Below are 41478 nucleotides of genomic sequence, written 5' to 3'. Positions count from 1 at the left end.
TAGACTGACATTCCGGGCATTGCATAATATTCCTTTTAAATGTGTGTGATTTGTGACGCTCCGACGACCATTTCATCATACCCTAGTTCAGCAACGCCGAAATCCTCTCCCCCGGAAATCGGATGGGATTACTGTTTAAGCTGTTTAATTTCTACCAGGATTATGGAGTCGAAGAATATTATGTCTACAGTCCAGAGGATAATGAATTAATTGGTTGGCTGCGTTCTGATGGAAAACTCAACTATATTGAATTAATGGATGGTTGGGTGAGTCCGCGTTTGCAGATCCGTTTTCAAACTGCATCGGGAGACTTGGAAATTTATCGCCCTGATGGACTGAAGTTTTTGTCTTATGTGGAGTTGTCAAGACAACAGGAATCATACCAATTCACTATGAACCTGCACTTAATATAGCTTCAAGGATATAGTCCCAACCACAGAGAGATAAAACTTCTTCATTCGTGAGAGATTTGATAATTATATCTACCTGTTCTTTGAGTTTATCTAAACTCGAATAATTTGCCCACTTGAGGTCTTTTTTTGTGTGTTCCCACAATCTTTCAATCGGATTCAATTCAGGACTATAGGCAGGCAAATATATTGGCATCACATGGTCATGCCAGTCTAACAAGAGAGCTTTATGAAAGCTACCATTGTCCATGATAATTAGATTGAAATGGTATGAGTATTTTTCAGCAAATCCATTTAAAAACTCTTGAAAACAGTTGTGATTTAGCTGAGAGAATTCTTGATAATATTGTTCACCTGTTGATGGTTCTACGACTCCATAAACATAGAAGTTTCCTCGTTTCCATTGTTTTTTGCCGACGGGTTTTATCCCCTTCAATGTAATCATCCTGCCCTGCATAGTAATCAATCCAAATCTACTCTCGTCCTGGCACCATATCCTTACAGGCTGTCCTGTTCCGAAATATTTAATCATTACTTTGATAATCTCCCACAGTTTTTTTTTGAAGTTGGCTTGTGCAACTTCGTTCACTTTATTGCTTTGGGGTCTTGGGACTTTGAGGTACGATTTTAATTTATAATGAACTAGGTCATGTACGACTTTATAGCTCACTTTGAGTCCGCATTCTTTTTCTAGCCATATCTGTAATTTCCCATAACTTGTTTCCCCCTCGGGCTCTTGCAGTTTTTTGATTAATTTTTCTCTGACTTCGGGTGGTATATGTGGAGTCTTCCCGGGAGCTTTTTTAACTGTGAGTAATGAGGTAATTCCCCCTTGTTTGTAAGTTCTTAACCAACGATATATTGTTGAAGAGTCTCGCTTCAGCATTGTGGCTAATTCTTTTCTTGTTTTGATTTTTTTGGTGGCAATCCAGTATAATAGCAGTAATTTTTCTTTGCTTACTGCGGTTATAGCCCGTTTGAGTCGATGCTCTAGTTCCTCAACCGTTTCCTGGATTTCTACCTTAAATTTGTTGCCCATATTGGATCTCCTATACTTTTAGCCTAAATTTAGTGGTATCCGCTCAATAACTCGGGGTAGACTACTGCGTTTGGAACGATTTTGCGATGTTTGACGCTCATCATTGAGCGATTTACCCCGATTTATTGAGCGGATACATTTAGTGTACCTTCATAGTGAATTGGTATCAGCACAGCGACAAATGGAACAAGAAAGACAAGAGAAAGAGTTAGTACAGCAAAAAGCCGATCGCCTTTCAGAAAAACTCCGAGAAATGGGCATCAATCCCGAGGAAATCTGAATAAAAAAGACCCGGCGGTTGCAACCTCTGTCTTATGGCAATCGTTCATCTTAGGACACGTTGTTATATTATAAACCAAATTTGTAGGGGCAGGTTCACAACAATTTACGGTAAAAATCCATAATTTCATAAACCCGCCCCCACCCACCAACAATACAAATGTACGATAAGTTTTTTGGTAAAATGTTCATGTAAATAAGGGCGGGGATGGGGCGGGTTTATGAGATATTTTGTCTGTTTCAGAGATGGTTGGTGAACCCGCCCCTACAAGATTTTGGAATTGGTTGTGAAGCTATATCTTCGTTTGTATAGACGCGATTTCAATCGCCGTAATTTCTATTTTCAATCCTCAGACAACCTATAATAACTTGACATATAACCAACCAGCCATGCAAAATCCTCGCCAAATAGCCTTTCTCGCACTCCGCGAAGTCCACCGTCGCGGTGCATTCGCAGACGCCGCCCTCGATCGCACTTTCCGCAACTCTCAACTCAACGACCTCGATCGCCGTTTAGTCACAGAATTAGTCTATGGTAGCGTCAGGAGAATGCGATCGATCGACTTCATCATCGACAAACTAGCCACCAAAAAAGCCTCCCAACAACCGCCAGATCTACGTACAATCCTACATTTAGGCCTATATCAACTCCAATATCTCAACCACATTCCCCCCTCCGCCGCCGTCAACACCACCGTTCAACTAGCAAAAGAAAACAAATTATCAGGACTCAGCAGTTTTGTCAACGGCTTGCTGCGGCAATATATCCGTTTAACCGAAACCGACTTAAACCCATTAACAGTTACTAACTATAAATCATCAGTCCAACGCCTCGGAATTCTCCACAGCTTCCCCGACTGGCTAGTAGAATTGTGGAACGAACAAATAGGCGAAACTGAAACAGAACAACTCTGCGAATGGTTCAATCAATCTCCCACAATTGACCTGAGAATCAATCCCTTAAAAAGCTCGATCGCCCAAATCGAGACCGCCTTCCAAGCCCAGAACATCTCAACCAGCAGAATCCCCCATTTACCCCAAGCATTAAGACTAAATGGCAGCACCGGCGCAATTCAAAATCTCCCCGGATATAGCGAAGGTTGGTGGACAATTCAAGATAGTAGCGCTCAATTAGTCACCCATTTACTCGATCCGCAACCGGGGGAAACCATCATCGATGCCTGCGCTGCACCGGGAGGGAAAACCACCCACAGCGCTGAATTAATGCAGGATACAGGTACTATTTACGCCTGCGACAAAACCGCTAGCCGACTCAAAAAACTTGCTGAAAATGCCGATCGACTCCAGATGAAATCTATTAAAATTCATACCGGAGACAGCCGCCACTTCCCAGAATTTATCAACCTAGCAGACAGAGTATTATTAGACGCACCTTGTTCCGGCCTCGGAACCCTCCACCGCCGCGCCGACGCCCGCTGGCGACACACTCCCGAAAATATTCAACAACAATCGCAACTGCAATCGGAATTACTAGCAAATGCAGCGACATTTGTCAAGTCCGGCGGCGTCTTAGTTTACGCAACTTGCACGATTCATCCTTTGGAAAATGAACAGGTTGTGCGATCGTTCTTAGATAGCAATCCTGACTGGCAAATCGAACCGCCAACCATTGATTTACCAGTCCAGCCATCACCAGAAGGATGGGTCAAAGTTTGGCCGCACAAGCATCAAATGGATGGCTTTTTTATGGTGCGGCTGAAACGAGATTAAATTGCGATCGGATTGAAGTCCGCAAATACATCTGCGTTAATCCGTGTTAATCTGCCATAATCTGCGGTTAAAAATTCCCAATTCCAATTCTTGCAATCAATCCAATGTACATTTAAATTGTTGGTTGGGTGGGGGCAGGTTTATTTCAATTGTTGGTACTCATTAAGGATTATTGGTGAACCTGCCCCTACACATCGCAATTGCTTGTAATTATTGCTTAATATCTCGGTTCTTGATAACGCTCTGGTTCTTGATAAGCTGGTTCTTGATAAGCCGGCTCTTTGTAAGCTGGTTCTTGGTAAGCTGGTTCTTGATAAGCTGGTTCGCGATGCTTCGGTTCGGGATTGGGATTGTAAGGGACGATCGCACCATCGTCATTCATAATCATCCCTCGAATAATCTCCTTCGGTTCGACGGGTTTCGCCTTAATACTGCCTTTGCGGCCCTCCAACTTAGGCAACTTGGGAAACTCCTGCACCGGCATTCCCTTCACAGCTTTACTCATAAAATCGCGCCAATTGTAAGCAGCAGTACCGCTAGTTCCCCCCGTCGGATAATTGTCATCATTCCCTAACCAAACCCCAGTTACTACCTGCGGAATGTAACCGATAAACCACAAATCCCGCACCTTTTCCGAAGTGCCAGTTTTACCAGCCACAGCCCGATCGCCCAAAGAAGCAGGCCCGCCCGTACCACCAGTCACCACACCCTCCAACATCCAAGTAGTAATTGCCGCACTATCCTTATCCAAAACCCGCTTCGGTTTAAAATCAGCCTTATAAATCACATCTCCCCGCTGATCGATCACCTTAGTAATTCCGTGGGCTTCAATAAAATTACCTTCCGACGCTAAAGTACCGTAAGCATTAGTTAATTCCAGCAAATTAACCTCAGACGAGCCCAAAGCTAGGGAATAAATCGGACTTAATTTAGACTTAATTCCCATATCGTGGGCTAATTTAATCGCCGGTTCAAACCCGACATCCATCAACACTCTGACAGCTACGACATTTACCGAACTCGTCAAAGCATCAGAGATCGATCGCCAACCGCTAAACTTTTTCCCGTAATTATTCGGTTGATAGCCGTCGATAATAATTGGCGCATCTTCATAGCTGTCGTAAGGCGAAAAACCCGCCCCCATAGCCGCCGCATAAACCAACCCCTTAAAAGTCGATCCGGGCTGCCGCAAAGCCTGCGTAGCCCGATTAAACTGACTGTCTTTAAAACTTCCGCCACCTACCAGGGCCTTAACTTCCCCAGTTTTAGCTTCTATTGAAACCAAAGCCGCCTGTTCAAAACCCTGACGGCGGCCATCAACATCGATCGCATCTTTAATAACTTGTTCCGCTATTTTCTGCCACTTCAAATCCACCGTCGTCTCGACAGTCAAGCCGCCCGATTCCAAAGCATCCTTAGAAACATAGCGCGGCAATTCCTTGCGAATGTAACTAGCAAAATAAGGCGCGACTACTTTAAATCGCTTCGGTTGACTTTGTTTCACTTTTATCGGTTCCGCCTGGGCTTCCTTCGCCTGAGCCTCTGTAATTACCTTCGCTTCCTGCATTTGTTGCAGCACAATATTGCGACGTTGCTTAGCAATATCCGGATTAACTAAAGGCGAATATTCGCTCGGGGCAGGCGGCAAACCCGCCAAAGTTGCCATCTCTGCCAAAGTTAATTTATCGACGGGTTTGCTAAAGAAAACCCAAGCCGCATCCGCCACTCCGTAAGCATCTGAACCCAAATAAACCAGATTTAAATATCTTTCTAAGACTTGTTCTTTAGTCAACTCCCGCTCTATTTTTTGAGCTAAAAGAGCTTCCCGAACCTTCCGCTTAAGGCTTCTTTCCTGATTGAGAAAAACCACGCGGGCCAATTGTTGGGTAATTGTACTGCCGCCCTGCACCAAATCTCTGGCTATCACATTAGAAGCGATCGATCGCACAATACCTTGATAATCCACCCCGCGATGTTCGTAAAAACGGCGGTCTTCTATCGCAATAAAAGCTTTAGTCAACAGTTCGGGAATTTCCTTAAGTTTCAGCTTATCTCTAGTTGCCGGCCCCGACTGCAACAAAATCGTATTGTCAGCCGCCTTAATTGTCAGCGTCCCGTCGCGGTTAAAAGCCGACAAATCGTTAACATCCGGCAAACCTTTGTCTAAGGTGTATAAAATCCACAAACCGTAGATTAAAGCGCCACTTCCTATACTGAGAACACCTAAACCTATCCAAAATTTAGGGCGCCTGGAGAGCCGTTTTTTAGTATTTTTCTGCGGTGCGCTATCTTCCGGCGGTACAATACTTTCCTGTAGTTCGGTATTTATTTGCAGTTCGGTATTTAGCGGTGCGCTATTTTCCTGTACTTCGGTATTTATTTGCAGTTTGGTGTTCGGCGGTGCAATACTTTCCTGTAGTTCGGTATTTATTTGCAGTTCGGTATTCGGCGGTGCGCTATTTTCCTGTAGTTCGGTATTTATTTGCAGTTCGGTATTTGGCGGTGCGCTATTTTCCGGCAACTCGCTACTATGAGATTGTTCTGGTAATTTATTTCCCAGCAAACTCAAGCCCGGCCCCAACAATCTCTTGCCTTTTTCTTGCAAGCTGCTAACTTGAGGTTCAATTTCCAACCAAACGATTAAGCGCCTCAATCCTTCCCAATCGCGCTTGACTATGGGAAATTCATCCTGTTCTGAGTAGGAATATTCTGATGCTAATTCTGACTCTTCTGGAGGTTCAGCATCTTCTGATATCACATACTCCGATCGCTCACCAGTTATCCGCCCCGACAATTCAGGCGGGGATTGCGATGAGTTTAGCCCGGTGCTATTGGCAGCATTTGGCGATTCTAGATCGGAATTATCGCCTACTCCCTTAGTGACTTTACTCAATTTATCCTTGATATTTGAGAAAAATTCTGACACGTTCAGACCTTCAAACCTCATCAATTTAAATTAAAAATTAAAAATTAAAAAGGCTAACCCCCTTCAATTTTTAATTTTTAATTTGACATTTTTTCTTCAAGAAAACTGTGCATAATCTTGAGTTGTTTATTTTTGGTTAAAAATATTTAACTCAAAATTGCCAACTCAAAATTTTTCTCAACCAGCATGGCCCAGTGCCAAACCCGCTACCAGCATACCCAGTACCAGGAAAGGCTGAGCACTTGCCTGATATTTAACATCATTTTCCAGGGGATTACGCAAAAAGTACATATCCTGAAAAGTGATTTGGGGAACGATCAACAGCAGGAGAATGACAGCGTAAAGGTTTTGGTGAATGCCGATCAGGTAGCCTGCAATGCCTGCTTGAAATATGTCGATCATCAACACGCAAATCCAGGCTGCGGTGCCGATGCCAAACATCACTGGCAAAGATTTTAACCCTAATTGGCGATCGCCCTCGACACTTTTGAAATCATTTACGATCGCAATTCCCAGTCCTGCCAAACTGTAAAACAGCGTCAAAACCATAATGGTGGGATCTAGTGTACCAAACAAAGCTTGACCTGCCCACCAAGGCAGAGCAATGTAGCTAGCACCTAGGGCATAATTTCCCAACCAGCCATTCTGCTTGAGTTTCAGCGGTGGTGCAGAGTAGATGTAAGCCAAAAATGCACCGCCGAGAGTCAAAACAGTCATGATGGGGAATTCATGACCCGCCCACAAGTCTAGAGCATAGGCTACCGCAATGCCTGCGGCTAATAATACCAAAATTTGGGTAACTACTTGGGGAATCGAGATGATACCGGAGGGAATCGGGCGGTAGGGTTCGTTAATGGCGTCGATGTCGCGATCGTAAAAATCGTTCAAAGTTTGAGTGTAGCCAGCCAGCAAAGGCCCTGACATCAACATACAAGCGGAGGCGATCGCAAAATTCTCTAAATTCCAAACATAGTTTCCCGAAGAAGCCGCCCCGCACACCACGCCCCACATCAGGGGAATCCAGGTAATCGGTTTCATCAGTTGCAAGCGAATCTTCCAGATGGAAGTTTCCCCGCTAGCAGCCCCTTTCATACCCAACATTTGCCGAGTTTTGGCACTGCGGCTGTCTGCTTGAGGACTGTCTGCTGCGGTTTCTGGGGGAGTTTGGGATGGAGGAGAGTCAGACATAAGTGTGATTTTAGGGGTAATCTGCTGTTGTGTCGTTTTGCATTTTAATAATTCTGTAGAATAGCACCAATATTCCAAGCATTGTCTAGTCCACAATTTTTTAGATCCCTGACTTGGGAGAAGTTGTCGGAAATCTGGGTATTATATTTTTTGATATGGGATTAATTACGATCTGGCGATCGGATTTTCAGACGATGCTACTTTGAGATTATTTCATCGGGCAAAAAGTTGGAATCTAGAACCTCAGTAGAAGTATAAACGGACAATTGCGGAAACGTCTCTATCGACAACCCAGTTTCAGCACTTGCTTGTTCTACTGCATCCGCATAACATTCAGCTAACACCTCTTCCAGATATGGTCTTAGACTGGGGGAATCTTTCACAGCTTTGCGAATACGTCTACGGTGTTCAGCAATGCTAGCTTTCCAACTACCGCTTCTGCGATCGGGTTGAAATTGCCACTTCAGCAAGTGCAGGATAATTACCACAAGATTACTTTCCAAACTCCTGCGTTCACTTCGGCCCATGTCTTCTATTTCTTCAATCAAGTTTTCCCAATCGATATTTGAGTAGTCGCGAGACCGCAACTTTTCCACAGTGGTTTCAATCCATCTGAGGTAATCGGTATCATACAATTTATGTCGGTCAACTTCTAATTTTGTTGTCATAAGCTGTTCCTAATTCAACAATTTGGACACTTTCATTGCTGACGCATGGGGAGCAAGAAACCCGGTTTCTACGAGTTTTGGGTCGAGTCACAAGAAATCTAGTCAGAAACCGGGTTTCTGAGGTCTGCGTGCATCAAACTCTTGTGGGGTGGGCTTCTCGCCCGCCCTCAAAATAAAAATTAAATCCACAACAGCTTAACAACTACCAATTAACAAATCAACAAATATGGCGGTAGGAATCAAAAGGCAGTCCCGTCCGCCGCTTGACATCAACAACTGATTTGTACGCGCCTTTGCTTTGCCTTTCTCTAACTATTTTTTCAGCCACAACCCCATCTAAACCGCTTTCGATCAACTCTGACGGCGAAAGAATGTTTAACCGCTTCCAAGTAAACTGCGATTCTTTTTGATAATTGTAGCTAAAGCAAATCATCGGGGCGATGCGTCTGACGTGACTTTCGGGTACTCCGGCGATTTCCGATAACTCTTCGGCGTGGGTAAAAAGGTAGCCTTCGTTTTGCAAAGATTCAATATCGTTAGCGTAGACGATCGGCAAACCCAAGATTCTGACCATATCATCTTTGGTACACTCGTTAATATCTATTTTGCCGCGCACGTTGGCTAGTTCTTCGGCATTTGTCGCAGTTGCAGGAACCAGCAAGCCTCTGGGTGCGGTTTTGATCAGATAGCGCTTTTTCAAAGCAAAGGCTGTGACAATTTGAGCTATCCAAACGAGGGTGCCGAAATTAGCTGAAGAAGATAGCGCTAGTGCTGCTAAAGTAAAGCAAACACCCCATCCCATCCAACTGCGAATATTTGTTTTTTGCCCTGCATAGACGATCGCCAATCCGCCAAAATACGGAATAAAAGAATACCACACCCAGTTTGGAGTTTGACGCAGCCAGTATAAATCTTGAGACACTTTAGTTCTATCCTCGCTCGACTTTAGATTTCAATACGGTTCACTTAAAAATGTTTCTTCCCCGGAGATCCCCCTAAATCCCCCTTAAGAAGGGGGACGAAAGAGAATATCTTGTCCCCCCCTTTGCAAGGGGGGTTAGGGGGGATCTCCGGGCTTAACTGAAGCGTATTGGTTTATATTTGACTCTTGTGTAAATCCCAGCCTTTTGATAGTGGCTTCCCTTCTTCCTTCTTCCTTCTTCCTTCTTCCTTCTTAACTACAATTCCCGCAGCAGTTTTTGGCGTTTTTCTTCATATTCTTCGGCGGTAATTGCGCCCATATCGTAAAGTCCTTTCAATTCTGCGATCGCCCCTGTGACATCTTTTGCCCCTCTGAGGGCATACCCAGACGGCAACATTCCGCCATTGTACTGTGCATTAAAAGCTGGTTCCGACATCAGCAGCAGCCCAATGAAATCGAAAAATGCGATCAGTGAGGGAATTAATGTCCACGAAAAGAGCAAATAGAATACTCCTGCTACATTGTTGCCCAAATAAAATTTGTGGCCTCCGAAACCTCCGATAAAGAAAGCTAACACAACTGCTACGGTTTTATCTTTTACCATTTTTCCCTTTCCCCAGTTTTTTATTTTAACGAACGCGATAGACAACGAATGCGATCGAGGCAAGCAATATTACTAATTCTAATTTTTACTCATTTATTTGGGTTTTTGCGAAACTTGGACATCGCAAAATACAGCAGAACTATACCGGCTTGAGCCTGTAGAATGACTGAGTAGCCTCTCAAGAAATAATTGAGTTCGCTACCGGAATTGACAGAAAATATTAAAATGCCTAGGGCTGCGTAGGGTGCGAAACGCATCCAACTTGGCGTTCTCTCTAACTTGTGGCTGTTGAAATTGCTCATTGGTTTGAAACCTCATCCTTACTTAAATTTAACATAAAAATTAGCAGAATGGTCACGCTCGGTTGGGTGCGATCGCCCGGGCTAACCTGACATCGATCGACCTACAAGATATTACTTCAATGTTAAAGCAAGTTTTTCCGTTAAAGTCAGCGACCGGGCGATCGCCAAATTCCACCTCAGCAGACAATGCCGATAGATGTCACAAAAGCCCGGTTTATTCACAATTATTAACAACCGCCCGAATTAACCCGCGCTGCCGCCCAAAAGAAACAGACTCAAGAGAGTTCCGCTATTCCAAAGACTGTGGAGAAGCATGGGGGCGAGGAGATTGCGCGATCGCGTGTACACAAACCCCAACACCGCGCCCAAAGTCGCCAAAGGCAGAATCTCAGAGACACTCAAGTGAGCCACCGCAAACAAAAAAGCCGAAGCTGCGATCGCCCCGGAAACAGGCAAATAGCGAGTCAGAGAAGGCAGTAGAAAGCCCCGAAACACGATTTCCTCAAAAACCGGAGCGGCGATCGCAGCAGTGCCGAAAAACACCGCCAGAGCCACGTTGTCCCTACCTTCAAGGACGATCGGCAAAATCGGATTGCTGCCGCCTTGTCCCTGCCATAATTGTTGATTGATCAGCGACACCACAACCACCAAAGGCAAAGCTACAAAATAGCCACCAAAGCCCCACAAAAACCAATTTTCCCGCCAATCTATCCGAAACCAACCATCAGGTAAAGGTAGAAAAGACTTGACCGAAAAATACAGTACCGAAAGCCCGCCAGCCGACAGCAACAAATAAGTAGCAAAGATATAAAAAGCCTTTTCGCGCCCGTCAAAAGTAGCAGGGTTCAGCTTAAGAACAGCTAGAGAAACTGGCAGCAAAAAATAGGGAATCAAGATTTGCCCGACAAAGAAAAAGCCGACCACCAGCACCTGCCAAACAATCTCGCCATCCCAAGGCACATCCCAAGTCAAGCTGGCATTGCGCGCCAACAGTGGCCCCGAACCTGCCTTATCTAACTGCTGGCGCTGCAACAGCCACTGCACGCTCAAACCAACCAGCAAAACCGTGCCGATACAAAGAGATATAGCCGGAACGCCAACAACAATTGCCAACTTTTCTATAGCTTGCTCAGCCGTTACTTGCTCTGCTGCTTGCAGCGCCACCAGCTCTTTAGAACGTTCTTGCAGCTTGTAAAGTTGTGCTAGAGCGCGATAGCGAAACCACCCATCCAAAGACTTTTGAATGCGCGGCTCAGCATCCGGCAAAAGTTGAGGCGGATTGCTCCAAATTCCCGTTAAAACCTGAGCAGTTACCACGGAAGGATCGGCATCAATTTCAGTTTTGTACCGCGTAACTAAACCCTGCCAAGTTTGGATCGCCTCCTTCGTTTTGCCGCTGCTTGCCTGCAAAACTCCCAATCGCAAGTCAAGTTCGTTTAGCAGCGCTGACTGTTGGCTTGTCAACTCTTGCACAGCCTTTTGTTGTGCCGATTTGAGAGCAGAATTTTCCGACTTTGAGACGAGAGTCGGCGGAATTTGTTTGAATTGTGCTTGAGTTGTTTCGAGAGTTTTTTGAGTCGAATCTCGCGCGTCTTTATACTGCGTTAAAGCCGTATTTAGAGGATCGGAACCGATAATATTGTTGCGCGCCGAACTTAAATTAGCACCCTGATTATTTTCTCCTTGCCACTCCGAGGCGTGCAGCAGCAAATTTGTCTGATAGAGTTCCAGCCGGCTTTGGATTTGGGGTTCACTCCAACTAGCAAGTAAAGATAAACCGACCAGAGCGATCGCGATCGCCGTTAAAATACCTAAAATTATCCGCTTCAGTGTCATTCCTGGTTTTCCGTCCCGCGCAAATCTGTGTCTAACTCTTTCCCATCTTTAATCATAGGTCGTTGCAGCCGAGAGTATCCCGCCACCTGGTAAAATTTCACTGGTTAATCTTTTTGACTCGCCTCGCACCCGAAGACTGGGTAAGGTACGCACCAGCACCCACGGACTCAGTAACAGGCTAAATCTAAAATCTAAAATCTAAAATCTAAAATCGAATGACCCGCATTATCTTAGTCCGTCACGGCAAAAGCACATACAATCAAGAACGTCGCATCCAAGGCCGCCTTGATAAATCAATTTTGACAGAAGCAGGCCGCGCCGGCGCAAAGCAAGTAGGCGACATCCTGAGCAGTATCACCTTTGATGCCGCCTATACAAGTCCCCTGCAACGAGCCAAAGAAACAGCCGAAATCATCCTGTCGCGCTTGACAAATCCGCCACAACTCCAGCCAACTGATAAATTGATGGAAATCGATTTGCCATTGTGGGAAGGAATGCTGCGTCAAGAGGCGATCGACCAATTCCCCGAAGCATATCAGCAATGGCAACAACATCCCGACAAATTTTCCATGAAAATCCCCTCCCCCGAAGGAGAAATCGAACACTTTCCGGTACTAGCCGTTTTTGCTAGCGCCCGCAAGTTTTGGAAAGAACTTTTATCACGCCACACTTCTGGCACAATTCTAGTAGTAGGTCACAACGGAATCAACCGCGCCCTAATCGCCACAGCTTCAGAAATCGCCCCAGATTACTATCAATCAATTCAACAATCAAATTGCGGAATTAGTGTCATCAATTTGGGATCTGCCGATGAACAAACAGAGTCCAACAATAAAATTGCTGTTCAATTAGAATCGCTGAATTTAACCGCCCATACCGGAGAAATCTTCCCCAAACCGAGGGACGGACACAGCGGCCCGCGCTTGTTGCTAGTGCGTCACGGCGAAACAGACTGGAATAGAGCAGGTAAATTTCAAGGACAAATAGACGTACCACTCAACGACAACGGCCGCGAACAAGCTCGACAAGCCGCAGAATTTCTTAAGGATGTAAAATTAGATTTTGCCATCAGCAGTTCCATGCTGCGCCCGAAAGAAACTGCCGAAATTATTCTCAAATATCACGGCGATTTGCAACTCGAACTCCGCGACGAATTGCGCGAAATTAGCCACGGACTTTGGGAAGGAAAATTTGAATCAGAAATAGAAGCATCCTATCCAGGTTTGCTCGAAGAATGGAAAATATCTCCCGAAAAAGTGCAAATGCCAGAAGGAGAAAATTTAGAGCAAGTTTGGACAAGGGCGATCGCAGCGTGGCGAGAAATTGTAAAATCAGTTAGCGGTACAGGAATTGTAGTTGCCCACGATGCCGTCAACAAAGCCCTTCTCTGCCACCTATTCAACTTAGAACCCGAACATTTCTGGAAATTCAAACAAGGAAACGGCGCGGTTAGCGTGATTGATTATCCCCACGGCCCCGATGGTTTGCCCGTATTGCAGGCGATGAATATCACAACTCATTTAAGTGGCGGTGTTTTCGATCAAACAGCAGCCGGAGCACTGTAATTTTTGAGGTGTTAACTTAAGTCTAAAATCCTTGATAAATCTCGCTGTTAGCGTAGTCTCGATCCCCCCTAACCCCCCTTCTTAAGGGGGGGGACAAGAGCCTTATCAAAGTCCTCAGACTATCCGGGGGCTGCAAGAGTGCTTCCGGTTCCCCCCTTCTTAAGGGGGAGTAGGCAGGGTGGTTTTATAGTCATCATAGAAATAGGTACGTAGTTGGGCTTCAGCCCTCTTTAGACGTATTTATAAAGAGGGCCCAAGCCCAACTACGTACCTTGATTAATATGACAGTTGCGTCTAATACGCCACCCGACGTTTGAGCAATGCTTTCAGTAGTTTCAGATTTATTTTTCGGACAATAAAACCGCCCTGCTTCTTAAGAGGGAGTAGGGGGCAAGAATGCGGGGGGATCGAAGGCCTAATTATCAAACAGTAGATTGATAGCACGTTTAAAGCTTAAGTTAACACGAATACCAATACCCTCCCCCACGCTTCGCCGGACAAAAGTCTGAATTTTAATAGCAACCACGAAACATCAATTGCAGAAACCCTTGCCTTTCTTCCCTCTTGCTTCGCGTCCTTAGCGTCTTCGCGGTTCGTTCTTCCCTCTTCCTTCTTCCCTCTTCCCTCTTCCCTCTTCCCTCTTCCTTCTTCCTTCTTCCTTCTTCCCTCTTCCTTCTATATGAATCGCGAACTGCTACAAAACATAAGAGTAATCGATCCAATTTCAAAGATCGATCGCACCGCTGACATTCTAATTACCGAAAATCAGATCCAAGCAATAGAAGAAAACATCACCGAAATTCCCGCCGACACAGAAGTCCGGGATTGCCGAGGCCTAATTTTAGGGCCAGGATTAGCCGATATCTACAGTCATAGCGGAGAACCAGGTTTTGAGGAACGAGAAACCCTCGAATCCTTAATGCAGGCTGCGGCGGCTGGCGGTTTTACCCGCCTAGCGATTTTACCCGATACCTCCCCACCAGTGGACAACTTGGCCGGTTTAGCCTTGTTGCAACAACACATCCGCAATTTATCGCCCTCCCTACCGCGCTTGTATTTCTGGGGCGCGCTGACAGCGGGCGTTAAAGGGCAACAGATGGCCGAGTTGGGCGAGCTGGCCTCCTCTCCAATAGTAGGGTTTGCGGACGGTTTCCCGCTGTCTAATCCGGCTCTGGTGAGGCGTTTGCTTGAGTATATCCAGCCCTTGCATAAGTCGATCGCCTTGTGGCCGTGCGATCGCACTTTAGCCGGAAATGGCGCCGCGCGGGAAGGTGCAGTCTCCGTGCGCTTGGGTTTACCAGGAATTCCCGCAAGTGCAGAAACATCGGCTTTGGCGGCAATCCTGGAGTTAGTGGCATCTGGGGGAACAAGAGTGCACATCATGCGCGTTTCAACCGCCCGAAGCGTGGAATTGATTCGAGATGCCAAAGCGCGGGATTTACCGGTGACTGCGAGTGTAACTTGGATGCACTTGCTGTTAAATGTCGGCGCAATCTCAGGAAACTCTCAAGATTCCGCTGGCAAAAATGCTCTAACTGCTTCGGTTCCCTACGATCCGAATTTACACCTCGAACCGCCGTTAGGCAATCTGAGCGACCAATTAGCCTTAATTCAAGCTGTGAAAGATGGGGTGATTGATGCGATCGCGATCGACCACAATCCGCGTACTTACGAAGAAAAAACCGTGGCTTTTGCGGATAGTCCCCCAGGGGCGATCGGCTTGGAATTAGCGCTACCTCTGTTATGGCACGGACTCGTAGAAACTGGTGAATTTTCCGCTTTAGAACTGTGGCGAGTGTTGAGTACAGGCCCCGCCGTTTGTCTCGGTCAAACCCCCGCGAAGGTGGCGCTGGGAGCCTCTGCTGAGCTGATTTTGTTCGACCCGCTCATGACTTGGACGGTTGAAGGGCGCAGTCTGAAATCGCGATCGGCAAACACACCTTGGTTGGGACAGCAAATAGCCGGAAAAGTTCTACAAACTTGGGTTTAAGGGCAATACGCTTGGCTTAGGATTTGTCCTTCGAGAGGAACGAAGCAATCGAGCGTATCTGTTTTTCACTCTCATTTTGCCGATCGGACTTTATAATCCCAAGCGTATTGGGATTTAAAGACTAAACTCCGAACGATCAAACCGCATTTGATAGGACTAATAAACAATCAAAAAAAATCCGACTTACCCTCAGTTAATAGTGACTGCATTTCCTGAGAACGTTTCAGGTAATTCTGTGCTACGCGATCGAGCGGATTTTTGCGAACGCACTCAGCAAACAGTTGTGCCGCTTCCTTATGTTTGCTCGCACTATAGTTCCACAAAGCCTCTATAAATATATTAAAAGTTGCTAACTTGCCATCTTTAACTTCCGGCGGATCGGCATCAAATACTTCATGAATCGTCACCAACTCAGATTTGCCTTTAACTCTAACTCGACCAATATTTCTGATTGCATATTTTTGGTATTCACTTACATTTAACTGTAAAAAAGTATTGTTAGTAATTAACATCGATACCCCGTAACTTTTCGTCATCGTTTCCACGCGGGAAGCTAAATTCACCGCATCGCTAATCACCGTACTATCCATCCTCGTTGTTCCCCCAACAGTTCCCAGCATCAGGTTGCCCGTATTGATACCGATCCCAATTTTAATCGGTGCAAAGCCCTCATTAACGCGGTGTTGATTGTAATCGTCGAGACGGTGTAGCATAGAAATTCCAGCATTCACAGCATCGCTGGCACTGTGACCGAACAAAGCCATAATTGCATCGCCAATGTATTTATCAATAAAACCGTTATTTTCAATAATCGTTGGCTCCATGCGGCTCAAATAAGAATTAATAAACTTGAAATTTTCCTGAGGAGTCATTCCCTCAGAAAGAGTCGTAAAATCCCGAATATCAGAAAACAAGACAGACATTTCCTTTTCCACGCTGTCGCCGAGTTTGATATCAACCAAGCTTTCACGGCTTAGTAGCGAGACAAATTCATTCGGCACAAACCGTCTGGCAGCCTTAGTTAATTGTGATTGCAGTTCCAAGGCTATTTCTAACCTCTCATTCACTTTTCGCAGTTCGGCATTTTGTGCTGCTAGTTTTTTATCCTGACTGTAGCTGTGAACGGCTTCTGTCACGGTCAATTTCAAGTCTTCAGTTTGCCAAGGCTTGCCGATATAGCGGTAGAGTTTCGCGTGCTTAATCGCACTTCCCACAGCTTCAATTGTCGCCTGCCCTGTTAGCATCACCTTGAGAGTTTTGGGAGAAATTTCATGAACCCGCCTCAATAATTCATCTCCTTTCATATCAGGCATCACGTAGTCGGAGATAATTAAAGGAATCTCTTCTCCGTCTTCCATAAGTTCGGCAACTAACTCTAGAGCATCCTCACCTCCTTCCGCAATTTCAATCCGGTAAGTATTGCCTAAAGCATCTTTTAATTCAGCTTTGAGGCTTTTCAGAACCGTAGTTTCGTCATCGACGCAAATAATCACTTGTTTGCTCATAGCGATAAAGCCGTTTTAATGGTTTCAATTAACTCTTCTTCCGACCAAGGTTTGTGCAAGCAACGGTGCAAATCAGCTTCGTCAAATGCTCTTTGAACAGCATCTTCATCTGCTTGACCTGTCAGCATCACTTTAACTATATTCGGAAATTTTTGATGAACGCGAATTAGGAATTCATCTCCTTTCATTCCCGGCATCAACCAATCAGAAACAATCAAGATGATCGCTGTATCATCATCATTAAATTCATCTATCAATTCTAAAGCATCGGCGGGATTTTCCGCTAATTCATAAACGTAGGTATTGCCAAAGGCTGATTTGAGTTGAGTTTTGAGACTTTTCAAAACTACTTTTTCGTCGTCAACGCACAGGATAACAGGTTTAGACATACTTTTTTATTCTCAGCCGTTCTTTGTTTGCCATTGAGTGTATCCTCTAGTTTGTTGGGCAGGCACTGTCCCCAAAAAAACGCATAACGCAAGTTGCAGAAGCGATAAGAGCAATGCCTACCCTCAAAGAGGTTATCCGGGATTGACGGGTATAGAAACGGTAAAAGTCGTTTTGCCAGGAACCGATGCAACTTCGATTGTACCGCAATGTTTTTCAATGATTTTTCTGACAATATCAAGCCCTAAACCTGTGCCTTCTCCCGGTGGCTTAGTTGTGAAGAAAGGCTGGAATATTTTCGAGATAACTTCTTCAGGAATTCCCTTACCGCTATCCGTGACAGCCACTTTGACACGATTGCTTTCTTGAAAAACATCCAGAGTTAATGTACCTTTATTATCCATCGCTTGCAGGGCATTGTGGATGAGATTTGTCCACACCTGATTTAGTTGATCGGGGTAGCAGAGTACAGGTTCAATTTCTTGGAAGTTTCGCAATACTTCTACCCCGTGTTTCAAGTTGTTTTGATAAAGGGTAAGTACGGTTTCTATGCCGTCAACTAAATCCGATTGAATCATCACTTCTGAAGAGTCGTGTCGGGCATAATTTTTCAGAGCAAAGACGACTTTTGATGCTCGATCCGTTGCGGTATTAATTGTTTGGGTGCCTCGCTGGATTTCTGTGAGTTTGTAAGCCATGTCTAAGATTAGCTCGCGATCGGGTTTTTGCAACAGAGACATAAAGTCATCCGCTTCATAAATCCCCATATCTACTAAGGTGTCCGCGATATCATCGGCTTCGTCAATATTTTCATCTTCTAGTTGACCGACCAAAGTTCGCTTTAATTTCCTTTCTTCTTTGGCTGTCAAAGTTATATCTTTTTGCAGCGATTGATTTAATAACATGAAGAAGTTATCGGCTTCTTCGGGAGAAAACGATTGAAAAAGTTCGGGCAAGTTGGAGAGGGTTTGTCCCAAGAATTTGCTCATATTTCCGGCACTCGAACGGATCGCACCCAGCGGAGTATTTAGTTCGTGGGCAACTCCCGCTACTAATTGTCCTAAAGCAGCCATTTTTTCTGAATGAACTAACTCTTGTTGGGTGGTTTGTAGGTCTTCTAATGCTGTTCTAAGTTCTTGGGTTCTTTCGGTAACTTGAACTTCGAGAGTGCGGTTGTATTCGGCTACTAATTTTTCGGATTCTTTGCGTTGGGTAATGTCGGTAAAAGCTGCGATTGCATAATTCACCTTTCCTTTGTCATCATAAATTGGCGTTCCCCAAACTTCGAGCGGAATAGTCCTGTTTGGCTGGTGAATTTCTATATCGTCAGCATTGACACTTGCCCCTCGAAAAGCACACACTATCGGGTCTTTTTCTTGAGGGTATATTTCCCCGCTATCGGCGAGATAAATTTGATATACCTCTCCAATTTCAGCAGATTTAATATCGTCAACCATGTCTTTACCAAGCAAGGATTGAGCCCGAGAATTAACGTAGTAGGGTTTACCGCTGGGTTCTGCTACAAATATCCCCACCGGCACGGCTTCTAAAATTTGGTTGAGTCGGCTTTTACTCTCGGATAATTCAGCATTCAAACTTTGCATTTCCTCAAAAGAAAATTGCAGTTGTTGTGCCATAGTTTGAAATGAGTTAGCAAGTTCGCCAACTTCATCATTCCGGTTTATTTCTACAGTTTTTCCCCACTGACCTTTGGTAATATTTTTTGCTGCTTCATTTAAGTGTAAAATTGGTTTTGTCACCCATCTAGCTGTTAGTATACCGACAATTATAGCTGCCGCCAAAGCTGCAATACACAGCAAAACAGTAGTTTTGTTGTTGGTATTAATTTGTTCCAAGAAATCTGATTCGGGAATAATTACTACAATCAGCCAGTTCAAACCTTTGTCATCTTTTATGGGCGTAACTTGCATGAATTGTAGCTGGTCTTTAATCTTTAACCTAAGCTGTTGGTTTTGCTGAATGTTGTTGAGGTTACCAAAATGCTCTTGCAGGTATTTAGTAGTGAGGCTGATGGTGGCGTTTTGGCTGGCAGTTGCCTGAATTCTTTCTGTCTCTTCACCTTTGATTAAATATACTGGATCTTGCGTTGATGTTGTAATTAATTCACCCGATCGCTCAATAATAAACGTTTGACCAGATTTGCCAATTTTTAACTTTTGGAGGAACTCGTTAACTCGCGAAAATAGTAAGTCAGTGCCTAAAATTGCCTGCAACTGCCCCGATTCGTCGTATAACGGTTGCGCCGCTGTAATTCCCAATCCTTTGCTGGTAAAGTCGGCGTAAATTTTGCTCCAAGTTGCCGTTTGTGCTTCGGTTGCTGCTGTGTACCAGGGACGAACTCGCGGGTCAAATTTAGGTTTTACTTTAACTAAGTTCGTTGGTTCGCCGCGGTTGTTAGCAGCATAATAATTCATGTTGCCGTCTGTAAGCTCGGTGCGTTCTTGCAATAAAAAGTTTCCCTCATTAGTGCGCCTCGCGGCAATAAAATCTCCGCCTGGAGTGGCAATATACGTAACGCTTACTGTGTCAAAAGTTTGCAGTTGCTTCCAGAAGTGGCGCTGTATTTGCGGAATGTTTTGCAAGTTGAGATCCCCCAGCTCAAAAGCATTGGCTTTGAATTGATTTAGTTGGTGGGGAAATGCCATGTATGCTTGGATTCTTTCGGAGATGCGATCGCTAATTTCTTCCTGCAATTTGGTAGCAACTTCGTTAACAGCTTGCTGTCCATTGCGAAATGACAAATACCCCACAACTCCGACTGCTGCGAATATTTGCACCACGAATGGAACTACCAGAACTGTTCGCAAAGGGAGGGAGCGAACTGCTTTTACCACTAATCTGCCAGCAGATTTGGTTGGTTGTAAAAATTTGATGTTTGAAGGAGTAGTCATGCTTGGAAAAACTTGTTGCTTAGAAAACACTTTCTGGATTTAATTAGTTGCACCCAACAAGTTATGATTTGTTATCCCAGCACCCTGATTGTGAATTTGGCCTTGCTGTAGTGCACGCAAGCGATTTTTGCTGTATTATAGCAAGCAAATCGTCCGGCAACAGCGATCGCCCCATCTAATACTTCTTGATTGACTTTAGTTACAGGTACTACTGTAGGTGGCCGACATCCACCTTAAAAATTTGGATGCCTACTCGCAAGCATCGCCAGACAGTATTTCCTGTTTCCTCAGTGCTGTCAAAAAAATGATGCTGTAAATACGCAGGCAGTTATCCTGGCGATCGCGCATACAGAAAAAAGCAGACATCCTTTAGATTTGCTATCACGATCGCAGTTTATTTGACAAAACGAATCAAAGGAAAACAACTGTAATTAATTTTACAACCAAATAGAGTGAATATCCGGATTATTTGGGAATTTGTTGCAGTTCCAGTCCTCGACGCAGAACTTCTAGATGTAGGGTGTGGCGTGCATCACCTTACTTGCGGCTATGAGTAGCGTGTAAAATCACTTTTTAGGCTGAGTCCTAAGTTATTAAATTGTAAATACGAGCTGATCGGCAGCTTTGCCCCCGATGGCTCGCAGGAAAAATAAATATATCCTTGCCCCCCCCTAAAGCTACAATTTTTGCTATAAAAACCAGAAAAACGTAATTATGTAAAAGGGAACTTGGGAGCGGATATCTGGATTTTTAGTGCAAAACAAACACTAAATATTCCGGATTTTTGACCTGAGAGCTGAAATAAAGATATTCATCTTTGGGAACACATACATTAGCAATTTGTCTTAATTGTTTAAGCCAATTGGCTTAAATTTTCCTTCTTCAGGTCGCTGACAACAAAAAAGTGCGATCGCTCTGGGCGTGAAATCTACCTAATACAAAATAATATCGAGACTCGTGCGATGCGTGCAAGTGCGATCGCCAGACTCAAGCAAAAAATTAGCACATCTCATGGTAGAATCCTTTGTAATTGGCGATTTCACGTCGGGAAACACATCCGCCAAGCAAACAACTTCCACCGCCCAAAGCCCCCATAGTTCGATCGATAGTCTCATCGCCAGAGACGATATTTTGATTCACCAAGCCCAAAAAAAGGGCAAATACATGACTGCTGTTGTTCCTTCGTGGAATTCCCCACCAGAAAACCTGACATTAGACATCAACGAAATTCATGTTTGGCGCGTCTCTCTGGCTCAAACGGCGTCTTGCGTGCGGACTTTAGCAGAGACTCTCTCTACCGACGAACAGACAAAAGCAGAGCGTTTTCACTTTCCAAAAGATCGATCGCAATTTATTGTGACTCGCGGTGCGCTGAGAGAAATTCTGAGTCGCTACCTGCACATAAATCCCAGCCATCTAAGCTTTGAATACAACCCCTACGGCAAACCCTCTCTCATCGTCGCCCAAAGTGGAGATACCCTGCGTTTCAATTTGTCTCACTCTCACGAACTTGGGCTAATTGCCATTACCAAAAATCGAGATATTGGCGTCGATATTGAACGAATAAATCCCAACTTTCCCTGTCTAGAGATTGCTGAAAAGTTTTTTTCACCATTAGAAAACACCGTGCTGCGTTCTCTATCCAAAAATCTCCAAAACCACGCTTTTTTTGCCTGCTGGACTCGGAAAGAAGCCTACATCAAAGCAGTCGGAAAAGGATTATCTATTCCCCTGAATGAGTTTGATGTGACCCTCACACCAGGAGAACCCGCAGCACTATTAAATGTTGAACAAAACCCCGAAGAATCATCGAAATGGTCTTTAATTGAATTAATTCCCTGTTCAGATATCGTCGGGGCTGTTGCGGTTGCAGGAGATTGCTCGAAACTTCATTGTTGGCAATGGACAGCGAAGTTTTGAGCTATGATTCGTAGTGAACAATGCGAGTCCTTCTAAAAAGGTTCGCAGTGAGGACTTTAGTCCTTCTTCACCTTCAAAGAGAGGACTGAAGTCCGAAGGATCGAACAGTTATTTAGTGCAATACCTAAATGTTTGACCCAGACTTGGATGTGACGTGCGATCGCAAAGTAGTAATACTTCCCCGGAATATTAATTCAGACTTGCGATCGTAGTTTGCTCACCATCACCTCCTATAATTACTTGTGGGTTCAAGTTTTTTTAAGCCCAGATTTAATGATCTCAATTAACTCCGATTCCAACCAAGGCTTATACAAGCACGAATGAAGGTTTGCTTCCTTTTTTACCCTGGCAATAGCAGCTTCATCAGCTTGACCTGTTAGCATAACTTTCACGATTTTTGGGAATTTTTGGTGGATGCAAATCAGCAGATCGTCCCCCTTCATCCCGGGCATTAACCAATCTGATACAATCACCAGAACTTGAGACTCCTCTTCAGTAAGCTCCTCTAGCATTTCTAGAGCATCCATCGCATTTTCGGCCAGTTCATAAGAATATTCAGTACCAAAAGCTGACTTGAGTTGCACTTTGAGACTCTCCAATACAGCGATTTCATCATCAACACATAAAATTACTGGTTTAGGCATTTTACTCTTTACACTAAAAATTGTGACTTGGGAATTGGAGATTGGAAATTGGGAATTGGGAATTGGGAGAAAAAGAAAGCAGAAACAGCTACCCGTCGATCCGTAATACCAGTTTCAAGAAAGAATGCAAATGTAAGCCCGCGATTCAAACCCTGATAGTCATCAGTCATTCCCAATCTCAAATCTCAAATCTCAAATCTCAAATGGTATGACTTCAGTTTTGTGCTACTAATTCCTCGGTAAATAAACTGTAAACGTGGTTTGTCTGGGAAGTGATTTTACTTCTATTTTACCTTGATGTTTGTCAATTATTTGTTTAACAATATGCAACCCTAAACCACTACCTTCCCCTAAGGATTTTGTTGTAAAAAAAGGCTCAAATATTTTCTCTTGAATATCCAACGGTATACCTTTGCCTGTATCGGCAATAGTAATCTTTATCTGCTCACCTGCCTCAATCGCGTCAATAGTTAAAGTACCTTGATAGTCCATAGCTTGTAAAGCATTGTGGACGATATTTGTCCACACCTGATTGAGTTCGTCAGGATAGCAAAGTACAGGGGGTAGTTCTGGAAGGTTCAGCACTATATTCACTCGATTTTTGATTTGATTGTGATAGAGAGTCAACACCGTTTCGATACCATCACCTATCTTGGCTAAACTCTTATCGCTCGACGGTTGACCTCCTGTGTATTCTTTGAGAGCAAATATTATTTTTGCCGCTCTATCTGCTGCTATTGCTATGGTTTGCATACCTCTTTGCATACCGGATATTTTATAAGCACTATCTAAGATATACAAACTATCAGATCTTTTTAACAGTGGCAAAAAAGGCTCTATTTTGTCATAAATTCTCATGTCCACAATCGTATCAGCCAAATCCTCGGGTTTTGCAACTTGTTCGGAGTTAAATTGACTGATAAAAAGCCTTTTCACTTTGCGGTCTTCTTTGGCAGAGAAACTGGGTTTTTCTTGGAGCGACCTATTGATTAATGCTAAAAAAATTTCCGCTTCTTCTATAGATAAAGACTGAAATAGTGCAGGCAACTGCTGTAGAGATTGCTCTAAAAACTTAAAAATGTTCCCCGCCGAAGAGCGAATTGCTCCCAATGGAGTATTGATTTCGTGAGCAATTCCTGCGATTAATTGTCCCAACGCAGCCATTTTTTCTGAATTAATTAGTTCGTTTTGAGTAGACTTTAATTCTAGCAAAGTAGCATTCAATCTCTCATTAGTTTCCGCTAGCTCATCATTTTTAGATTGCAAATTGTTTTGCAGATTTTGTAAACTCAAGTGAGTTGCGACACGAGCCAAAACTTCTTCTACTTGAAAAGGTTTGGTAATGTAGTCTACTCCGCCGACGCCAAAAGCTTTGATTTTATCCAGTACATCGCTCAAGGCACTGATGAAGATCACGGGTATGCCGCGAGTGCGATCGTCCGCTTTGAGCTTTTCGCATACTTGATAGCCGTCGATCACCGGCATATTAATATCCAGCAAAATCAAATCCAAAGCAATGGTTTGGGCAATTGATATAGCTTGGTTTCCATCCCGTGCGGGTCTAACATTGTACCCTTGTTCTGTCAAAATCCCAGCGAGAAGGCGCAAATTAGCTGGAGTGTCGTCAACTACAAGAATATTCGCCGTTGGTGGGACTATTTGCTGGCTGCTCACGATCGCTTAAACTCTCTTGTGTTATTTTTTAGAGCTGTCAATTAAAATCACTATTTTACCGCAGTTCAACTGATTTGCCAAGATAGTCGCGACTTTCACTCAACTGATACCAGTTCAAAAAAAGAATGCGACTCTATGCAGGATCCCAACCCTCATGCCAGTCATTACGAATCTCAAATCTCAAATCGGAAAATGGAAAATCGTATGAGACTGTTCTCTGAAGAGAGGACGCTGCTAGGCACTAGACGCTCATCAACCCGCTGTATGACTGTATTTTTTGTTGCTCAACCCAGGATTTTTGAAAGGAACCTGGTTTCTCGCTCTGAGAGTAAAAAAACCGGGTTCTTGAGATAAGATTATGGACTCAAACCCAAAGCTTTCTTTCCTATTTCCGGTTCATTTATAGTTGGTAATGACCGGAATGTATTCAATTTATTATATTAAATAAAGTCAGAATTACTTTGGGGCAATATTGCGTGCATTTCGTGACAGCGTTGCAGATAATTTTGCGCCACCCTATCTAGGGGATTCTTGCGTACACAATCCGCAAACAGTTCTGCCGCTTCTTGATGTTTAGCAGCAGCGTAATTATACAGTGCTTCGACAAATACGGGTAAAGTTGCTAACTTACGCTCTTTCAATTCAGGTGGATCGGCATCAAAAACTTCGTAAATTGTCATCAAATCCGATTTACCTTTTACTCGAACACAGCCGATATTTCGGATTGAGTAACTTTTGGGATCGGTCAACTGCAAAAAAGTATTTTGAGCGATCAACATCGACACCCCGTAACTTTTCGTCATAGTTTCCAGCCGCGAGGCTAAATTCACAGCGTCGCCAATCACCGTACTGTCCATCCTGTTAGTTGACCCAACTGTTCCTAACATCAATGAACCTGTATTGATGCCAATCCCAATTTTAATAGGTGCGTAACTGCAACTCATGCGATGTTGATTGTATTCAGCGAGACTGTGCAACATAGAAATTGCAGCATTCACGGCATCGCTGGCACTCTGACCGAATAAAGCCATAATTGCATCGCCAATATATTTATCAATAAAGCCGTGATTTTTAATAATGTTTGGCTCCATTCGACTCAAATAGGAATTAATAAAATTGAAATTTTCTTGAGGTGTCAGGCTCTCAGAAAGAGCCGTAAAATCCCGAATATCGGAAAACAATATTGACATTTCCTTTTCCACGCTGTCGCCGAGTCGAACGTCGCTCAAGCTATCGTGGCTTAGCAGCGAGACAAATTCATTCGGCACAAAGCGTTTAGCAGCTTCTGTTAATTTTAATTGCTGTGACAGAGCAACTTCTAACTCCTGATTGATTTTCCGAAGTTCGGCATTTTGTTCTGCTAGTTTTTTATCCTGACTGTAGCTGTGGACGGCTTCTGTCACAGTCAATCTTAAGTCTTCAGTTTGCCAAGGTTTGCCGATGTAGCGGTAGAGTTTTGCCTGTTTGATGGCATTTCCTACCGCTTCAATAGTCGCCTGACCGGTCAGCATCACCTTGAGAGTTTTGGGGGAAATTTCGTGAACTAGCCGCAACAATTCATCGCCTTTCATGTCAGGCATCACGTAGTCCGAGATAATCAAAGGGATTTCATAGCCGTCTTCGAGCAATTCAGCAATTAACTCTAGGGCATCTTTACCTCCTTCGGCAATTTCAATCTCATAAGTATTGCCTAAAGCTTCTTTTAATTCTGTTTTAAGACTTTTCAGAATTGTTTTTTCATCGTCAACGCAAATAATGACTTGTTTGGTCATAATGATAAGGCTGTTTTAATGGTTTCGATCAACTCTGATTCCGACCAAGGTTTCTGCAAACACCGATGGAGGTTGGCTTCGTCAAAAGCCCTCTTGACTGCCTCTTCATCGGCTTGACCGGTCAGCATAATTTTTACTGTTTTTGGAAATTTTTGATGAACTCGAATCAGAAATTCATCTCCTTTCATTCCTGGCATTAACCAATCCGATACAATCAAGATAACTGAGATTTCGTCGTCAGTGAATTCATCAATTAACTCTAGAGCATCGGCGGGACTTTCTGCTATCTCGTAAAGATAAGCATTCCCAAAGGCAGATTTTAGTTGCGTTTTCAGACTTTTTAAAACTACTTTTTCGTCATCAACACACAGGATAATTGGTTTAGACATTTTTGCTAATTAACTAAGTTTTAGGAGAGATTGACAGGTAGAACAACTGTAAAAGTAGTTTGGCCTGGAACAGATTCAACTTCTATTTTACCGCGATGTTTGTCAATAATTTTTCTGACTATATCGAGACCCAGACCGCTGCCTTCTCCGGGGGGTTTTGTGGTGAAGAATGGAGCGAATATTTTGGGCATTACTTCGGATGGAATTCCGGCGCCGCTATCTGTAACACCGACTTTGATATTGTTGCCTTCCTGAAGGATATCCAGAGTTAATGTGCCTTGATTGTCCATCGCTTGCAGGGCGTTGTGAATCAGATTTGTCCATACTTGATTGAGTTGGTCTGCATAGCACATTACGGGCGGTATTGTTTGGAAATTGCGGATGACTTCGACGTTGTGTTTGAGGTTATTTTGATACAGGGTGAGTACGGTTTCTATGCCTTCGGTTATATTAGATGCAGCCATCGTTTCTGATGAGTCGTAACGGCCATAGGTTTTCAAGGCGAATACGACTTTAGAAGCGCGATCGGCTGCGGTATTGATTGTTTGGGTTCCTCGCTGGATTTCGGAGAGTTTGTAAGCCATTTCTAAGATGCGATCGCGATCGACCTTTTGCAGCAGAGACAGAAAGTCGTCAGCCTCGTAAATCCCCATATCTACCAAAGTGTCGGCGATCGCATTCCCTTCGTCAATATTTTCGTCTTCGAGTTGACGAATCAAAGCCCGCTTTAACTTCCTTTCTTCTTTAGCTGTTAAAGTCAGATCTTTTTGTAGCGAGCGATACAGTAGTGTGTTAAAACTTTCAGATTCTGCGGGGGAAAGCGACTGAAACAGTGAGGGCAAATTGGTGATGGTTTGCTCTAAAAAAGTAGTCATACTTCCGGCACTCGATCGAATTGCGCCCAGAGGAGTATTCAATTCGTGGGCAACTCCGGCGACTAATTGACCTAAAGCTGCCATTTTTTCCGATTGAATCAGCTCTTCTTGAGTGGTTTGCAGGTTGTCTAAGGCTGTTTTGAGCTCTTGGGTTCTTTCGGTGACTTGGACTTCGAGAGTGCGGTTGTATTCCGCTACCAATTTCTCGGCTTGTTTGCGCTGGGTGATATCGGCAAAAGCTGCGATCGCATAACTCACCTTTCCTTTATCATCATAAATGGGCGTTCCCCAAACCTCGATCGGAATAATCTTGTCAGACTGGCGAATTTCCATATCATCAACGTTAACGCTGGCTCCCTTAAAAGCATTAGCAAGGGGTTCTTTGTCTGCTGGATAAAGTTCGTTGGTACCTGCCAGATAAGCTTGATAAATCTCTCGAAGTTCTGACTCAGTATTAGCGATGATGCCTGTACCTAATAAATCCTGAGCGCGAGAATTAACATAGTAAGGTTTGCCACTAGACTCGGCGACAAATATACCCACCGGCACTGCTTCCAAAATTTGGTTTAATCGACTTTCACTCTCAGACAATTCGGCATTCAAAGCTTGCATTTCTGTGAAAGATACTTGAAGTTGCGCCGCCATACTATTAAATGAATTGGCAAGTTCCCCGACTTCATCGGATCGGTTGAGCGTTACACTTTTGCCCCATTCACCTTTAGCAATATTTTTGGCAGCCTCGTTCAAAGATAAAATTGGTTTTGTCACCCATCTAGCCGTAACAACGCCAACAATTATCGCGACGACAAAAGCAGCAGCGCACAACAAAATAGTCGCAGTATTGTTGGCATTAATTTGTGCCATAAAATCCGCTTCGGGAACCACCACCACAATTAACCAATCCAATCCTTTGTCATCTTGCCAAGGCAGAACTTGTAAAAATTGTTTTTTCCCCTCAACATCAAATTCTAGTGACTGCGCCGTTTTCAGAGATTGAAACTCGTTAAAATTAGCTCGTAAATATTTAGCCGTGGTTTGAGTGAAAGTATTTTTACTGTCAATTGCTTTAACTCGTTCGGCTCCGTATTCTTTGTTGATGGTATGAAACGGTCTTTCTCCTGTCGAAGTTGCGACTAACATTCCGGATCGCTCGACAATAAAAACCTGTCCAGTTTCGCCGATTTTTAAGCTTTGCAAAAACTTACCAATGGTGGACAAATTAATATTAGTTAGCAATACCCCTTGCAATTTGCCTTGTTTGTCGTAGAAAGGCATAGATGCGCCGAGATAGGCAGTAATGCCAGCCGTATTGGGATAAATCTGACTCCAGGTGGGTTTACCAGCAGCTACCGCAGCTTTGTACCAGGGGCGAGTGCGCGGGTCAAAATTAATTTTGTTGTTTAATACTGCGCCGATTTCGCCGGATTCATTGGTGGCATAGGTGCGGAAATCATAGTTACTTGCTGCTGTCGATACTCTCCAAGTCAGCGAGCCATTGTCGAGCCTTTCTGCCCCCAAGTTGTCTCTTTGTTCTAATCCTAAACCGGTAAAAGTGAGGGTGTCAAATATCTGAAGCTGCCGCCAAAAATGACGCTGTAAAACAGGTACATCTTCCAGGTTGAGGGTGCCGAGTTCGATCGCAACAGCATTGATCTGGTTGACCTGATGGGGTACAGTCAGGTAAGCACCGAGATTCTGTTGGACGCGGCTGCCTACTTCTGTCATTAGTCGATCGGCAATTTCGTTGACTGCCTTCTGTCCGTTTTTAAATGAGAGATATCCTACCAGTCCCACCGCCGCGAACAGTTGCAAGACGAAGGGAACTATCAGAACTGTTCGCAGGGTTCGGGAGCGAGCAGTTTTTGCGGCTTCGGTGGCAGTAGATGGGGTTTTGTTCACAACGTTAGTGCTGGATCTAATTAGGATCGGGATTGTTTTGAGTTCAGAAATACTTGCAGGCGGGCGACATCCACCTGCAAAAAATTGACGGCCCGCCCAAATCGCCATGCCGTATTTCGCTCTCTTTGGGATGCACAGGAGTTGAGAAACCGATTTAGCAACCAGATTCGTCGCTGTCAAACCAAGATTTGTTGTAAAAACCCGGTTTCTTTTCGTAAGTTTTATTCTGGTTATTCCGTCTTGCCAGAGTCTGCTGATTTTTGAGGTGCAACTTTTGAACAGAAGCGTGCACCGCTCGACTCTACAACATTTTTTAGTGCATGAATGAATAAATACAAACGCCTGCTTTCGATTCTACAATAAATAGAGGTAATATTGCGAGCGCTGGGTCATTTGTTGCACTTTTTAAGTCAAAGTGCCGGGAGTGCAAGCTTTGGGCTGTGGTGGTAATTTATCGATCGTACAAATTCATAGCAGAAGCCATAAGCCATAAGCCATAAGCGATCGCCTGCAAGATGCCCAATAGCAGTAAGGTGCAGACACAAGCACCCGACATACTTAGGTTTTCGATTGACGGATTTGAGCGCAAAGGACGATCGCCCTTTGCGCTCAAATTGAAACTAAGTCAACGGCTGCGAATTCACCCGCCGAATTGCCACCACCGCAGGTTTAGGTGGATTATTAACTGTTTTAAGAGGCCAATTCGATCCTACGGGCACTTTTCGAGTCTGCAAAAATTCCTTACCATCAATAGTCTTCATGGCAAAATTGCGATCGTCTGCCGCCATATCCTGCCGCATTCCGTTAATTTCTCCTGGATGCTGAATTGACAAAAACAAAGTCTTTTCATCCTCAGTAAAAAACGGCCCAGTAGTTTCGCACTCCATCGGCCCAATTCCAAACAAAAAAGCCTCCCCAGCATTGGGGCCAGAAGCCGGCAAAAACCAAATTGCATTGTTACCGTACAAACCGCGCAAATTAGATTGGCTAATCGGTTTCCCATCTTTATCAACTCTGCCAGCAGCAACAGGTGCATTCAGTTTGTCAGAAGACATATCATTTACCATCCAAACATTGCCACCCTTGTCAATCAGTAAATTATCTGGATTAGAAAAACCCAATCCGCCCGAAGCCGGTTCGCCACCCGTCGCAAACATTTTCCACTGAAAAGTCATTGCAGATGGCTCGTTACCCTCTTCAACTAAGCGCATAATCCAGCCGTATTCGTAAGATTTGCCGTCCTTCCCTTGAAAAATTCGCAAATCCGGCCCGCCGTCGCTATCGCTGGCAGAACCGGAAGTAAAGGTAATGTATAGAGAACCATCAGGAGCAATTTCAGTGTCTTCGGGACGAGCAGTGCAAGTAGCTCCTGCCGCACTTGCGGCATAATGAGCATCAATTAAAATTGCACCTTGTTTTTCCTTAGCTGTGCCTTCGTAGAGGTCATTTAAAGTCTTGAATTTTTGTTTAAAAGCAACTGCTTCTGCATCTTTTTCGACTTTGACAAAACCGCCTGCGGGACGCAGCGGCAAATTAATCATTCCGCCTCCATGAAGGCTAGGCAAATCTGGATTGACAGGCGTGTCAGTTTTTAATGGAATCCACCTACCGGTGCCGTCAGCGTTAAACTTGGCAGCATAAAGCATTCCGTCTGTCAATAGCTGGGAATTAGCTTTATCTTTGGGGTTTTTAACTGCGTTTTTGCTGACGAATTTGTAAATATGTCCGCTGCGCCGATCGCACCCCGAGTAAAATGCTAATGGTTTTCCGGCTACTACGCGAATGCCTACAGCTTCGTGGCGGCAGCGTCCCAGCCAAGTGTGTTTGGTGCCGTAGTCCTTGGGGTTAGCCGGATCTACTTCTACCATCCAGCCGTATTTATTACCCGCCAAGCCGAAGACATTCCCTAAACCGCCAATTTCTTCCTTATCTATGTAGAAATTTTTATTGCTTGGATCGAAGGATGTACCGTCTGCAAACACAGGTTCCGGTACGAAATTCTGGATGTTTTCTTCCGCACTAAAAACCGTTCCCCAAGGCGTAGTCCCGCCCGCACAGTTATTAAAAGTGCCGATGATTTTTGCGCCCAACTTGTCCGAGTAGCCTTTACCTTTTTTGTTGAACACGGCTACCGCCGGGCCGGTGGATTTGAGGTAGCGCCCGTCTTCTAGGCCGGAAATACCCGTAATTCGGCGATCGGCTGGAGAATGCGTTCTTACCCATTTGCCATCATCATTTATTTTGATAGAAATTACCCCGATTCCCACCTCAATTAAAGCTGCTTTTGACACTTCCGCAACCATTTTTTTTGTCTGGTCTTTTTCCGACGCAGAAAAGGCATTGACTCCCACTTTTCCGGCGGAGGTAGCTGCCGCTTCTAACTTAGCAAAAGGCAGAGATTTCCCAATAACTTTTTGATAAGTTTGTATCCAGGGCTTGGCACTGATGTACTCGAAATTAACAGTTAGCAATCCCTGATTTTTGCCAGTTTCTACAAAGGAGAGATAGTCATTGTTGTAGCCGAAGTGAGAATCGCCCACTTTGTCTCCCCAAGCAGCTACGATATCGTAGGTAAAGCCTTCTGGAAGCAGGAGGTCGTCGGCTACTTCGTAAGCGCTGTAAGCTTGCATTTGCTGCTGGGTGGACGCACTGCTAATGGGGATGAATTGTCCAGTTTCTGTTAAGGTGCTGCTGGTTAGTAAAGGCATCGGCCCTTTGACTGGTTGGAAGTTTATGCCTCGTGCCATATTATCCACACTCTTGGCAGAGTTAACTGGCGGTGAGAAGGGCATGGCAAATTTTTGTTGGCAAGAATTGAGTGCAACACTACCGCCCGTTGCACCCAAGAAAAGTAGGAATTCTCGACGCTTGATAGTCATAGGTAAAAAAATGGTTAAGGACTAATTATCCGCAGACTATAAACTCAATTGACGGTCATTTTTTTGAAAGGTATGTTGTTGGGCTTTAGCCCCGTTTATCTATACGTCTCAAGAGGGCCCAAGCCCAACAACGTACCTATGCACTCGAACATTAATCTCTAGCTTTTTGTAACACAATTTGCTGGACTTAAGGATATATTCCAATTTAATAAAGGTATGTTGTTGGGCTTTAGCCCCGTTTATCTATACGTCTCAAGAGGGCCCAAGCCCAACAACGTACCTCATCAATAATTGCCCCATACATACAAATAAGGACACAACATTGTTGTATCCCTACCTACGTCATATTTAACTCGAACTTGTAACCATACAACAGATTAAAACAATCAACCAAATCGATAGCCGAACCCCCGTACTGTAATGATATATTCCGGTTGACCCGGATCGATTTCCAACTTTTCGCGCAGCCAGCGGATGTGAACATCTACTGTTTTGCTGTCTCCGATAAAATCTTGACCCCAAATTTTTTCCAGCAACTGATCGCGAGACCAAACTCGCCGGGGATTACTCATAAATAGTTCTAGTAAGCGAAACTGTTTAGGAGAAAATTTTACTTCAATACCGTGAACCAAGACGCGGCACTCTTCAGGATACAGAGTTATGTTCTTATATTGCAGCATCATCGGTTGTGGCAACTGACCGAGGCGCTGGCGCCGCATCAGTGCCCGACACCGGGCGATAAACTCCCGCATTCCAAAAGGCTTGGTGAGATAATCATCCGATCCGGCTTCTAGATAAAAAGCGCAGTTGTTTGCACTTCCTCTAGCACCGATAATCAAAATAGGAACGGGATTTCCTTGATGTCGTAACATTCGACACAGATCTAAACCATTAATTGAGTCCATAATTAATAGGTTGAAACCGAATTCACCGTGGTATGACGAGGAAGCTTGCACAGAAGGCAGAGCGTTGCGCCCGTCGCTAGTAACCACCACCTCATAGCCCTGTTCTTTCAGAGCTAAAGCTAGCATTTCCCGCAACAGGTCTTCACCTTCGAGTAACAAAATGCGGCCGGCTTGTCCAACAGCCAGCCTTGAAGGACTTTCGCTTAATTCAGCAGAAGACATAAATATCAGTGGGAGTTGTGTTTGTATGTGGCTAGCGGGAGGTGCCTTCTTCAGTAGCTGAGGCACTCTAGCGCTGCGATCGCTTTTTATGAACGATCGACTATTCAATCACTTATAATCTTTCGCCAGTCCATCCGACAGACATACGCTCGACTATTTCTACTTGCTCGTGCAAGAAATATAGCCGTTGAGCAGTTGCGATAGCTGCGCTGTCTGCCTGCGTCCAGGCGTTAGAAGCCTGGTCATTGTTCGGGGTCGGTATTACTTGGTAAAACATTGCCCGCTTTTAATTGACCAGGTTACACCCAATCTATAGGGAGATGGCTTTATCGTACAGGCAAAAGGTTATTAAAAGGTAAAGTTTTAGTAAATAAATGGTTAATTTATTAAAGATGAGTAATGTTGTTCTTGAAGTTTAACCGAACCCTACAGCTTTGGTTGAAGATACAATCTCGATCGGATTTACGCTCGAAAACTTGGTAACTGGAAAAATATTGGGCTAAATTAACGATTAATCTGGCAATCTGACGGGTTTTTGAGGAATAGTGTTTTGTGGGTTGGACGCGAGCTTGGTGGGTTGGACGCGAGCTTGGTGGGTTGGACGCGAGCGGGGACGCTCGCACTAAAAGCAGATCGCCCTACAACTGACCCAGGCCCGCTACGATCGACAATACGAAGTAAAAATTCTGTAGATTGCCTATAATGTTGCTGCATTTGAGTACCTGGCCCGAGGTTGAAGCTTATCTTGAGAGCTCCCGAGGCATAATTATCCCGATCGGCTCCACCGAACAACACGGGCCCACCGGTTTAATCGGAACTGACGCGATTACTGCTGGTGCGATCGCCCAGAGTGTCGGAGAAGCTGCCAATGCCTTAGTCGGCCCGACAATTAATGTCGGTATGGCTTTGCACCACACCAGCTTTCCCGGTAGCATCAGCCTCCGACCGCAGACCCTAATTCTTGTAATCAGAGATTATATCACATCTTTAGCAAAAGCTGGATTTGAGAAATATTTCTTTATTAACGGTCACGGTGGCAATATTGCCACGATGAAAGCAGCATTTTCCGAGACATACGCGCATTTGTCTGATTTGAATCTAGCAAATGCCGATCGAATCCAGTGTCAAATCGGCAACTGGTTCATGTGCGGTTCAGTCTACAAACTAGCGAAAGAATTGTACGGAAACCAAGAAGGTTCCCACGCCACCCCCAGCGAAGTTGCTGTAACCCAGTACCTTTATCCAGAAGCAATCAAGCAAGCACCGCTTTCGGAAGAAGTTGGATCTGGGCACAAAATTTATAGTGCTGCTGACTTCCGCCGCCGATTTCCCGACGGGAGAATGGGTTCAAATCCTGCCTTAGCAACTCCCGAACATGGCCAACAATTTCACGATTTAGCAGTCAAAGAATTGACTAACAATTATTTGGAGTTTTTAAACTCAGATTAACAATTGCGTGAACTTGATAAATCTGGTTTCGATCCGAGGCCAGATATCCCTAAATCTCGCTTAAAAAGCAGGGCGGTTTTATAGAAGTTACGTTGTTGGGCTTTAGCCCAAAGGTACGTTGTTGGGCTTTAGCCCAAAGGTACGTTGTTGGGCTTTAGCCCTCTTTATATATATGTCTAAAGAGGGCTGAAGCCCAACAACATACCTTAGACACGAATGCTAGGCAGCAGCTTCCTCTTCAGCTTCAGCTTCAGGTGCATCTGGGACATCTTGCTTGATCGTCAAATAGCGAATCACCTCTTCGCTCAGACGCATCGCGCGTTCCATAGGAAAAATTGCAGCGCCCGGAGCTGTATAGTTCATTTGAACGTATACCCCGTCGCGGTGCTTGCCGATTTCGTAAGCCAAGCGACGCTTGCCGCGGTGCTGAGTTTCGATATTTTCAGCACCTTGATCGCGCAAAATTGTTTGATATTTCGCGATCGCCTGGTCAGTCATTTCTTCACCCAAGTCAGGGCGCAGAATGTACATTGTTTCGTAAATAAACGGTTTCATGGCAATAATTCCCTTATGGACAACAAGGCTTCTCATGAAGCAAGGACTTATCATCATATACCAACTATGAACAATCTCAAAACTAAAAAATCAAATTCCCCAAACCGCAGTCGATCGTCGTGGAGTACGCTGTGGATCTATGGGATGATGAGCGCGATCGCACTTTTAATGCTCTTCCCCTTGCTGTGGCTGCTCAGTACATCCCTCAAAGCCCCCAGCGAAAACATCTTTCAATATCCCCCGCAACTGTGGCCGCAACAGCCAACCCTCGAAAACTTCATCAAAGTGTGGCAAACCAACCCCTTCGGGCGCTACCTGTTCAACAGCACCCTGATTGCAGGCCTCACAGTCAGCATCAATGTTTTGTTTTGCGCGCTTGCGGCTTACCCCTTAGCCAGACTTAACTTTCGCGGCCGCGAAGCCATTTTAATTACAATTATTTCCACAATCATGATACCCTTCCAAATAGTCATGATTCCGCTGTACATTTTGACAGTACAACTCGGATTAAAAAATAGCTATTTAGGCGTAATATTTCCCGGACTAGCCTCAGCCTTCGGCATATTTTTATTGCGGCAAGCATTCCTAGCAGTTCCCAAGGAATTAGAAGAAGCCGCCCGCATCGACGGCTGCACCGAATTAGGCATTTGGTGGCACGTGATGATTCCGGCAATTAAGCCGGCTTTAGTTACTTTAGGAATTTTTGTATTTATCGGTTCTTGGAGCGACTTTTTGTGGCCGCTGCTAGTTTTAGACAGACCGGAATATTATACGTTACCTTTAGGCGTAGCAAATTTAGCCGGGACATTTTCTTTGGATTGGCGTTTGGTGGCGGCGGGTTCGATTATTTCCATTATTCCAGTTTTAGGACTGTTTTTGCTGTTGCAAAAATACATTGTGCCGACAGAAACTGCCGCCGGAGTCAAGGGATAGAATTACGGAATTGGGCATTGGGCATTGGGCATTGGGCATTGGGCATTGTTAGTCTAAAATTCTTCCTTCTTCCTTCTTCCTTCTTCATACAACTCACAAAATTTATTTTTTATGTACGAACTGCCAGAGATCCGGGGGATTGTTGACCGCGCTGCGATCGTAGATACGATCGTAGGCTTTGCAAATGCGATCGACGCCAAAGACTGGGAGAAATTGCGATCGCACCTAGCGGACGAAATAGATATCGACTATTCTGACTTTCGGGGTGAAACTCCCAGACGAATAACCGCAGAAGAATATATAAAACAGCGGGTAGAGGGACTTGCAGGTTTGCTAACGCTGCACGTCAGCACCAATCATGAAGTAACTATTCATCACAATACAGCCAAATGTCAGTCTGCATACCAAATTTATCGAATTGACCCCAGTCGCCAAGCTGGAGAGAATCGGCTGGATACAGCAGGAAACTATTTTCACTCTTTGATTCAAACAACAGACGGACATTGGCTGATTGACGGAATCAAGCAAACTGTAGCAATTGTCAGCGGCAATCCTCAAGTTCACGGTGCTCTTCGCGCTAAATATTAAACCATTTTAGATTTTAGATTTGGGGATGATTTAACCTTAAATAGGTTCGTAGTGAGGACTTCAGTCCGCATAAAATCAGAGGACTGAAGTCCTCACTACGAACCTAATAACGGTATTTTTACTATAGTAAATCTCTCCAAAAATCTAACTTGCAAGTCTCTACCTCGGAGTAAAAACTGCACTAGGATAAGCAATCCGCTTGTGATTGAACTGTTCCCAAACCCGCACAAAAATCTCCGCAATTAAAGACATATTCTCCCGAGTCAAACCAGAATCCAGCAACTGATTATCCTGCCAGCGCGCCCGCAAAATCCGATTAACCATATTCAAAGCTTCCTCATGAGTGGCATCCTTGAGCGATCGCAAAGCAGCCTCACAAGAATCCGCCAACATCAAAATTCCAGTTTCCCGCGACTGCGGAATCGGCCCGTCGTAGCGAAAATCCTGCTCCCTCACTTCCCGGTTTTCGATTGCTAACTTTGAATTGTCCGCAGCAGCCAAAGTAATATTTAAATTTTCAGGTTCTTTTGCAGCAATTTGCTGCGCTTGATGGTAGAAATAAGCAATTAACATTGTGCCTTGATGTTCAGGAATAAACGCCTGAATCGCCTTCGGCAATCGATGCTTGCGCGCCATCACCATCCCCTCAGTAACGTGCTTTTTAATAATTTCGGCGCTCGCCCAAGGGTTATTAATTTCATCGTGTTTGTTGCCCCCGCCCATTTGATTTTCGCAAAATCCGCTTGGGTCGTGCATTTTTCCAATATCGTGGTATAGCGTACCAGCTCTAACTAACTCAACATTGCAGCCGAGTTCCCTCGCCGCAGCCTCCGCCAAACTAGCCACAAATAGCGTGTGCTGAAAAGTCCCCGGAGCTTCGGCAGCCAACCTCTTTAACAGCGGGCGGTTGGGATTGGCAAGTTCCGCTAGCCGGATCGGGGTAATCAAGTCGAAAACGTGTTCTAAATAAGGGCTGATGCCGATCGCCACCACGCTCCAAGCCAAACCAGCCAAACTTTGGCAACCCACCGTACCGAGTACGACGTACCAAATCGCACCGGCAGCAGCGCTAGCAATCAAAGTCCCCACCAGATAGACGCTGCCCTGAGTCAAGCCGACAGCCACGCCCAGAAGAGCCAATTCCTCGCGCGATCGCAACCTTCCGGCCATAAAAGCGCCCAGCAATCCCCCCGCCGCGCTAGCCACCAAATGAATCAACTCTACATCCAAGCCAATGGGTAGCAGCGCCGACAGCAGCCCCACCACAGTCACTCCCACCGCCGAACCGTAGAAGCCGCCTGCTAAAATCCCGATCGCGGGTAAAGTCGTCCAAGGCAGCCCCAAACTCACCAGCACCGGCGCGCTCAAAGTCAGCAGCAGCAACAGCAAATGATCTCTCCGGCGCAAGCGGTAGTGCCTTTCTACCAGCAACACGATCGCAATAGCCCCCGCGACTAAACAAACAAAACCCGCCAGCCCCAACCAATTTACACCCCGCCGGCTCAAACCAAAATAGTCCAGCAATACAAAATCTTGCTGCGCGATAAGTTTTCCTTCTGCAACAATAATATCGCCCTTCTCTACGGCGATCGTCACCGGTTTCACCTTTTGCGCCGCCAATTCCGCTAGCTGTTTGGTTTCCTCGGGATCTCTCACCAGATTTGGCTGCAAAATCGCACTTAAAGCCTCAACCGCCAAAGCTTGGGACTCTAACGGCACTTCGTCTGCGACTTGCAGCTTCACAGCTTCTTTCAAAATCTCTTTTGGCAACCCCTGCGGGATACCTTGAGCCAGCATCATTTTTGCCACCCGACTCATACCCGTTTGGGTTTTCTCCCAAGCTGCATCCGACAAATCAAACAGGGAAGTATCATAAATCTGTCGGAGCGCGGAAACCGACGGTTTTTCAAGCGCCTCCACAGCATTGGCATAGCGCCCGCGAGCCTCGGAAATACTATCTGTCAGGCTTTGAAAATCTGCTGCTCCGACCGATCGGCTGTAAGCTTGCAGTTGAGCAATCGCATCTTGCTGAGACTTGTTATCCGTCGGTGCAGCAATTGCCGGGGAATTCAAATTCAACCGCTCAAAATTTGCACTGTTGTCCCCTGCTTGCGCCAAAATCGATCGCCACTCCCACTCCGGACACCCCCTCAAGTAAACCTGAGCCGCATTTGAGAGCGCCGAGGGCGGCGCAAATGGAAACGGGCTTACCGCCCGCCGGAGTTGGCTCCCCTGTTGCCAAAATTGTTGCAATTCTCGCTCGATTTGTCGATCGACCGCGCGATCGAGCATTAATATCGGTACAGCCCCGATTCGTGCTGATGAACGGTGTTCTTCAGTAGTTTTGTGATCGGGGATGCTAACACTAGCAGGAGCCTTAATCGTCTGAGGAGCTTTCGTCCCCACATCCAATTTCGGCTGGTTGTAGAAGCGGTGGCCAAGAGTGCTGCTGAGGGAAACTACTGCTACCAGGGCCAACATCGGGGAACGAGCCTGATTTTTGAGGCTAGATTTTGAGGTTTTACTTGTCAATCTAATGAAAGTCTCGGGCCCAGGCCATTTCTGGGGCAAAAAACGGCTCAGGAGAGGCCCGCCAGGGCGATCGGCATCTGTTTTACTGTCACCATTTTGCACTTGAGCAATGTGTTGGCGCAGCGAGCGCGTAGCCCCTAGCTGCTCAATCTGTCGCATTAATGAGGAGAGCGTATTCATTTGTGTCGAAGATATATCACTGTTACTCAGCAGCTTTGTCAGAAATTCTGACTGTGCATCTTGATTGAGTTTATCCGAACTACCGTACCTGAATATTCTAAACAAGCAGGCTAATTTACCGGACTCTCGACAGCCGTTCGATTTCCTAAGTGTCGCCAACAACGCCAGCAGTTACTACCCCTTGTCTATCTCAAACAGCTCTCGTGCGCTGTGGCTAAAAACCCGCTTTCTCTGTCGATTCCTAGTTTCCCAATCCTATATTTTCCTAGAAATCGGGTTTGAGGAAGCAAGCGCCTCCGATTTAAGTTGTTACTTGTTAATTTTTAATTGTCGCTCTCCTTTCGCTGTCACTTGTGACTTGCTAATTGCTAATTGTTAACTGCTAATTCTTAATTGCTAGTTTCGGGTTTCCCCTCCTGTTCCAAAGCTTCCAACTTTATATTTTCCGAGGTCTAATGACATAAGGTGCAGCCACTGCGCGGGCTAGGGCTGCGGAATCGGGCCCCGCCGAAGGGTTGTAAACTCCAGCCCAAACTGCAAACAGGTTACTTGCTAACTCCAAAATTTTTGCATCGCTGCCCGTTCCCCACAGGGAGGGTTCTCGGCCCTCGACTAGCGGCTGCGATTCAACCGCCGACAATACTTGTCGCCATTCTACAGGAATCGCAGCAGCGCCATTGTAGGCTCCTGACAAAGCTCCCGTCAAAGCGCAGGTGAGTTGTCCGGCTATCCCGCTACGGGCGGCCCGCACTACTGACAAGCGTAAGTCTTCTGGGGTGCTCAAGAAGCAGTAGAAAGCTAGGGCAATGGGAATAAAATTTCCTGGATTGACATTTGAGTGAGTTTCTGATTGTTTCTCGCCCTCTTCTGGTTTTCCTCGCAAAGCTGTGGCGCTTTTGCACAGGTGAGTGGTGGCTGTTTCTAAATCGGCTCCCTGTTCTAGTAGTATTTGCACTTGCCGCAGCAACTCGGTTAAGGCAGTATCTATGTTTAGGTAGGCAATGGTTTGTTCGATCGCTGTCCCGGGGTCAAGTCTTTGTTTGAGCGATCGGGCGATCGCATATCCTATAGCTAACACTGCTGTCTGCAACTGTGCCTTATTTTCGTTGGGCAAAACATCTGTCGCCAGCATGATTTTTTCTCGCAGCTTGGCCTTATTTTCGTGAAAAAACATCACGCATGGCAGCGCAGCAACCGCAGCTTCACAAGGGTTAAGCAGGCTTTGAAACTCTGTGTTTGGAGAATGGTATATTTCCGACTTTGCCAATACTTCCCAAGTATCGCGCCAATCTTTTAAATCTAAACCGTTACACCGAATTAAACTTTGAGCGCACGCTACTGCAAGTCTCCCGCATTCGGAATATTTGCCCCTGAGTATTTTGGTGTTGGGAGAATTCAAGGCTAATATTGCGCCATTCAGGGTAAATTGTTGGTGTTTTGTCAGTTGTAAAATCGGCTGCAAGTCTTCGGTTTGGGGGAGGATACCCGCTAGTTGCCTCTGGTATTGCAGGCCTATAGAGTCTCCTAAAACTGCCCCCAGGATGGTTCCTTGAAACTTGCTCAACAGGGAATGCCGCATTTGAATTTAACTCAAGTTGCTACTAATTGGTCAGTTGTCAGTGGTCATTGGTCAGTGGTCATTGGTCAGTGGTCAGTGGTCAGTGGTCAGTGGTCAGTGGTTATTAGTTATTAGTTATTAGTTATTAGTTATTGGTTATTGGTTATTGGTTATTGGTTATTGGTTATTGGTTATTGGTTATTGGTTATTGGTTATTGGTTATTGGTTATTGGTTATTGG

31 protein-coding genes are annotated in these 41478 nt (G+C 45.0%); 9 read left to right on the top strand and 22 right to left on the bottom strand.

What is annotated here, in order from left to right; genetic code table 11:
- The first annotated feature begins 122 nt into the window (after nt 1-122).
- On the top strand, nt 123-413 hold the full coding sequence (locus tag JGK16_RS14480) for a hypothetical protein (RefSeq protein ID WP_293190993.1): 291 nt from the start codon (nt 123-125) through the stop codon (nt 411-413).
- On the opposite strand, the gene JGK16_RS14475 is transcribed toward JGK16_RS14480, so the two are convergent.
- The gene (locus JGK16_RS14475) at nt 391-1449 is read right to left on the bottom strand and encodes an IS630 family transposase (protein WP_293190995.1); all 1059 of its coding nucleotides are present in this window, start codon (nt 1447-1449) and stop codon (nt 391-393) included. The genes JGK16_RS14480 and JGK16_RS14475 overlap by 23 nt on opposite strands.
- A gap of 142 nt (nt 1450-1591) precedes the next feature.
- Between JGK16_RS14475 and JGK16_RS14470 the strand changes: the two genes are divergently transcribed.
- Nucleotides 1592-1729: a hypothetical protein gene (locus JGK16_RS14470; protein WP_293203196.1), complete on the top strand. Its 138-nt coding sequence runs from the start codon at nt 1592-1594 to the stop codon at nt 1727-1729.
- A 389-nt stretch (nt 1730-2118) separates the two neighbouring features.
- The gene (locus JGK16_RS14465) at nt 2119-3459 is read left to right on the top strand and encodes a 16S rRNA (cytosine(967)-C(5))-methyltransferase (RefSeq protein WP_293190997.1); all 1341 of its coding nucleotides are present in this window, start codon (nt 2119-2121) and stop codon (nt 3457-3459) included.
- Nucleotides 3460-3676: 217 nt separating this feature from the next.
- Here JGK16_RS14465 and JGK16_RS14460 read toward each other — a convergent pair whose 3' ends face one another.
- From JGK16_RS14460 to JGK16_RS14430, 7 genes are all read right to left on the bottom strand, one after another.
- Nucleotides 3677-6406 carry a penicillin-binding protein 1A gene (locus JGK16_RS14460; RefSeq protein WP_293190999.1) on the bottom strand — a complete coding sequence of 910 codons (2730 nt, stop codon included), beginning with the start codon at nt 6404-6406 and terminating at the stop codon, nt 3677-3679.
- A 156-nt stretch (nt 6407-6562) separates the two neighbouring features.
- Nucleotides 6563-7573: a chlorophyll synthase ChlG gene (gene chlG / locus JGK16_RS14455; protein ID WP_293146994.1), complete on the bottom strand. Its 1011-nt coding sequence runs from the start codon at nt 7571-7573 to the stop codon at nt 6563-6565.
- A gap of 197 nt (nt 7574-7770) precedes the next feature.
- Entirely contained in the window at nt 7771-8241 is a 471-nt protein-coding gene (locus JGK16_RS14450) for a DUF29 domain-containing protein (RefSeq protein ID WP_293178081.1), read from the bottom strand.
- A gap of 217 nt (nt 8242-8458) precedes the next feature.
- The gene (locus tag JGK16_RS14445) at nt 8459-9163 is read right to left on the bottom strand and encodes a helix-hairpin-helix domain-containing protein (protein ID WP_293178078.1); all 705 of its coding nucleotides are present in this window, start codon (nt 9161-9163) and stop codon (nt 8459-8461) included.
- Between the two features lie 256 nt (nt 9164-9419).
- Complete coding sequence (locus JGK16_RS14440; protein WP_293178075.1) at nt 9420-9767, bottom strand: NINE protein; 348 nt, start codon at nt 9765-9767, stop codon at nt 9420-9422.
- A gap of 89 nt (nt 9768-9856) precedes the next feature.
- Complete coding sequence (locus JGK16_RS14435) at nt 9857-10069, bottom strand: hypothetical protein (protein WP_293178072.1); 213 nt, start codon at nt 10067-10069, stop codon at nt 9857-9859.
- Nucleotides 10070-10312: 243 nt separating this feature from the next.
- Entirely contained in the window at nt 10313-11905 is a 1593-nt protein-coding gene (locus JGK16_RS14430) for a type II CAAX endopeptidase family protein (protein ID WP_293191001.1), read from the bottom strand.
- Between the two features lie 215 nt (nt 11906-12120).
- Here JGK16_RS14430 and JGK16_RS14425 point away from each other — a divergent pair, with 215 nt between their 5' ends.
- Both JGK16_RS14425 and JGK16_RS14420 read left to right on the top strand, forming a co-directional pair.
- Nucleotides 12121-13470, top strand: a complete 1350-nt coding sequence (locus tag JGK16_RS14425) for a histidine phosphatase family protein (RefSeq protein WP_293178066.1) — start codon at nt 12121-12123, stop codon at nt 13468-13470.
- A 679-nt stretch (nt 13471-14149) separates the two neighbouring features.
- A complete protein-coding gene (locus JGK16_RS14420) occupies nt 14150-15460 on the top strand; it encodes a dihydroorotase (protein WP_293178064.1) in 1311 nt (436 codons plus the stop codon).
- 167 nt (nt 15461-15627) lie between these two features.
- On the opposite strand, the gene JGK16_RS14415 is transcribed toward JGK16_RS14420, so the two are convergent.
- The 3 genes from JGK16_RS14415 to JGK16_RS14405 form a co-directional block, all read right to left on the bottom strand.
- Entirely contained in the window at nt 15628-16965 is a 1338-nt protein-coding gene (locus JGK16_RS14415; protein ID WP_293178061.1) for an adenylate/guanylate cyclase domain-containing protein, read from the bottom strand.
- Nucleotides 16962-17354, bottom strand: a complete 393-nt coding sequence (locus JGK16_RS14410) for a response regulator (protein ID WP_293178059.1) — start codon at nt 17352-17354, stop codon at nt 16962-16964. The genes JGK16_RS14415 and JGK16_RS14410 overlap by 4 nt, the downstream gene beginning before the upstream one ends.
- A gap of 132 nt (nt 17355-17486) precedes the next feature.
- The gene (locus tag JGK16_RS14405; protein ID WP_293178056.1) at nt 17487-20264 is read right to left on the bottom strand and encodes an ATP-binding protein; all 2778 of its coding nucleotides are present in this window, start codon (nt 20262-20264) and stop codon (nt 17487-17489) included.
- Between the two features lie 957 nt (nt 20265-21221).
- Between JGK16_RS14405 and JGK16_RS14400 the strand changes: the two genes are divergently transcribed.
- Nucleotides 21222-22184 carry a 4'-phosphopantetheinyl transferase superfamily protein gene (locus tag JGK16_RS14400; RefSeq protein WP_293203193.1) on the top strand — a complete coding sequence of 321 codons (963 nt, stop codon included), beginning with the start codon at nt 21222-21224 and terminating at the stop codon, nt 22182-22184.
- Between the two features lie 248 nt (nt 22185-22432).
- Here JGK16_RS14400 and JGK16_RS14395 read toward each other — a convergent pair whose 3' ends face one another.
- The 8 genes from JGK16_RS14395 to JGK16_RS14360 form a co-directional block, all read right to left on the bottom strand.
- Nucleotides 22433-22828: a response regulator gene (locus JGK16_RS14395; protein WP_293178050.1), complete on the bottom strand. Its 396-nt coding sequence runs from the start codon at nt 22826-22828 to the stop codon at nt 22433-22435.
- Between the two features lie 228 nt (nt 22829-23056).
- Nucleotides 23057-24502: a response regulator gene (locus JGK16_RS14390; RefSeq protein ID WP_293178047.1), complete on the bottom strand. Its 1446-nt coding sequence runs from the start codon at nt 24500-24502 to the stop codon at nt 23057-23059.
- Between the two features lie 440 nt (nt 24503-24942).
- Nucleotides 24943-26274, bottom strand: coding sequence for an adenylate/guanylate cyclase domain-containing protein (locus tag JGK16_RS14385; RefSeq protein WP_293178044.1), 1332 nt, complete (start codon nt 26272-26274; stop codon nt 24943-24945).
- Entirely contained in the window at nt 26271-26663 is a 393-nt protein-coding gene (locus JGK16_RS14380; RefSeq protein ID WP_293146959.1) for a response regulator, read from the bottom strand. The genes JGK16_RS14385 and JGK16_RS14380 overlap by 4 nt, the downstream gene beginning before the upstream one ends.
- A 20-nt stretch (nt 26664-26683) precedes the next feature.
- Nucleotides 26684-29617, bottom strand: a complete 2934-nt coding sequence (locus JGK16_RS14375) for an ATP-binding protein (RefSeq protein ID WP_293191003.1) — start codon at nt 29615-29617, stop codon at nt 26684-26686.
- Between the two features lie 440 nt (nt 29618-30057).
- Complete coding sequence (locus tag JGK16_RS14370; protein WP_293191005.1) at nt 30058-32316, bottom strand: alkaline phosphatase PhoX; 2259 nt, start codon at nt 32314-32316, stop codon at nt 30058-30060.
- Between the two features lie 386 nt (nt 32317-32702).
- Nucleotides 32703-33443 carry a response regulator transcription factor gene (locus tag JGK16_RS14365; protein WP_293178035.1) on the bottom strand — a complete coding sequence of 247 codons (741 nt, stop codon included), beginning with the start codon at nt 33441-33443 and terminating at the stop codon, nt 32703-32705.
- A gap of 112 nt (nt 33444-33555) precedes the next feature.
- Entirely contained in the window at nt 33556-33720 is a 165-nt protein-coding gene (locus JGK16_RS14360; protein WP_293178032.1) for a hypothetical protein, read from the bottom strand.
- A gap of 425 nt (nt 33721-34145) precedes the next feature.
- Between JGK16_RS14360 and JGK16_RS14355 the strand changes: the two genes are divergently transcribed.
- On the top strand, nt 34146-34892 hold the full coding sequence (locus JGK16_RS14355; RefSeq protein ID WP_293178029.1) for a creatininase family protein: 747 nt from the start codon (nt 34146-34148) through the stop codon (nt 34890-34892).
- A gap of 219 nt (nt 34893-35111) precedes the next feature.
- Here JGK16_RS14355 and rpsF read toward each other — a convergent pair whose 3' ends face one another.
- Nucleotides 35112-35447, bottom strand: a complete 336-nt coding sequence (gene rpsF / locus JGK16_RS14350; protein WP_293146945.1) for a 30S ribosomal protein S6 — start codon at nt 35445-35447, stop codon at nt 35112-35114.
- Nucleotides 35448-35513: 66 nt separating this feature from the next.
- Between rpsF and JGK16_RS14345 the strand changes: the two genes are divergently transcribed.
- Entirely contained in the window at nt 35514-36380 is an 867-nt protein-coding gene (locus JGK16_RS14345) for a carbohydrate ABC transporter permease (RefSeq protein ID WP_293178230.1), read from the top strand.
- A gap of 111 nt (nt 36381-36491) precedes the next feature.
- Nucleotides 36492-36968 carry a nuclear transport factor 2 family protein gene (locus JGK16_RS14340; RefSeq protein WP_293191008.1) on the top strand — a complete coding sequence of 159 codons (477 nt, stop codon included), beginning with the start codon at nt 36492-36494 and terminating at the stop codon, nt 36966-36968.
- Nucleotides 36969-37127: 159 nt separating this feature from the next.
- On the opposite strand, the gene JGK16_RS14335 is transcribed toward JGK16_RS14340, so the two are convergent.
- Both JGK16_RS14335 and JGK16_RS14330 read right to left on the bottom strand, forming a co-directional pair.
- A complete protein-coding gene (locus JGK16_RS14335; RefSeq protein ID WP_293203191.1) occupies nt 37128-39680 on the bottom strand; it encodes an HDIG domain-containing metalloprotein in 2553 nt (850 codons plus the stop codon).
- A gap of 436 nt (nt 39681-40116) precedes the next feature.
- The gene (locus JGK16_RS14330; protein WP_293191011.1) at nt 40117-41259 is read right to left on the bottom strand and encodes an ADP-ribosylglycohydrolase family protein; all 1143 of its coding nucleotides are present in this window, start codon (nt 41257-41259) and stop codon (nt 40117-40119) included.
- Nucleotides 41260-41478: the final 219 nt, after the last annotated feature.

This window comes from Microcoleus sp. PH2017_09_SFU_O_A (assembly GCF_020738625.1).
Classification (GTDB): domain Bacteria; phylum Cyanobacteriota; class Cyanobacteriia; order Cyanobacteriales; family Microcoleaceae; genus Microcoleus.
The sequence above is the reverse complement of the archived record's forward strand: the minus strand, read 5'-3'. Positions and strand labels throughout refer to the sequence as shown.

Coding starts and splice junctions, on each gene's coding strand:
- JGK16_RS14480 (WP_293190993.1), top strand. CDS start 123: ATGGGATTACTGTTTAAGCTGTTTAATTTCTACCAGGATTATGGAGTC.
- JGK16_RS14475 (WP_293190995.1), bottom strand. CDS start 1,449: ATGGGCAACAAATTTAAGGTAGAAATCCAGGAAACGGTTGAGGAACTA.
- JGK16_RS14465 (WP_293190997.1), top strand. CDS start 2,119: ATGCAAAATCCTCGCCAAATAGCCTTTCTCGCACTCCGCGAAGTCCAC.
- JGK16_RS14460 (WP_293190999.1), bottom strand. CDS start 6,406: ATGAGGTTTGAAGGTCTGAACGTGTCAGAATTTTTCTCAAATATCAAG.
- chlG (WP_293146994.1), bottom strand. CDS start 7,573: ATGTCTGACTCTCCTCCATCCCAAACTCCCCCAGAAACCGCAGCAGAC.
- JGK16_RS14450 (WP_293178081.1), bottom strand. CDS start 8,241: ATGACAACAAAATTAGAAGTTGACCGACATAAATTGTATGATACCGAT.
- JGK16_RS14440 (WP_293178075.1), bottom strand. CDS start 9,767: ATGGTAAAAGATAAAACCGTAGCAGTTGTGTTAGCTTTCTTTATCGGA.
- JGK16_RS14435 (WP_293178072.1), bottom strand. CDS start 10,069: ATGAGCAATTTCAACAGCCACAAGTTAGAGAGAACGCCAAGTTGGATG.
- JGK16_RS14430 (WP_293191001.1), bottom strand. CDS start 11,905: ATGACACTGAAGCGGATAATTTTAGGTATTTTAACGGCGATCGCGATC.
- JGK16_RS14425 (WP_293178066.1), top strand. CDS start 12,121: ATGACCCGCATTATCTTAGTCCGTCACGGCAAAAGCACATACAATCAA.
- JGK16_RS14420 (WP_293178064.1), top strand. CDS start 14,150: ATGAATCGCGAACTGCTACAAAACATAAGAGTAATCGATCCAATTTCA.
- JGK16_RS14415 (WP_293178061.1), bottom strand. CDS start 16,965: ATGAGCAAACAAGTGATTATTTGCGTCGATGACGAAACTACGGTTCTG.
- JGK16_RS14410 (WP_293178059.1), bottom strand. CDS start 17,354: ATGTCTAAACCTGTTATCCTGTGCGTTGACGACGAAAAAGTAGTTTTG.
- JGK16_RS14405 (WP_293178056.1), bottom strand. CDS start 20,264: ATGACTACTCCTTCAAACATCAAATTTTTACAACCAACCAAATCTGCT.
- JGK16_RS14395 (WP_293178050.1), bottom strand. CDS start 22,828: ATGCCTAAACCAGTAATTTTATGTGTTGATGATGAAATCGCTGTATTG.
- JGK16_RS14385 (WP_293178044.1), bottom strand. CDS start 26,274: ATGACCAAACAAGTCATTATTTGCGTTGACGATGAAAAAACAATTCTG.
- JGK16_RS14380 (WP_293146959.1), bottom strand. CDS start 26,663: ATGTCTAAACCAATTATCCTGTGTGTTGATGACGAAAAAGTAGTTTTA.
- JGK16_RS14370 (WP_293191005.1), bottom strand. CDS start 32,316: ATGACTATCAAGCGTCGAGAATTCCTACTTTTCTTGGGTGCAACGGGC.
- JGK16_RS14365 (WP_293178035.1), bottom strand. CDS start 33,443: ATGTCTTCTGCTGAATTAAGCGAAAGTCCTTCAAGGCTGGCTGTTGGA.
- JGK16_RS14360 (WP_293178032.1), bottom strand. CDS start 33,720: ATGTTTTACCAAGTAATACCGACCCCGAACAATGACCAGGCTTCTAAC.
- JGK16_RS14355 (WP_293178029.1), top strand. CDS start 34,146: ATGTTGCTGCATTTGAGTACCTGGCCCGAGGTTGAAGCTTATCTTGAG.
- rpsF (WP_293146945.1), bottom strand. CDS start 35,447: ATGAAACCGTTTATTTACGAAACAATGTACATTCTGCGCCCTGACTTG.
- JGK16_RS14345 (WP_293178230.1), top strand. CDS start 35,514: ATGAACAATCTCAAAACTAAAAAATCAAATTCCCCAAACCGCAGTCGA.
- JGK16_RS14340 (WP_293191008.1), top strand. CDS start 36,492: ATGTACGAACTGCCAGAGATCCGGGGGATTGTTGACCGCGCTGCGATC.
- JGK16_RS14335 (WP_293203191.1), bottom strand. CDS start 39,680: ATGAATACGCTCTCCTCATTAATGCGACAGATTGAGCAGCTAGGGGCT.
- JGK16_RS14330 (WP_293191011.1), bottom strand. CDS start 41,259: ATGCGGCATTCCCTGTTGAGCAAGTTTCAAGGAACCATCCTGGGGGCA.